This is a genomic window from Nocardiopsis sp. CNR-923 (assembly GCF_001942255.1).
Taxonomy (GTDB): Bacteria; Actinomycetota; Actinomycetes; order Streptosporangiales; family Streptosporangiaceae; genus Nocardiopsis.
In genome coordinates this window covers 57,672-114,217 of record NZ_MKKC01000055.1, presented here as the reverse complement: position 1 = coordinate 114,217, position 56,546 = coordinate 57,672, and the positions used below count along the sequence as shown (strand labels likewise).

The 56,546-nt window shown below is 71.7% G+C and carries 45 protein-coding genes and 15 pseudogenes (1 of these 60 only partly in view); 35 read left to right on the top strand and 25 right to left on the bottom strand.

Annotated features, from left to right (window positions below; genetic code table 11):
* The first annotated feature begins 223 nt into the window (after positions 1–223).
* The 7 genes and pseudogenes from BJF83_RS03755 to BJF83_RS03725 all read left to right on the top strand — a co-directional run bounded on the left by BJF83_RS03755 (position 224) and on the right by BJF83_RS03725 (position 7,197).
* Positions 224–607: a DUF485 domain-containing protein gene (locus BJF83_RS03755; protein ID WP_075925171.1), complete on the top strand. Its 384-nt coding sequence runs from the start codon at positions 224–226 to the stop codon at positions 605–607.
* Positions 604–2,282: pseudogene (locus tag BJF83_RS03750) on the top strand (cation acetate symporter). The gene BJF83_RS03755 and the pseudogene BJF83_RS03750 overlap by 4 nt, the downstream one beginning before the upstream one ends.
* A gap of 230 nt (positions 2,283–2,512) precedes the next feature.
* A complete protein-coding gene (locus BJF83_RS03745; protein ID WP_075925170.1) occupies positions 2,513–3,529 on the top strand; it encodes a sensor histidine kinase in 1,017 nt (338 codons plus the stop codon).
* Entirely contained in the window at positions 3,526–4,344 is an 819-nt protein-coding gene (locus BJF83_RS03740; protein ID WP_075925169.1) for a LytTR family DNA-binding domain-containing protein, read from the top strand. Before BJF83_RS03745 ends, BJF83_RS03740 begins: the two co-directional genes overlap by 4 nt.
* Positions 4,341–4,721: a hypothetical protein gene (locus BJF83_RS03735; protein WP_075925168.1), complete on the top strand. Its 381-nt coding sequence runs from the start codon at positions 4,341–4,343 to the stop codon at positions 4,719–4,721. The genes BJF83_RS03740 and BJF83_RS03735 overlap by 4 nt, the downstream gene beginning before the upstream one ends.
* Positions 4,718–6,371, top strand: a pseudogene (locus BJF83_RS03730) (cation acetate symporter). The gene BJF83_RS03735 and the pseudogene BJF83_RS03730 overlap by 4 nt, the downstream one beginning before the upstream one ends.
* Before the next feature lie 103 nt (positions 6,372–6,474).
* On the top strand, positions 6,475–7,197 hold the full coding sequence (locus BJF83_RS03725; RefSeq protein WP_075925167.1) for a hypothetical protein: 723 nt from the start codon (positions 6,475–6,477) through the stop codon (positions 7,195–7,197).
* Positions 7,198–7,208: 11 nt separating this feature from the next.
* On the opposite strand, the gene BJF83_RS03720 is transcribed toward BJF83_RS03725, so the two are convergent.
* The 3 genes from BJF83_RS03720 to BJF83_RS03710 all read right to left on the bottom strand — a co-directional run bounded on the left by BJF83_RS03720 (position 7,209) and on the right by BJF83_RS03710 (position 9,468).
* On the bottom strand, positions 7,209–8,018 hold the full coding sequence (locus BJF83_RS03720; protein ID WP_075925166.1) for a DUF4239 domain-containing protein: 810 nt from the start codon (positions 8,016–8,018) through the stop codon (positions 7,209–7,211).
* Positions 8,019–8,092: 74 nt separating this feature from the next.
* Positions 8,093–8,287, bottom strand: a complete 195-nt coding sequence (locus BJF83_RS03715; protein ID WP_075925165.1) for a ferredoxin — start codon at positions 8,285–8,287, stop codon at positions 8,093–8,095.
* A 2-nt stretch (positions 8,288–8,289) separates the two neighbouring features.
* A complete protein-coding gene (locus BJF83_RS03710; RefSeq protein WP_143831775.1) occupies positions 8,290–9,468 on the bottom strand; it encodes a cytochrome P450 in 1,179 nt (392 codons plus the stop codon).
* A 252-nt stretch (positions 9,469–9,720) separates the two neighbouring features.
* Between BJF83_RS03710 and BJF83_RS03705 the strand changes: the two genes are divergently transcribed.
* Positions 9,721–10,440 carry a GbsR/MarR family transcriptional regulator gene (locus BJF83_RS03705; protein ID WP_075925163.1) on the top strand — a complete coding sequence of 240 codons (720 nt, stop codon included), beginning with the start codon at positions 9,721–9,723 and terminating at the stop codon, positions 10,438–10,440.
* Positions 10,441–10,498: 58 nt separating this feature from the next.
* The gene (locus tag BJF83_RS27320) at positions 10,499–10,663 is read left to right on the top strand and encodes a hypothetical protein (protein WP_158070330.1); all 165 of its coding nucleotides are present in this window, start codon (positions 10,499–10,501) and stop codon (positions 10,661–10,663) included.
* A gap of 309 nt (positions 10,664–10,972) precedes the next feature.
* Here the strand turns inward: BJF83_RS27320 and BJF83_RS03700 are convergent.
* From BJF83_RS03700 to BJF83_RS30850, 4 genes and pseudogenes are all read right to left on the bottom strand, one after another.
* Positions 10,973–12,766, bottom strand: a pseudogene (locus tag BJF83_RS03700) (phosphoenolpyruvate carboxykinase (GTP)).
* 403 nt (positions 12,767–13,169) lie between these two features.
* Entirely contained in the window at positions 13,170–14,345 is a 1,176-nt protein-coding gene (locus BJF83_RS03695) for a DUF1996 domain-containing protein (RefSeq protein WP_083678399.1), read from the bottom strand.
* Positions 14,346–14,510: 165 nt separating this feature from the next.
* The gene (locus BJF83_RS03690) at positions 14,511–15,221 is read right to left on the bottom strand and encodes a DUF4142 domain-containing protein (protein ID WP_262391288.1); all 711 of its coding nucleotides are present in this window, start codon (positions 15,219–15,221) and stop codon (positions 14,511–14,513) included.
* Between the two features lie 172 nt (positions 15,222–15,393).
* Positions 15,394–15,879, bottom strand: a pseudogene (locus tag BJF83_RS30850) (hypothetical protein); the annotation flags it as partial.
* Between the two features lie 665 nt (positions 15,880–16,544).
* On the opposite strand from BJF83_RS30850, the gene BJF83_RS03675 reads away from it, so the two are divergent.
* From BJF83_RS03675 to BJF83_RS03670, 3 genes are read left to right on the top strand one after another with little or no spacing between them, the layout of a single operon-like run.
* Complete coding sequence (locus BJF83_RS03675; protein WP_075925162.1) at positions 16,545–17,009, top strand: hypothetical protein; 465 nt, start codon at positions 16,545–16,547, stop codon at positions 17,007–17,009.
* Positions 17,006–17,206, top strand: coding sequence for a hypothetical protein (locus BJF83_RS30305; protein ID WP_316042194.1), 201 nt, complete (start codon positions 17,006–17,008; stop codon positions 17,204–17,206). The genes BJF83_RS03675 and BJF83_RS30305 overlap by 4 nt, the downstream gene beginning before the upstream one ends.
* A gap of 8 nt (positions 17,207–17,214) precedes the next feature.
* The gene (locus BJF83_RS03670) at positions 17,215–18,462 is read left to right on the top strand and encodes a ferredoxin (protein WP_316042193.1); all 1,248 of its coding nucleotides are present in this window, start codon (positions 17,215–17,217) and stop codon (positions 18,460–18,462) included.
* A 51-nt stretch (positions 18,463–18,513) separates the two neighbouring features.
* On the opposite strand, the pseudogene BJF83_RS03665 reads toward BJF83_RS03670, so the two are convergent.
* Positions 18,514–19,424: pseudogene (locus tag BJF83_RS03665) on the bottom strand (universal stress protein).
* Between the two features lie 243 nt (positions 19,425–19,667).
* Between BJF83_RS03665 and BJF83_RS03660 the strand changes: the two are divergent.
* Entirely contained in the window at positions 19,668–20,390 is a 723-nt protein-coding gene (locus BJF83_RS03660) for a DUF998 domain-containing protein (protein WP_075925161.1), read from the top strand.
* A 52-nt stretch (positions 20,391–20,442) separates the two neighbouring features.
* On the opposite strand, the pseudogene BJF83_RS03655 reads toward BJF83_RS03660, so the two are convergent.
* Together BJF83_RS03655 and coaA are read right to left on the bottom strand one after the other, a co-directional pair.
* A pseudogene (locus tag BJF83_RS03655) lies at positions 20,443–22,553 on the bottom strand (HelD family protein).
* A 187-nt stretch (positions 22,554–22,740) separates the two neighbouring features.
* Positions 22,741–23,646, bottom strand: coding sequence for a type I pantothenate kinase (gene coaA / locus BJF83_RS03650; RefSeq protein ID WP_262391290.1), 906 nt, complete (start codon positions 23,644–23,646; stop codon positions 22,741–22,743).
* A 376-nt stretch (positions 23,647–24,022) separates the two neighbouring features.
* Here coaA and glmS point away from each other — a divergent pair, with 376 nt between their 5' ends.
* Positions 24,023–25,876: a glutamine--fructose-6-phosphate transaminase (isomerizing) gene (gene glmS, locus BJF83_RS03645; protein WP_075925160.1), complete on the top strand. Its 1,854-nt coding sequence runs from the start codon at positions 24,023–24,025 to the stop codon at positions 25,874–25,876.
* A gap of 64 nt (positions 25,877–25,940) precedes the next feature.
* Here the strand turns inward: glmS and BJF83_RS03640 are convergent, their stop codons facing one another.
* Both BJF83_RS03640 and BJF83_RS30845 read right to left on the bottom strand, forming a co-directional pair.
* Positions 25,941–26,306 carry an STAS domain-containing protein gene (locus BJF83_RS03640; protein ID WP_075925159.1) on the bottom strand — a complete coding sequence of 122 codons (366 nt, stop codon included), beginning with the start codon at positions 26,304–26,306 and terminating at the stop codon, positions 25,941–25,943.
* Between the two features lie 148 nt (positions 26,307–26,454).
* Positions 26,455–27,004: pseudogene (locus BJF83_RS30845) on the bottom strand (ATP-binding protein).
* Positions 27,005–27,321: 317 nt separating this feature from the next.
* Between BJF83_RS30845 and BJF83_RS03630 the strand changes: the two are divergent.
* Both BJF83_RS03630 and BJF83_RS03625 read left to right on the top strand, forming a co-directional pair.
* On the top strand, positions 27,322–28,206 hold the full coding sequence (locus BJF83_RS03630; RefSeq protein ID WP_075925158.1) for a helix-turn-helix transcriptional regulator: 885 nt from the start codon (positions 27,322–27,324) through the stop codon (positions 28,204–28,206).
* 484 nt (positions 28,207–28,690) lie between these two features.
* The gene (locus tag BJF83_RS03625) at positions 28,691–28,927 is read left to right on the top strand and encodes a DUF397 domain-containing protein (RefSeq protein ID WP_075925157.1); all 237 of its coding nucleotides are present in this window, start codon (positions 28,691–28,693) and stop codon (positions 28,925–28,927) included.
* Positions 28,928–29,187: 260 nt separating this feature from the next.
* On the opposite strand, the pseudogene BJF83_RS03620 reads toward BJF83_RS03625, so the two are convergent.
* Positions 29,188–30,566: pseudogene (locus BJF83_RS03620) on the bottom strand (KamA family radical SAM protein).
* A gap of 403 nt (positions 30,567–30,969) precedes the next feature.
* Here BJF83_RS03620 and plsX point away from each other — a divergent pair.
* Both plsX and BJF83_RS26510 read left to right on the top strand, forming a co-directional pair.
* Positions 30,970–32,052, top strand: a pseudogene (gene plsX / locus BJF83_RS03615) (phosphate acyltransferase PlsX).
* 157 nt (positions 32,053–32,209) lie between these two features.
* The gene (locus tag BJF83_RS26510) at positions 32,210–32,347 is read left to right on the top strand and encodes an NAD-dependent epimerase/dehydratase family protein (RefSeq protein WP_262391287.1); all 138 of its coding nucleotides are present in this window, start codon (positions 32,210–32,212) and stop codon (positions 32,345–32,347) included.
* 142 nt (positions 32,348–32,489) lie between these two features.
* On the opposite strand, the gene BJF83_RS27785 is transcribed toward BJF83_RS26510, so the two are convergent.
* The 3 genes from BJF83_RS27785 to BJF83_RS03605 form a co-directional block, all read right to left on the bottom strand.
* Positions 32,490–32,648: a hypothetical protein gene (locus BJF83_RS27785; protein ID WP_187347076.1), complete on the bottom strand. Its 159-nt coding sequence runs from the start codon at positions 32,646–32,648 to the stop codon at positions 32,490–32,492.
* Between the two features lie 192 nt (positions 32,649–32,840).
* A complete protein-coding gene (locus BJF83_RS03610; RefSeq protein WP_075925188.1) occupies positions 32,841–33,080 on the bottom strand; it encodes a hypothetical protein in 240 nt (79 codons plus the stop codon).
* Positions 33,080–33,331, bottom strand: coding sequence for a hypothetical protein (locus BJF83_RS03605; RefSeq protein ID WP_075925156.1), 252 nt, complete (start codon positions 33,329–33,331; stop codon positions 33,080–33,082). The genes BJF83_RS03610 and BJF83_RS03605 overlap by 1 nt, the downstream gene beginning before the upstream one ends.
* A 204-nt stretch (positions 33,332–33,535) precedes the next feature.
* On the opposite strand from BJF83_RS03605, the gene BJF83_RS03600 reads away from it, so the two are divergent.
* From BJF83_RS03600 to BJF83_RS03580, 6 genes are all read left to right on the top strand, one after another.
* Positions 33,536–34,387, top strand: coding sequence for a helix-turn-helix transcriptional regulator (locus tag BJF83_RS03600; RefSeq protein WP_075925155.1), 852 nt, complete (start codon positions 33,536–33,538; stop codon positions 34,385–34,387).
* Positions 34,388–34,399: 12 nt separating this feature from the next.
* Complete coding sequence (locus BJF83_RS03595) at positions 34,400–34,585, top strand: DUF397 domain-containing protein (protein ID WP_075925154.1); 186 nt, start codon at positions 34,400–34,402, stop codon at positions 34,583–34,585.
* A gap of 167 nt (positions 34,586–34,752) precedes the next feature.
* Entirely contained in the window at positions 34,753–34,908 is a 156-nt protein-coding gene (locus BJF83_RS25890) for a DUF397 domain-containing protein (RefSeq protein WP_083678397.1), read from the top strand.
* Between the two features lie 173 nt (positions 34,909–35,081).
* Complete coding sequence (locus BJF83_RS03590; protein WP_075925187.1) at positions 35,082–35,273, top strand: hypothetical protein; 192 nt, start codon at positions 35,082–35,084, stop codon at positions 35,271–35,273.
* 316 nt (positions 35,274–35,589) lie between these two features.
* Positions 35,590–36,063 (top strand): carboxymuconolactone decarboxylase family protein, encoded by a 474-nt coding sequence (locus BJF83_RS03585; protein WP_075925153.1) that lies wholly within the window; start codon positions 35,590–35,592, stop codon positions 36,061–36,063.
* Between the two features lie 68 nt (positions 36,064–36,131).
* Positions 36,132–37,052 carry an RNA polymerase sigma-70 factor gene (locus BJF83_RS03580; protein WP_075925152.1) on the top strand — a complete coding sequence of 307 codons (921 nt, stop codon included), beginning with the start codon at positions 36,132–36,134 and terminating at the stop codon, positions 37,050–37,052.
* A gap of 66 nt (positions 37,053–37,118) precedes the next feature.
* On the opposite strand, the gene BJF83_RS28405 is transcribed toward BJF83_RS03580, so the two are convergent.
* Both BJF83_RS28405 and BJF83_RS03575 read right to left on the bottom strand, forming a co-directional pair.
* Positions 37,119–37,268 (bottom strand): hypothetical protein, encoded by a 150-nt coding sequence (locus BJF83_RS28405; RefSeq protein ID WP_262391286.1) that lies wholly within the window; start codon positions 37,266–37,268, stop codon positions 37,119–37,121.
* On the bottom strand, positions 37,265–37,939 hold the full coding sequence (locus BJF83_RS03575) for an NmrA family NAD(P)-binding protein (RefSeq protein WP_262391285.1): 675 nt from the start codon (positions 37,937–37,939) through the stop codon (positions 37,265–37,267). The genes BJF83_RS28405 and BJF83_RS03575 overlap by 4 nt, the downstream gene beginning before the upstream one ends.
* Before the next feature lie 206 nt (positions 37,940–38,145).
* On the opposite strand from BJF83_RS03575, the gene BJF83_RS03570 reads away from it, so the two are divergent.
* The 5 genes and pseudogenes from BJF83_RS03570 to argS all read left to right on the top strand — a co-directional run bounded on the left by BJF83_RS03570 (position 38,146) and on the right by argS (position 41,665).
* Complete coding sequence (locus BJF83_RS03570; protein WP_262391284.1) at positions 38,146–38,448, top strand: helix-turn-helix domain-containing protein; 303 nt, start codon at positions 38,146–38,148, stop codon at positions 38,446–38,448.
* A 66-nt stretch (positions 38,449–38,514) separates the two neighbouring features.
* Complete coding sequence (locus BJF83_RS03565) at positions 38,515–39,471, top strand: methyltransferase domain-containing protein (protein ID WP_262391283.1); 957 nt, start codon at positions 38,515–38,517, stop codon at positions 39,469–39,471.
* Positions 39,468–39,641 (top strand): hypothetical protein, encoded by a 174-nt coding sequence (locus BJF83_RS28400; protein WP_262391282.1) that lies wholly within the window; start codon positions 39,468–39,470, stop codon positions 39,639–39,641. Before BJF83_RS03565 ends, BJF83_RS28400 begins: the two co-directional genes overlap by 4 nt.
* A complete protein-coding gene (locus BJF83_RS28395) occupies positions 39,641–39,769 on the top strand; it encodes a hypothetical protein (RefSeq protein WP_262391281.1) in 129 nt (42 codons plus the stop codon). The genes BJF83_RS28400 and BJF83_RS28395 overlap by 1 nt, the downstream gene beginning before the upstream one ends.
* Positions 39,770–39,920: 151 nt before the next feature.
* Positions 39,921–41,665: pseudogene (gene argS / locus BJF83_RS03560) on the top strand (arginine--tRNA ligase).
* A gap of 133 nt (positions 41,666–41,798) precedes the next feature.
* On the opposite strand, the pseudogene BJF83_RS03555 reads toward argS, so the two are convergent.
* Together BJF83_RS03555 and BJF83_RS03550 are read right to left on the bottom strand one after the other, a co-directional pair.
* Positions 41,799–42,658: pseudogene (locus tag BJF83_RS03555) on the bottom strand (ribokinase).
* A 35-nt stretch (positions 42,659–42,693) separates the two neighbouring features.
* The gene (locus BJF83_RS03550; RefSeq protein WP_083678396.1) at positions 42,694–43,506 is read right to left on the bottom strand and encodes an exodeoxyribonuclease III; all 813 of its coding nucleotides are present in this window, start codon (positions 43,504–43,506) and stop codon (positions 42,694–42,696) included.
* Between the two features lie 303 nt (positions 43,507–43,809).
* Between BJF83_RS03550 and BJF83_RS03545 the strand changes: the two are divergent.
* Both BJF83_RS03545 and BJF83_RS03540 read left to right on the top strand, forming a co-directional pair.
* A pseudogene (locus tag BJF83_RS03545) lies at positions 43,810–45,755 on the top strand (acyl-CoA dehydrogenase family protein).
* Between the two features lie 50 nt (positions 45,756–45,805).
* Positions 45,806–47,031 (top strand): annotated as a pseudogene (locus BJF83_RS03540) (winged helix-turn-helix domain-containing protein).
* 245 nt (positions 47,032–47,276) lie between these two features.
* Here the strand turns inward: BJF83_RS03540 and BJF83_RS03535 are convergent.
* From BJF83_RS03535 to BJF83_RS03525, 3 genes are all read right to left on the bottom strand, one after another.
* Positions 47,277–47,720 (bottom strand): type II toxin-antitoxin system VapC family toxin, encoded by a 444-nt coding sequence (locus BJF83_RS03535; RefSeq protein ID WP_075925151.1) that lies wholly within the window; start codon positions 47,718–47,720, stop codon positions 47,277–47,279.
* Positions 47,717–48,013: a transcriptional regulator gene (locus tag BJF83_RS03530; RefSeq protein WP_075925150.1), complete on the bottom strand. Its 297-nt coding sequence runs from the start codon at positions 48,011–48,013 to the stop codon at positions 47,717–47,719. The genes BJF83_RS03535 and BJF83_RS03530 overlap by 4 nt, the downstream gene beginning before the upstream one ends.
* A gap of 260 nt (positions 48,014–48,273) precedes the next feature.
* Positions 48,274–48,720: a hypothetical protein gene (locus BJF83_RS03525; protein ID WP_262391280.1), complete on the bottom strand. Its 447-nt coding sequence runs from the start codon at positions 48,718–48,720 to the stop codon at positions 48,274–48,276.
* 252 nt (positions 48,721–48,972) lie between these two features.
* Here BJF83_RS03525 and BJF83_RS03520 point away from each other — a divergent pair, with 252 nt between their 5' ends.
* Together BJF83_RS03520 and BJF83_RS03510 are read left to right on the top strand one after the other, a co-directional pair.
* Positions 48,973–49,707, top strand: coding sequence for a helix-turn-helix domain-containing protein (locus BJF83_RS03520; RefSeq protein WP_075925149.1), 735 nt, complete (start codon positions 48,973–48,975; stop codon positions 49,705–49,707).
* Positions 49,708–50,141: 434 nt separating this feature from the next.
* Positions 50,142–51,566 (top strand): FAD-binding oxidoreductase, encoded by a 1,425-nt coding sequence (locus BJF83_RS03510; RefSeq protein ID WP_075925147.1) that lies wholly within the window; start codon positions 50,142–50,144, stop codon positions 51,564–51,566.
* Positions 51,567–51,626: 60 nt separating this feature from the next.
* On the opposite strand, the pseudogene BJF83_RS03505 reads toward BJF83_RS03510, so the two are convergent.
* Positions 51,627–52,768 (bottom strand): annotated as a pseudogene (locus BJF83_RS03505) (acetyl-CoA C-acetyltransferase).
* Positions 52,769–53,027: 259 nt separating this feature from the next.
* On the opposite strand from BJF83_RS03505, the gene BJF83_RS03500 reads away from it, so the two are divergent.
* Positions 53,028–54,170: an acyl-CoA dehydrogenase family protein gene (locus tag BJF83_RS03500; protein ID WP_075925146.1), complete on the top strand. Its 1,143-nt coding sequence runs from the start codon at positions 53,028–53,030 to the stop codon at positions 54,168–54,170.
* A gap of 33 nt (positions 54,171–54,203) precedes the next feature.
* The gene (locus tag BJF83_RS27780) at positions 54,204–54,371 is read left to right on the top strand and encodes a hypothetical protein (RefSeq protein ID WP_187347075.1); all 168 of its coding nucleotides are present in this window, start codon (positions 54,204–54,206) and stop codon (positions 54,369–54,371) included.
* A 41-nt stretch (positions 54,372–54,412) separates the two neighbouring features.
* Here BJF83_RS27780 and BJF83_RS03495 read toward each other — a convergent pair.
* Positions 54,413–56,546 (bottom strand): annotated as a pseudogene (locus tag BJF83_RS03495) (SpoIIE family protein phosphatase) (it continues 166 nt past the right edge of the window).

Below are 56,546 nucleotides of genomic sequence, written 5' to 3'. Positions count from 1 at the left end.
CACTCGCGGCCCGGGGCCGCCCGTCGTCCGTTCAGCGCGTGAATCGACCGTTCACCGCGCCCTGGACGACCGCTCGACGCGCGGCCCCAGCGTTCACCGCTCGCACGCGCGCGCCTCCTCCCCCGCGGTCGTGTCCCTCCTTACAGTTCCGAGTAACCCAGGTCACATCCGTGTGACGCGGGTGTCACCGGCGGCCCCGCACATCCCCCAGAGGAGTTCCACCATGGCAACCGAGAAACAGATCCGGGGTTCGGCCCCGCCGGGCGACGGCGGTGGCACCACCCGGGACGCGGCCTTCGTCTCGATGCACGGTGACCCGCGCTTCGTCGAGCTCAAGCGGCGGCTCTTCGTCTTCGTCTTCCCCATGAGCCTCGGGTTCCTCGCCTGGTACCTGCTCTACGTCCTCATGTCCGCCTTCGCCCGCGACCTCATGGGCACCGTGCTCTTCGGCACCGTGAACGTGGCGCTCGTGTTCGGCGTGCTCCAGTTCGTCTCCACCTTCGGCATCGCCGTGCTGTACACGCTCTACGCCCGAAGGCGGCTCGACGGCCTGGCCACGGAGCTTCGCGAGGAGCTGCCCGCCGTCACGGAGGAGGAGGGCCGATGACGCTCGCGCAGGAGGCGGTCAGCGAGGGAAGCCGCGCCGTCACCCTCGTCCTCTTCGGCCTCATGGTCGCGGCCACACTCGGCATCACCGTGTGGGCCAGCCGCACGACCCGCACGGCCACCGACTTCCACTCCGGCGGCCGCGGGTTCTCCCCGCTCCAGAACGGCCTGGCGATCGGCAGCGACTACATGTCCGCCGCCTCCTTCCTCGGCATCGCGGGATCATCGCCCTGTTCGGCTACGACGGTTTCCTCTACTCCATCGGCTTCCTCGTCGCCTGGCTGGTCGCGCTCCTGCTCGTCGCCGAGCTGTTGCGCAACTCCGGCCGCTACACCATGGGCGACGTGCTGTCCTACCGGATGAACCAGCGACCGGTCCGGACCGCGGCCGCGGTCTCCACGGTCGTGGTGTCGGTCTTCTACCTCCTCGCCCAGATGGTCGGCGCGGGCGCGCTCATCGCCCTGCTGCTGGGCATCCAGCCGGGCGAGACCTTCCTCGGCATGGACGCCGAGGTCGCCAAGGTCGTCGGTATCGTGGTGGTCGGCCTGCTGATGACCACCTACGTGACCCTCGGCGGGATGAAGGGCACCACCTGGGTGCAGATCGTCAAGGCCGTCATCCTCATGTCAGGCGCCGCCCTGCTGACCGTGCTCACACTGTCGCTGTACGGCTTCGACCTGGGCGCGCTGATGGGCGACGCCGCCGAGGCCAGCGCGAACGGGGCCGCGTTCCTGGAGCCCGGGCTGCGCTACGGCGTCGAGGTGGCGGGCGATCCCGTCCAGACCATGTGGAACAAACTGGACCTGATCAGCCTGGGTCTGGCCCTGGTGCTGGGCACGGCCGGTCTGCCACACATCCTCATCCGCTTCTACACCGTTCCCGACTCCCAGAGCGCACGCAAGTCCGTCAACTGGGGCATCGGCCTCATCGGCAGCTTCTACCTGATGACCCTGGTGCTGGGCTTCGGCGCGGCGGCACTGGTCGGACACGAGGCCATCACGGCCCAGAACGCGGCCGGGAACACCGCCGCCCCACAGCTGGCGCAGACCGTGGGCGAGAGCGTCGGCGGCCCGATCGCCGGCTCGGTCCTCCTGGCGCTCATCGCGTCAGCGGCGTTCGCGGCGATCCTCTCCACGGTCGCCGGGCTGGTCATCGCGTCGTCCTCGTCCCTGGCGCACGACTTCTACAACTCCGTGCTGCGCGGGGGAAAGGCGAGCGGTCGTGAGGAGGTCCGGGTCGCCCGGATCGCCGCCATGGCCATCGGCGCCGTCGCGATCGTCCTGGCCGTGTTCGCGCAAGGGCTCAACGTGGCCTTCCTGGTCGCGCTCGCCTTCGCGGTCGCCGCCTCGGCCAACCTGCCGACACTGCTGCTCAGCCTGTTCTGGAAGCGGTTCAACACGGCGGGCGCCCTGGCCGGGATCTACGGCGGCCTGATCGCCGCCGTCGGCCTGGTGTTCTTCTCCCCGGTGGTCTCCGGGTCGGAGAACGCGCTCATCCCGGGCGCCGACTTCGCGTGGTTCCCGATCCCGAACCCCGCGCTGGTGTCCGTGCCGCTGGGCCTGCTGTGCGCGGTGGTCGGGACGTTCCTGTCCAAGGAGCGCGACTTCGACAAGTTCGCCACGCTCCAGGTCCGCGCGCTGACCGGAGCTGGGGCGGAGAAGGCCGCGCACCGCTAAGGGGCGCCCCGACACGGGCCGAGGCCCGAAGCGAGCACGAGCCCGCCCCATCCGTCCAGGGGGCGGGCTCGACCCCGTCCGGTCCCGGACCAGGGCGAGAGGGCTCGGAACGTGACCACCGACACATCCCGCTGGGATAGGGTCGTACCGTGTCAAACAGGTGGCTGTCGCGGTCTTCCCCCTCCCGACGGCGCCGGGCGTCCTCGGATCGGCGGTCGAGTGCCGAACTGATGCGCCAGCTCCACGCTCTGGGACTCGACCTCCAGGACGGACCGCACGGTCGGGGCGCCCCCGCCGCCGCCCGGCGCCTGCGGCGGCTGCTCGCGGTGGACGCGCTGGTCCTCGCCGACCTCGACGGACCCGTCGCCGCGCACGGTCGGCGCGTCGGCGCGGAGGACCTGAACGCGTTGCTCGCCCAGGTCTTCGAGTACGGCGGCGGTGCGCGCGCCCGTCTGTCCGACGGCGCCGCCGCGTACGCGGCCCCGCTCATGGTGGCCGAGGAGCTGTCCGGAGCGCTGGTGGCCGTGGGCGACCCCGTGGAGGCCGACGTGGAGGCGGCCGCCGCACTGGTCGCGGAGCACCTCGACCACGCGGCGCTGCGCCGGGCACGCGCGCGGATCGCCGCCGCCGACCTGCGCTCGCTGCGGGCGCAGATCTCGCCCCACTTCGTGCACAACGCCCTCGCCGTGATCGCCGCGCTGGTGCGCGCCGACCCCGACCGCGCCCGCCACCTGCTGTCCGACTTCGCCGACTACCTGCGCTACGGGTTCTCCGACAAGGGCGACTACGCCACGGTCTCCGATGAACTGGAGGCCACGCAGACCTACCTCGAACTCCAGCGCGCCCGCTTCCACGACCGTCTGGACATCACCGTGCGGATGGCCCCGGAGGTGCTGCCGGTGGCCGTGCCCTTCCTGGTGGTGCAGCCGATCGTGGAGAACGCCGTCCGGCACGGCCTGGAGCGCAAGGAGGGACGCGGGCACATCAGCGTGTCCGGCTACGGCGAGGGGCCGCTGTGCGTCATCGAGATCGAGGACGACGGCGTGGGCATGCACCCCGACCTGGCCCGGTCGCTGCTGGCGGGCACCGGCCCGCAGTCGCGCGGGGTCGGACTGGCCAACGTCGACCAGCGACTGCGCGCCGTCTACGGCCCCGAGTACGGTCTGGTGATCGAGACCGCGCTGGGAGAGGGGACGAAGGTGACCGTGCGTGTGCCGAGGTTCACCCGGGGGGTGGTGACGCCGTGAGGGCCCGGCTCAGGGTCCTGGTGGTCGAGGACGAGGCGTCGACCCGGCAGGAGCTGGCCGCGCTGCTCGGTGACATGCCAGAGGTGGCGGAGGTCCTGGTCGCGGAGAACGGCGCGACCGCGGTGCGGCTGCTGGGGACCACCTCGATCGACGCGGCCTTCCTCGACATCCTCATGCCCGGCCTGACCGGCATGGACGTGGCGCGGGTGCTCAGCGTCCTGTCGGAGCCGCCGTCGATCGTGTTCGTGACCGCCTCCGAGGCGCACGCGGTGGAGGCGTTCGGGATCGGCGCCGTCGACTACCTGCTCAAACCGATCCGGCCCGAGCGGCTGGCGGAGGCGGTCGGCCGGATCGCCCAGCTGCGGCGGCCCGCCGACGCGGCCCCGCCCGCCGAGGACCTGCACGTGGTGCAGATCGACTCCGGGCGGCGGACGGTGTTCGTCAAACGCGACGACGTGCAGTTCGTCGAGGCCCAGGGCGACTACGTGCGTCTGCACACGGCCGACGGCACGCACCTGATCCGGCTGTCGCTGTCCTACCTGGAGGAGGTGTGGGCGGCGGCGGGGTTCGTGCGCGTGCACCGCGGCTACCTCATCGCCATCCCGTGGGTGCGGGACCTGCGCGTGACCTCCTCCTCCGGCCTGGTGGCGGGCACTCCGGCCGGTGACGTCCCGGTCAGTCGCAGGCACGGTCGGCACCTGCGCGAGCAGTTGATGGAGGCGGCCCGGCGCGACCAACTGGGACGGGCGGCCAACGCGCGCGCCGGCGGTCGGGGCGGGCCCCGTGACGGCGACGACCCTCGGTCGGCGCCGTGAGCACGCGGCGGGAGAAGCTGACCAGCCCGCAGACGAGGGTGGCGCTGGCGAGGGGCAACCGGCCGGTGCAGCACCTGCTGCCGATACCGGAACCGGTGGACACGGAGCGGGCGCGGCGGCTGTTCCGCGCCCAGCGGCGGACCGCGGTGCGCACGGTGGCGCTGCTGTCGCTGCTGCTGTTCGGGATGAGCGGCGCGTTCGCGCTGTTCCCGGTGCTCGGCCGGGTCCGGTGGGCGCAGATCCCGGTGTCGTGGCTGCTGCTGACGGTGGTGGTCTACCCACTGCTGTTCGGGTTGGCCCTGTGGCACGTGCGCGCGGCCGAGCGCGCCGAGGAACGGGAGCGTCCTGACGACGGCCCGGACGGGGTCGGGCGGTGATCTCCGTCCTGGCGATCGGCCTGGTCCTGCTCACGAGTCTGGTGATCGGCGTCTACGGCGTGCACGCCGCGCGGTCGGCCTCGGACTTCCTCGTGGCCTCGCGCCGGGTCACCCCCCGCTGGAACGCGATGGCGATCGCCGGGGAGTACCTGTCGGCAGCCTCCATGCTCGGGCTGGCGGGGCTGGTGCTCAAGAACGGGGTGGGCGCGATGTGGTACGCGGTGGGGTTCACCGCGGGCTACGTGGCGGTGGTGGCGCTGGTGGCCGGTCCGATGCGCCGGTCGGGCGCCTACACCGTGCCGGACTTCGCCGAGTACCGGCTGGGCGCGCCGCGACTGCGGAAGCTGTGCGGCCTCGTGGTGCTGGTGATCATGCTGCTGTACCTGGTTCCCCAGTTCAAGGGCGCCGGAGTGGTGCTCTCCCTGGTCAGCGGAACGCCGTACTGGGTGGGCGTGGTCCTCGCGGGACTGGTGGTGAGCGGGTCCATCGCCGCCGGGGGGATGCGGTCGGCCACCTACGTCCAGGCCTTCCACTACGCGGTCAAACTGGCCTTCCTCGCCGTGCCCGCCGTGTACCTGGTCGTGGTCTCGGGCGCGACACCCGGTCCGAGGCCCTGCATCCCGAGTGGGGAACGCGCTTCCCCGAGGCCACGCCCGTGGAGTTCACGGTGGGCACGCGGTTCCACCTGGAGGAGCCGGTGACCGTCACCGAGCCCTCCTCCGGTGCGCGGGTGGAGCTGACGGCGGGCGAGCACACGGTGGCGGAGGGGACCGAGTACGTCTTCCCGGCGGGGACTGGTGTGCCCCACCCGGCGGGCCTGCCGGAGTTCGGCGGCGACCTGTGGAGCACGCCGCTGCTGGGCGCGGGCGGGTTCCCGCTGTTCGAGACGTGGTCGACGCTGCTCGCGATCACGCTCGGCTGCATGGGGCTGCCGCACGTCATCATGCGCTTCCACACCAGTGCGACCGCGCACGTGGCCCGGCGGGTGGGCGTCGGAGTGATCGCGCTGTTGGGACTGTTCTACCTGTTCCCGGCGGTGTACGGGCTGCTCGGCCGGGTGCTCACGCCCCAACTGGTGCTGCTGCGCGGCACCGACACCGTCGCGGTGGTGCTGCCCGCCGAGGCGGCTCCGGGGACCGCGGGCACGCTGCTGACGGCCCTGGTGGCGGCGGGGGCGTTCGGCGCGTTCCTGTCGACCTCGTCCGGCCTGCTGCTGGCGCTGGCGGGCGGGCTGTCGCACGACCTGTTCCAGGGCAGCGTTCCTCGGCTGCGCCTGGCGGTGGCCGTCGGGGCCTGCGTGGCCGTGTTCCTGGCGCTCCCGGTGCAGGGGATCGACATCAACGTGCTCGTGGTGTGGGCGTTCACGGTGGCGGCGTCGACGTTCTGCCCACTTCTCGTGCTGGGGATCTGGTGGCGGCGGCTGACCTGCCGGGGGCGGCGGCGGGGTTGGTCGTCGGCGCGGTGACGGCGACGGGGGCGGTCGGGTGGTCCGTCCTCACGGACACGCCGCCCGGGTGGCCGACGGTTCTGCTGGCGCAACCGGCGGCGTGGACGATCCCGTTGGCGTTCACGACGATGGCGGTCGTCTCGCGCCTCAGCCGGCCTCCGGACTGGGCCGAACACGCGGTGCTGCGCCTGCACTCCCCCTGAGGAGGCTCCGGACGTCGGACCGCCGAAGCGGCGGTTTCCGGGGTAAGGCCTGGCCGGAACACGTACGATCACAGCACGACCCGGCCACGCCACGAGGAGTGACATGCCCCCCTCCCGACGTGCACTGCCCGCTCTGACGGCCGTCAGCGGGCTCGTCCTCGCGTGCTCCGCCGCGGCCGCGACCGCCCAGGACACCGACGGCTCCGTGTCGGTCAGCCCGTCTGGGGTGCGCGTGGAGAGCGGCGCGGCCAGCGTGGGCGTGGGCCCCGGCGGGGTCGACGTGACGGCGCCTGACACGCGGATCCAGGTGCGCTCCGGGTCCTACGTCCTGGTGTGCGCGAACGGGGTGCGCGTCACCGTGCGCGCCGGTCAGGCCCCGCCCTGTCAGCCCGCCTCCCCTGAACACCCCGCCCCAGAGCGCCCGGAGCACCCAGAGCGCCCAGAGCGCCCAGGGCCGTCCGACCCCGCCACGCCCGTCGACCCCGGGCTCCCGCCCGTGGACGACCGCGAGCCCATCGGCCGCCGACCGCCGGCCGAGGCCGGGCGGGAGGGGGCCGCCCCCGACACCTCCCCCGAGACGCCCGCGCCCGCGGAGATCGAGGAGGCGATGTCGTCGGAGCCGCCCTTGGAGGCGTCCGCGTCCCCGGCGGCCGTGCCCGAGGCGGCCGAGCCCGTCCGTGAGCGGATCCTCGCGGACATGGCCGGTCCGGGCGGGCACGGGGTGGCCGGAGCCTTCACCCCCACGCGCACCATGGTGGTCGTCGGGGTCGTCGCCGCCCTGGCCGCCGCAGGTTCGGGCCGGGCCGCGGCGCGGCGGACCGGCTGACGGACCGGGGCTCAGCGGGCGTCGAGCGCGCGGTCGGTGCGCTCGAAGGCCGCCAGGGTGTCCTCCATCCCTCCGGCGTCGGTGGCGAGGACGTCGTTGTAGGGCGTGCCGAGGTAGAACAGCAAGGCGATGGTGCCGAAGACGAACGCCAGGTTGACCGCCGCCCAGAAGTAGGCCGCCCGCGCGCCCCGCCGGACCATGGCGAACGGCAGCACGGCGACGGCCACACCGGAGATGACGGCGATCACCATCAGAACGGGCGGGATCGTGTCGCCCGCGGCGTCCGCCCGCTCGATGCGGGCGTCGCTCAGGTTGGTCAGCTCCTGGCGGGCGGTGAGCCGATCCAGGCCGTCTCCCGTGTCGGAGACGGACAGGTCCCGGACGGACGCGGCCAGATCGGCGAGCGCCTCGTCGCCCTCGGGGCTCAGCTCGCCGGTGCGCGCCATTCGGGGCCAGTCGTCCTCGACGACCGTGGTCAGGTAGGCGCGCAGCTGCGCACGGACGTGCTCCCCCTCCGCGTCGGGGAAGGCGGTGGTGCTCCAGTACAGCGACTGGGCCGCGCCCGCCTCGGAGACCGTGCCGTCCTGGGCCGCCTTGAAGTCCTCCCAGCCGATCACCACGCCCATCGCCGCCGCGACGAGGTAGAGGGCGAGCGCGCACGGGGCGACGACGACGCCGACCGCTCCACCGGAGTACTCGTCGCTGACGCCGAATCTCCAGACGGCGAGCACGGCGCCGACGACCATGGCGACCAGTACGGACAGGACGAGAAGGAACGTCACGGTTTCCCCCCGGGGGATGGTGGTGGGCTGGTGCACCATGCGTAACACGGGCGGGGACTCCACCAGGAGGGAAAGAGGAAACACCCCGGTTTGTCGACTCCGACGTCTCCGGGTCAGGGCATGAAGGTGATCGCCCCCGACGGGCACGCGTCCACCACGCGGCCGAGCGCCGCCGCGTCGCCCCGCCCGTCGGGGTCGCCGTGCACCACGACCAGACCGTCCTCGTCGTCCTGGTCGAACACCCCGGGGGCGGTCAACACGCACATGCCGGAACCGACGCACAGGCCGCGATCCGCGAAGAGCCGCATGGTCACACCTCGTCCCACGTGACGGGCAGGGCGCGCACGCCGTGGATGTCGGAGTCATCGCGCACCCGCACGTCCTCGGGTGGGACCGCCAGCCTGAGCGTCGGGAAGCGCTCGAACAGCGCGCGGAGGGCGACGCGCATCTCGACCCTGGCAAGCTGCTGGCCGAGGCACTGGTGGACGCCGTGGCCGAAGGACACGTGCCCCGTGGCCTTGCGGCGCACGTCGAAGGTGTCGGGATCGGGGAACTTGTCGGGATCCCGGTTGGCGGCCGGGGCCGACAGGACCACGGACTGTCCGGCCCTGATCAGGTGGCCGCCGAGCTCGACATCCTCCAGGGCGACCCGGAGCCCCGTGTGCGCGATGCTCAGATACCGCATCAGCTCCTCGACCGCGCCGTCGACGAGGCCGGGATCGCGGCGCAGCGCGGCGAGCTGATCGGGGTGGGTCAGCAGGACGAACGTCCCCAGTCCGAGCATGTTGGCGGTGGTGTCCAGGCCCGCACCGAGCAGCAGGAAGCCGATGCCGGTGAGCTCCTCGTCCGTGAGGTCGCTGTCCGTCAGGTCGCTGAGCAGGTCGTCGGTCGGCTCGGCCCGTTTGGCCACGACGAGGTCGTGCATCATGGCCCCCATGCCGTTCATCGCGGCCAGCACCTCCTCCAGCGGGACACCGTGGTCGCTGAGCGCCGCGGCCTGGCGCTGGAACGTCTCGTGGTCGTCGTGGGGCACCCCGAGCAGCTCGCAGATCACCAGGGCGGGGATGGGCTGGGCGAAGGCCTCGACGAGGTCGGCCGTCGGGCCGCCGCGCTCCATCGCGTCGAGGCGCTCCGCCGCGATCCGCTCGACCCGCTCGGCGAGCTGTCGCATGCGGCGGACGGTGAACCGCCCGGTGAGCAGTCTGCGGTAGCGGGTGTGCTCGGGCGCGTCCATGTTGATGAACATGCCGGGCGGCGCCGGGGGAATGTGCGTGGCCCCCTCCGCCTTGACGACGGGCATGTGCGCCAGCTCCTGCCGCGAGCTGAACCGGGGGTCGGCGACGACCGCGCGGAGGAGGGAGTGCCCGGTGACCAGCCAGCCGACGTGTCCGTCGGGGAAGGTCACGGGGGTCAGCGGCCGTTCCGTGCGCAGCCGGGTCAGCTCCTCTGACGGACCGTACGGGAGGGCCGTGGGCCGCATGTCGGGCATCGGGATCGGAGGGGGAAGGGTGTCGGTCACGGGGCGCCTCCTCTGGCACGGAACTTCAACGTCCACAAAAATTACGTTGCGTTCAATGATCAGTCAACGCGAATTTTGGCTATATTGCCAATATAGAAAGGTAGACGCGACGAAGATTGCAATGGTGATGAGCTTGAACGCAATGCTCCAGCCCTGATCAATTGCAATGGGCTGATCTCCGACGCAATACTGGGGGCACGCCGCGCCGAGGGAGGGACACCGATGCCGGGAGGACGGCTCACCCGGGAGGAGCGTGAACGCATCGCCGCCGGGCTGGCGCGCGGGCTTGGGTACGCCGAGATCGCCAGGCGCCTGGGGCGGCCGACCTCCACCGTGAGCCGCGAGGTGGCGCGCAACGGCGGGCGCGCCGCCTACCGCCCGGGTCGGGCCCAGCGGTCGACCGACCGACGGGCGCGCCGACGCGGGCGGGCGACCGGTCCGCACCCTCCGCCGCAGGACACGGTCCACCGCGGACGCGACCCCGAGGCGGTGCGCGCGTCCGAGGAGGAGTTCACGGAGGCGTTGGTCGACTCGGGGGTCTCCCGCATGGTGGCCCGGGTGCTCACCGTCCTGTGCATGACCGACGGTGCGGGCGTCACCACCGCTGAACTGGTCCGGCGGCTCCAGGTCAGCCCGGCCTCGGTCTCCCTCGCCGTCCGCTATCTGGAGGACCAGGACCTGCTCAAACGAGAACGCGAGCCCGGGGGGCGGCGCGACCGGTACGTCGTCGACGAGGACGTCTGGTTCCAGTCGATGCTGGCCAGTGTGCGGGCCAACGTCAGACTGGCGGAGGCCGCACGCCGGGGCGGCGCCGCCCTCGGCGCCGGGACGCCCGGCGGCGACCGGCTGACGACGGTCGGCGCGTTCCTGGCGCACATCAACGAGGACCTGCTCCAGTCGGTCCAGCACTGGCGGCGGGTGCTCGCCGAGCGTCGGGGGTGACCGGGTCTACCCTGGTGAGTACCGGTACCCGTGCTCAGCGCCATCGGGGGAAGACGCCATGGCGACGTTCAGGATCAACGAGGGGTTCAGCGACACCGTCGACGTCGAGGCCGACCACTTCATGACCGTCGGCATGTTCGTCGACTTCACCAAGGAGGGCATCGGCGTGGTCTTCCGCATCGCGGCCGACCGGGTGCGCACCATCAAACGCGTCCAGGAGTGAGGGGCCCGGGGGCACGCCGCCGGTCCGAGCGCCCGGGCGGGCTGACCGCGGCGCCCCGCCCCGCCCCGTGGCCACCGTGGTCGCGTCGTCCGGGTCCGGACGGTCAACGGCGTGGGCGATCCGGTCGCGCACCTCGCGGATGGGCTCCACCCGCGTCTCGCTCCTGGTCCATCGATGCGCATCGGCCCCTGAGTTCCACGCGGCACATCCCGCGACGGGGCCCCGGACTCGGCGAGGGGGCACGGGCGCCACACGGCCCGCGGCCCCTCGGCGCCGGCCCCGGGCGCGGAAGAGGGGCCGGCGCGACGGCTACTGGCCGAGTCGGTCCAGCAGTGCGTGGTACTCGTCCCAGAGCTCACTGGAAGGTGGTCGCCGAAGGTCTTGAAGAACTCGGGGACCAGGGCGGCCTCCTGCTTCCAGATGTCGCGGTCCACGGAGAGCAGGAACTCCAGGTCCCCCGCGGACAGGTCCAGGCCCTCGGTGTCGATCCCGTCGGGCGTCGGCACGTTGCCGATCGGGGTGCTGACCGCGTCGGCGCGGCCCTCCAGGCGCTCCACGATCCACTTGACCACGCGGCTGTTCTCGCCGAAGCCCGGCCAGACGAAGCGGCCGTCGGCGTCCTTGCGGAACCAGTTGACGTAGAAGATCGTCGGCAGCTTGGCCTGGTCGGCCCCCGCGCCCACGCGCAGCCAGTGCGCGAAGTAGTCGCCCATGTTGTAGCCGCAGAACGGCAGCATGGCGAAGGGGTCGCGGCGCAGTTCGCCGACGGTGCCCTCGGCAGCGGCGGTCTTCTCGGAGGAGACGTTGGCGCCCAGGTAGACGCCGTGCCGCCAGCTCAGCGACTCGGTGACCAGCGGGACCGCGGTGGCGCGGCGCCCGCCGAACAGGATCGCCGAGATCGGCACGCCCGCCGGGTCCTCCCACTCGGGGGCGATGGTCGGCGCCTGCCGGCCGGGGTGGTGAAGCGGGAGTTCGGGTGGGCGGCGGGCTCGGGGGAGTCCGGCGTCCAGTCGCGGCCCTTCCAGTCGGTCAGGTGCGCGGGCGGCTCCTCGGTGAGGCCCTCCCACCAGACGTCGCCGTCGTCGGTCAGGGCGACGTTGGTGAAGACGCTGTTGCCCCACAGGGTCTCGACGGCGTTGGCGTTGGTCTCGACGCCGGTTCCGGGCGCGACGCCGAAGAAGCCCGCCTCGGGGTTGATCGCGCGGAGCCGGCCCTCGGAGTCGAAGCGCATCCACGCGATGTCGTCGCCGACGGTCTCGACCTTCCAGCCGGGGATGGTCGGCTGGAGCATGGCGAGGTTGGTCTTGCCGCAGGCACTGGGGAAGGCGGCCGCGATGTAGTGCGGCCTGCCCTCGGGCGGGGTGACCTTGAGGATGAGCATGTGCTCGGCGAGCCAGCCCTCGTCGCGGGCCATGACCGAGGCGATGCGCAGCGCGTAGCACTTCTTGCCGAGGAGGGCGTTGCCGCCGTAGCCGGACCCGTAGGACCAGATCTCGCGCGTCTCGGGGAAGTGGGAGATGTACTTGGTGCCGTTGCACGGCCAGGGCACGTCTTCCTGGCCGGGCTCCAACGCGCGCCGACCGAGTGGACGGCCTTGACGAACTCGCCGCGCCGCTCGATCAGCCGGAGGGCGGCCGACCCCATCCGCGCCATGACGCGCATGGACACCACGACGTAGGGAGAGTCGGTGATCTCGACGCCCAGCTGGGAGATCTCGCCGCCGAGCGGGCCCATGCAGAAGGGCACGACGTACATCGTGCGGCCGCGCATGGCGCCCTTGAAGACCTGGCCGAAGGTGGCGCGCATCTCGTCGGGAGCGATCCAGTTGTTGGTGGGGCCAGCGTCCTCCTCGTGCTCGGAGCAGATGAAGGTCCGGTCCTCCACGCGGGCGACGTCGGTCGGGTCCGAGGCGCAGTAGAAGCTGTTCGGCCGTTTGTCCGGGTTGAGCCGGGTGAACGTGCCCTGTTCGACGAGCAGGTCGGTGAGACGGGTCCACTCCTCCTCGGACCCGTCGCACCACACGACCGCGTCCGGCTGCGTGAGCTCGGCCACCTCGCGCACCCAGGAGACGAGCTCCTCATGGTCGGTCGGGGCGACGCCCACATCGATACCCACGTCAGTCACAGCCGCTCCTCTTCGAAGATCGAGATCTCTCGCATCATGAACGACGGTGGCCCATAGTGACCAATTGGTATAGGCCAATGGTCTAATCGTGTGGACGTGAGGCTTCGGATTCCACTGCACAGCAAGGGGTTCGGGTCGTGCACCGGCACGCCGGAGCTGGAGATGTGAGAACGTGTGCGGAGTCGGGCGCGCGTCACTTTTCCCAGCACACAGGGCACGTGCCCCAGCAGGCCCACCTGCGACGACACACCGTGCTGTTCGTCACACGGACCGACCGCATGGAGGAGGGCACACGTTCTGGACCTGTCGCCCCGGGGTCCGGCGTCACGCGACGGCCCGTCCTCCCCCGGCGGACGACATTACGGGCAAACTGCTGGGCAGGTCAGCGGCCGATTCCCGCTGGCGAACCGAGGTCGGGACTGGGAAGGGACCGGGAACACTCCCGGCCCTCGTTCAGGCAGTCGACCACCTCGGCCATGAGCTCGCGCGGCATCACGTTGATGTGGTCGGAGTGGTCGGTGACCGGGTCGTGCCGCTCCTCGGGGAATCCGTCCACGGCGAAGTTCGGCCCGTCGGGCACCTGGTACACCAGCGTGTGGCGCAGGCGCGGCACCGCCGTGAATTCCTCGGGACAGCCGCCGTCCTCCTCGGGGAAGACGATGTGCGAGCGGTTGTCCTCGCTCTCGATGTTCCCGCCGTCCCAGCAGCTGGGGAAGTCGAGGACGCGCACGACGTCGCTGCCCTCGGGACAGAGCGGGTAGCGGTCGGTGAACGCGCGGTCCTCGAACCCCGTGCACGTCCACAGCGCGTTGGCGTTCGCGCCGTCCTGGGTGCCGGCGCGGGCGTTGCCGGTGATGATCTGGAGGAACTGCGGCATCCCGGCCACCGGCCCGCGCGCGTTGCCGAGGAACTCGACGGTCACCGACGACGGGGTGAGGATTCGTCCGACGTTGCCGTCCAGGCCGCCACCCGGCCGGTCCGCGTCGTCGTCCTCCCCGGTCGTGTCGCGCAGCACCGGCCAGTAGTGCACCGACCGGTCTGCGCCCGCACAGGTCGTGTCCCCCTGGGCGAGGATCGCGTTGTTGGCGGCGACGTCGTCGGTGAACCGGTTGACGTCCTGATTCCCCACGTAGTCATGGGTGTGCTGGGCTCCGTTGGGCACGCCAGGGGCCACGATGACGTTCTCCGAGTTGCGCAGGCCGTTCGCGTTGACACCGCAGTCGACGGTGAACCCGCCGGTCGACGCGGACCGGCCGGGTTCGGGTTCGCGCTCCCGCGGCGGGGCCTGCCGGATGTCGACGAAGTCGTTCTCGGACGGGCCGCGACCGCGCTCGCGGTCACGGCGGCCCTGGCTGCGGTCGTCGGAACCCCCGGGACCGCCCGCCTCGTTCGAGGCCAGGCTTCCCTCCGTCGGGGAACCTCCGTCCGTGAGGACGACCGTCACCGCGGCGGCGGCCAGCAGCAGGGCCGCCGCCGCGCCGAGGACACGGGTCCGGTTCCGTGCGCGGGACCGCCTCGACGGTCGCGGCCCTGATCGACGGGGTCGTTCGTTCGCCATGTTCGTTCTCCTTCGTGGTCGGGCGCGCGGTGCGCACCGGGCGCGGCGGGATGGACCGGGAAGAGGGGCGGGGCCCGAAGGGGGCGGGCGCGACCGGGGAGGGCGGGGTGCGCCCAGTGCCCCTCCGGGCCCCTGTGGGGAGTGGTCTCCGGGAGTCCGCACCGGTCAGGGCAGCGGGCGCCGCTCCGGAGGACGCGGCGCGGGCAGCTCCTCGTACTCGACCAGGCCGGTGCTCTCCAGCAGTGTGATGTGTCTCAGCACCATGAGCATCGCGTGTTGGCAGAAGGATCGGACGAGTTCGTTGCGCGTCCCGGCCCGGACCTCGGCCAGGACCTGGACGACCCCGCCGTGCGCGGCGCGCAGCCGGTTGGCGAACACCTGGTCGTACTCGGCCCCGGACAGCTCGGACAGTTCCTCCATCCAGCGCTGCTGGTCCTGGGTGGGGGCGTTGGGCAGACGCACGTCGAGCCGCGCCGCGAGGTCGCGCACCTGCTCGTCGATGAGCGTGTGGTCCTCGGCCAGGATCGCGCCCACCTCGCGGACTCGGTCGAGCTGGGCCCGGTCCTGGGCCTGCTGGCCCACGGGAATCTCCCACAGACCGGCCTGGCGCACCCGGATCAGGGCGTCGACGTCGGCCGGGCCGAGCGGGCCGGACTCCGTGCTGACCCAGTCGTTCCAGAACACACCCGCGACACTCGTGGAGCCGTTCGGGGCGATCATGAACACCGTCATCGACGCGATGACCAAGAAGCCGACCACGCCGAGGAGCTCGACTGAACGGGGGAACCGCCAACGCACCCGCCCCCCGTGGGAGGAGTCGCCCGGCTCGGCGCGGTGGACGCCCTCGCCTCGGCGCTGGGTGCTGCGGAGAGCCACCGCGATCAGGCCCGGATCGGGCGGGGGCACCCGGGGCCGTCACGTTCCGGGAGGGCGGCGGGCGGCTGTCGCCACCGTAACCGTAGCCGTCCGTTCCGTAGCCGTCGCTGGAGCCGTCGGCCCCCTCCTGGGCCGCGGTGACCATCCCGCCGTCCGGCGCGACGACGTACCAGGCCTCGGCCACGCCCTGGCCGTTGACGTCGCCCGGGGCGGCGTCGCCGGCGTAGGTGTACAGCGGCCATCCGGAGTAGGCCACCTGTAACGACCCGTCGTCCCGCTCGACCGTGGCGACGAGGTCGGCCGTGGCCGCGCCCTCGACGCTGACGGGCGCGCCCTCGTCGCCGACGGCCAGCGGGGGCCAGTTCTCGGCGCATCCGTCGACGCAGGAGGACTGGTTCTGCGGGTCGTCGGCGAACCGGTAGAGGACGTTGCCGTCCCCGTCCGTGAGGATGTCGCCGAACCGGTCGTCCCAGACGGTGCCGAGGGCGACGACGTCACCGCCGCCCGTGTCGGGTGCGGACGCGCCGTCGCCGGCGGAGGCCTCGCCGCCGGGGTCGCCCCCGGCGGGCTCGACGGCGAGGTCGCCGGTGGAGCATCCGGTGACCAGGAGGAACAGGGTCAGACCGAGGGCGGTGGCCCCCTTCGCCTCCGTGTTCACATGCCTCTCCCACTCATGCTCGGTTACCGGGCGTCTTTATCTGACCGTGATAGCCCGGCTGCCGGACAGTATGGCGCGGAAGATCGGATCGAGCGGCATTCCCCCGTGCGCGATTTCACCGATCTCACTTCTGAACTGGGGTTTTGCCGGAAGAAAAAATTATACCGAGGCCTTGACAACCGGGAACCGTCAGAGGAAAACCCGGGAACACCTGGCGGAGACCGCCGTCCGGTGCTACCTTCGGCCGCCACGAGCGTGACTCGCGAACCTCCCACCAATTCGGTCGCGCCGTGCGGACGCACACCGCGCGGCGCAGAACAGAGGTGGACAGCATGTTCGAAAGAAACCGCAGAACCCGCGGAAGTACGCTGGGTGTCAGACATCTGATCCGCAGTCGCCGACCACACCGCCCACGCCCGTGGAAGTGGGTGTCGTTTCTGGTGGGAGCGGTCGCGGCGAACACCCTCCTGGCCTTGGCGGCCCCCGAAAGCCTCGCCGTGGCCCGTGTCGTCCAGGATCTCCTGTGGACCTATTCGGGCGCTATATCCCTTGTCGGACTCACTGTGACAATGACCCTTGGCATTATCGCCACGGACCGGATTATCAGCACCCCACGTCTGCGAATAATCCACCAATCATCCCACAAGGCCGCGGCGCTCATTTCCATGGGCTTCCTCCTTCCCCACGTCGTCCTGCAGATTTCGTTCACCCGGTTGAACGCGGCGCACTCCGTGCTCCCGTTCGGAGCGGACACGGCGGTCGCCTACGGGATCATCGCCACTGATCTGTTGATCGTTGTCTCGGTCACGGGCGTCATGCGCGGAAGGTTCGCCGGGACGTCGCGTTCGTGGACGTGGCGCGCGATCCACCTGACCGTCTACCTCTGCTGGCCGATGGCCGTGGTGCACGGGCTGACCGCGGGACGGGCGCCCTCCTCCTGGATCGTGATCGGCTACCTGCTGTGCCTCCTGGCCGTCTGCGCCGCCCTCGTCCTGCGGCTGGTGGTGACCACACGTCCCGAGATCGCCGAGCGGGCGGGCGATCGGGCCGCATCCGAACTCCTGACCCCGCCCGCCCCCGACCCGAAACCAGCCGCACGCCCGTCCCCGCACCCGGAGCGACACCCGTGATCACACTGACCGTCGGCCGTCCGCGACTGACCCTGGGACTGGACGAACACCAGCGCGTCGACCACGGCACCCACGTACGCCTGCACGGCGAACTACCCGGGATCACCGCCGACGACCTCGTCGTCCTGACCGAACTCGGCGCCCTCCGCGGACGCGGGGCGCCGGGTTCCCCTTCGCCCGCAAGCTCCGGGCCGTGATGCGGTCCGTGCTCCGCCGGCGTGCGCCCGCGCGCGTGGTGGTGAACGCCGCCGAGGGCGAACCCGGCAGCGCGAAGGACCGGATGCTGCTCGAACGCCTCCCCCACCTCGTGCTCGACGGCGCCGAACTGGCCGCCCGCGCCCTCGGGGCGCCCGAGGTGGTCGTCGGGGTCGCGGACCGCCGTGTGCCCGGCGCCGACGAGGACCCGGCCCAGGAGTCGCTGCGCGCGGCGGTGGCCGAGCGCCGGTCGGCCATCATCTTCCGGATGGTCCGCACACCGCACCGGTTCGTGTCCGGGCAGGCGGGCGCCCTCGTCCAGGCCGTCAACGGCGGGGCGCCGATCCCGCCCGGCGAGCCGCGGCGCGCGAGCGAGTACGGGGTCGCCGGGCTGCCCACCCTGCTGTCCAACGCCGAGACCTACGCGCACGCCGCGCTGCTCGCCCTCGGCGGCGCCTACCGGTACTCGTCGGTGGGAACCGCGGAACAACCGGGCACGGTCCTGCTCACGGTCGGCGGATCCGTCGTCGTGGAGGCGCCCGCCGGCACCCCCCTGGTCCAGGTCCTGCACCTGTGCGACGTCTCCCCCGGGCAGGCCGTGCTCGTCGGCGGCTACCACGGGGCCTGGCTCACCCCCGACGTCGTCGCCCGGGCGTGCCTGTCCCGTGCGGGCATGGCGGAGGTGGGCGGCACCCTGGGCGCGGGCGTCGTCCTGCCCCTGTCCGGTTCGACGTGTCCGTTGGGGGAGGTCGAACGGGTGCTGCGCTATCTGGCCGGGGAGAGCGCGGGCCAGTGCGGGCCGTGCGTGCGCGGACTGCCGGCCCTGGCCGAGTCCTTCGCCGCGCTGGTCGGCGGCGACGGCGAGCCGGAGACCGTGCTGGCTGCGGCGGAGGCGGGCGAGGGCAAGGGCGCCTGCGCCCACCCCGACGGGAGCGCGGTGTTCGCGCGCAGTGCGCTGGTGGTGTTCGCCGAGGACGTGTCCGCGCACGCGCTCACCGGAGGGTGCGGGCGGCCCGCCGCCGGTGAACTGCCGCTGCCGGCGGAACCGGTGGACAGCGGGACCCGGCTGCACCTGGACTGGTCGCGCTGCGACGGCCACGGCCTGTGCGCGGAGCTGCTGCCGGACCTGATGCGGCTCGATCGGAACGGCTACCCGCAGGATCGGGACGTCCTCGTCCCGGACACCCTGGCGGGCGACGCGGAACTGGCCGTGCGCATGTGTCCCGAGCTGGCGCTGCGCCTGCGCGCCCGCGGCTGAGGGCCGCGTCGGCCGACCGGGACGGAGCCGGCGTGGAGAGGCCGCCCGGGGTCAGCGCAGTATCGCGACGGGCCCCCTCGCCCCGTGCAGGACCGAGTGGCTCACCGACCCGAGCAGCAGCCCGCGCACGCCGCCGCGCCCCCGGGAACCGACCACGACGAGGTCGGCGGGGGTCGCCTCCTCCAACAGCGCGACCACAGGATGGGCCCGCACCACGCGCGGGTTCACGCTCACCCCCGGGTGCCGCAGACGCGCGTCGCGAGCTCCTCCTCCAGGGACTGGCGCGCGGCCTCGGCCGCCGTGGTGTCGTCGAACAGCTCCGGAGGAATGGGACCGGTCGCCGCGGCGAAGGCGACCAGGGGCTGCCAGGCGCACACCGCGACCAACTCGGTCCCGGCGAACTCCGCCTGGGCGAAGCCGAACTCCACCGCCCTGCGGCTGGGCTCGGACCCGTCGACGCCGACGATCACCCGCCCCCGGACGCCGTGCGCGGAGGCGTGCCGGTGCGGCATGACCACGACGGGGACGGGCGACCGGGCGGCCAGTTCGATCCCCACCGACCCCACGAACGCCGCGAGGAACCCGCTGAGCCCGCGCGACCCGACCACGACCGCGGCGGCGCCCGGATCGGCGGCCTCCGCGAGCAGGGCGTCCAGCGGACGGGCGCACGAGAGCCGGGAGTCCACCTCCAACTCCGGGAAGAGTCGGCGAACCCAGTCGGCGGCGTACGCCAGCAGGCTCTCGGCCGAGGAGGCGTCGGCCCCGTCCACGGGCTGGGGCTCCTCCCCGGGGACGGGGGCGGCGAACACGCCGACTGTGGCGGGGGAGCTGGCCGCGACGACGATCCGCAGCCCGAGCCCGCGCAGCACGGCCTGGTGGGCGGTCCACTCCAGCGCGTGTCTGCTGGAGTCGCTGCCGTCCACACCCACGATCAGCCACCGGGTCGTGGCCGCACCGTCCATCACGTGTGCCTTCCTGTCGGTCATACCCATCGCGGCGCGGTTCCCGACGGTTCCGCGCGGAGTCCGATCCTTCCCTCTTTCCGATCATGGCGCGACAACACACTCCTGTGGATAACGGTGCCGCCGCGAGTTGGGTGGCGTAGGTTCGGGAACGAGCCGCTTCCCGTCGCAGGACGGAACGTGAACACACCCGGCCACGTCCCATGGAGGAGTAGAGGGCCGTCAGCGGAACCGGAGGGCGCCATGCCTGACACGAGCACCGCGAGTCTGCACTGGGACTACCGCGACGGAAGGGTCGCCGCCGTGGCCGCGGCCGTGGTCTTCAGCCTGTGGGTCGCGGAGGTCGTCCTTCCCGGAGGAGGCGCCGCGCAGGGCGCGCTGGCCGAGCCGGGGACCACCTTCGGCCGCTTCCTCGACACCACCCACCGCATCGCGTCCATCCTGGTCATCGTGGCGGCGGCGCTGGGGCTGTCCCTGGGCGCGAGGCAGACGCGGCGCTGGCTGCGGGTCTCCTGGTGGTCGATGGGGGCCTTCGGCGCGGCCTCCCTGGCCACGTCGTTGATGCCCGGCCCCTGCCCGGTGTCCACGGACGTGGCGTGTGCCGCCGAGGCGCTGGCCGAGGGCGCGCACGGGGCGTCGGTCGCGCAGGCGCTGCTGTCGGTGGCCGCGGTCGTCGCGGCGCTGCTGAGCGTCGTCGCCCTGACGGTGAACCGGTGGCGCGCTAGCGATCCCGCGTGGCTGTTCGTGGCGGTCATGGCCGGACTCCAGGCGGTCACGGCCACCGCGGTCCTGGTCCTGGCGGGGGTGCGGTTCTGGTCCGCGGGCGACGGGGACCCGGGGGTCGCCCTGGGACTGCTGGAACGGGCGCACCTGGTGACCGTCGCACTCTGGCTGCTGGCCGCGGGGATCATCCCCGGCCCGTGGAGACGGACGCACGGCGGACGGACGGCGCGGATCGCGAACTGACGGACCGGGACCCGGCCACCGCCACGACGGACACGGGCCCCGGTCCGCGACCTCACCCGAGCGGTTCGGGGAGGGGCTGGGTGTGGACCACGTGCAGGGTGCTCACCGCGCGGGTGAGCACCACGTAGAGCCGGTTCGCCCCGCGCTCCTCGGCTGCCACCACGGAGGCGGGTTCGGCGACCACGACCGCGTCGAACTCCAGACCCTTGGCCAGGCTCGCGGGCACGGCCACGAGTCGGCCGGCGTCGAGATCGGCCTCGCCAAGGAGCGGGACGGACAGGCCCTCGGCGGACAGGGCCTCGCACAGGGCCGGGAGTTCGCGGTCGGCCGCGATCAGCCCCACCGATCCCTGTCCCTTGAGCGCGTCCCGGCACGCCTCGGCGACGGCCGCGGCGAGCGGCCCCTCGGTGGAGGAGACGGTCAACGCCCCCTCCGCCCGGCGGACCGCGCTGGGCACGCCCAGACCGGGGGCGATCACGGGCAGCAGGCGGGCCGCGAAGTCGATGATCTGCGCGGGGACGCGGTAGCCGCGGTTCAGGACGCGCAGGTGGCCGGTGGGCTTGCCCAGGTGCTCCAGGAGAGTGGACCAGTTCCTCGCCGCCGACGGGCTGGTGCCCTGGGCGATGTCGCCCAGCACGGTCAGCGAGCCCGACACGCAGCGCCGGCCGATCGCACGGCACTGCATCGGGCTCAGGTCCTGGGCCTCGTCCACGACGACGTGCCCCAGGCCCGCGGGGCGCTCGACCAGTCCAGCGGCCTCGTCCACCAGCGCCAGGTCCTCCTCCGACCAGAGCGCCGAACGGGGTCCGCGCGGGCGCCCCGGCAGCAGGACGGCGGCCTGCTCGTCCGGGGTGAGCAGCCCGTCGGCGGCGCGGGCGAGGCGTTCGGGATCGGTGAGCAGGCCCAGCACGAGCTTGAGGGGGTCGACCTTGGGCCACAGGGCGTTCACGGCCGACCTGACCGCGGGGTCGCGGCGCACCTGCGCGTGTGTGCGGTCGTCGCACACCTCGCCGGCCGCCTCCATGAGCGACAGCACGGCGTGCGCGATGCGGTGTGAGAGCAGCTCACGGCCCGACCCGTAGGCGACACCGCGTTCGGCCAACTCGTCCAGGAGCGGACGCAGGTCCTCGGGGTACAGGCGCCAGCGGCGGGCGCCCCGACGGACGACCACGGCCTCCTCGGGTGCGCGCAGGTGCGACCACAGGTCGCGGCGCAGGACCTCGGCCATCCGCGCCTCGCCCTTGGTCCGCGCGGCGGCGGGCTCCTCGGTGCGGCGCACCCACCCGGCGGCGGGGCGCGCGCGTTCGGGCAAGTCGGCGGTGAGGAGTTCGGTCACGGTGGTCTGGGCGACGTCCACCTCGCCGAGCGCGGGCAGGACGTCGCGGATGTAGGAGAGGAAGGAGCGGTTGGGGCCGATGATCGCGACCCCGGAGCGGGCGAGGCGATCGCGTTCGGTGTACAGGAGGAAGGCGACCCGGTGCAGGCCGACGGCGGTCTTTCCGGTGCCGGGCGCGCCCTGGACGCACAGTGTGGTCTCCAGCGGGGCGCGGACCAGGTCGTCCTGCTCCGGCTGGATGGTGGCGACGATGTCGCGCATCGGGCCGGTGCGGGGGCGCTCGATCTCGGCGGCGAGCAGGTCGCCGGTGGCGGCGCCCGCGTCCTCGACGGTGAGCGGCTCGTCCTCGAAGGCGGTGAGGACGGCCTCCACGCCGCTGCCGCCGAAGCCGTAGCGGCGGCGGTTGACCACGCCCATCCGGTCGGCGGGCGAGGCCCGGTAGTAGGCCACGCACAGGGGCGCGCGCCAGTCCAGGACCAAGGGTCGGCCGTCGGCGTCGTGGACGTGGCGGCGGCGACGTGCACCCGGTCGGGGACGTCGGCGGGCCCGGTGTCGTCGTCGGCGAAGACGGTGCCGGGGTCGAAGTCGAGACGCCCGAAGAACAACGGGGCGCCGGGCACGTCGGCCAGGGCGGCCAGACGGCGCTCCCGGCCGCGCCGGAGCGCGGCGTTGGTGACCTTGTCGTTGACGACGTCGCCGAGCATCAGGGCGGTGCCCTGGACCTCCTCCCGCATGCGGGTCAGCGCGGCGCGGGCCGCGGCGAGGTGGTCGCGTTCGGCCTGGAGCTCGGGGCTCGCGGGCACGTCGGAGGAATCGGTCGTGGTCATGCACGGACCTCGGAGGTGCTAGGCGGGACATGGCACGGCCACGCGCGTGCGCGGGTCCCGCCCCGGTCGCCTCAGGGGCCCGGTTCGTTCCGATCCGTCACAGCACACGGCACCCAGGAAGGGGCGCGGCCGGATGAAGAAGGGGCCAACCCTAGCGCCGCCGGACGCCGTCGGCAAGCGGCGGTGGTCAGGTCTTGCGCAGGCGGACCCTCTGGACGCGGTGGTCGTCGCCCTTGAACAGGACCAGGGTGGCGCGGCCGCGCGTCGGGCGGATGTTCTCCACCAGGTTGACCTCGTTGATCGTGCGCCAGGTGTTGGCGGCGAACTCCAGGGCCTCGTCCTCGCCGATGGTCGTGGCCATGTGGTGGAAGTAGGAGCGCGGGTCGGCGAACGCGGTGCGCCTCAGCTCCCGGAAGCGGTCGATGTACCAGCTTCGGATGTTCTCCACTTTGGCGTCCACGTAGATGGAGAAGTCGAAGAAGTCGGCCACCGCCAGGCGCCCGGCGGTCGCGGGCTGGAGGACGTTGATGCCCTCGACGATGAGGATGTCCGGGCGGCGGACGGTCTGCCGCTCGCCGGCCACGACGTCGTAGGCCAGGTGGGAGTAGACGGGGATGTCGATGCGTTCGGCGCCCGCCTTCATCTCCGACACCAAGCGCACGAGCGCGCGGCGGTCGTAGCTCTCGGGGAACCCCTTGCGGCGCATCAGCCCCCGTGCCTGGAGAACGGCGTTCGGGTGGAGGAAATTGTCGGTGCTCACCAGTTCCACGTTGGGGTGGTTGGGCCACTGGGCGAGCAGGGAGCGCAGCAGACGGGCGGTCGTGGACTTGCCGACGGCGACGCTGCCCGCGACGCCGATGATGAACGGCGAGGGCCGGTCGGCCTCGCCGAGGAAGCCGCGCACGGCGGCGTGCCGCTGCTGGGTGGCGCCGACGTAGAGGTTGAGCAGACGCGACAGGGGCAGGTACACGTCGCGCACGTCGTCGAGCGACGTCGGGTCGGTGGTGCCGCGCAGCACGGCCAGGTCCGCCTCGGTCAGGGACAGCGGCGTGGAGGCGCGCAGGGCGGCCCAGGCCGCTCTGTCGAGTTCCACGTACGGCGAGCAGACGCCGTTCTTCGTCGCGTAAGACACGGTTGACCACACTAGTCCGGCCCTCGGAGCGCCCCGGGCGGCCGGTCCCCCTAGAGCGTGTGCGGCGGATGCTCGTCCTGCCCAGGGCGTGTGCGCCGCCCACCCGCCCCGTGATGGGAACGTGCCCGAAAACACACGTTCACGCTCCTGGCGTACCAGGAAATTTTCCCGGTTCCGACGCGCGAGTACGGTTCCACTCTGCGTCACGGCCCCGCCCCCCACCTGCGCGGTCTACCCCTCTTGCACCAAATGGTCTATACCGTTACCTGCGAAAATGGCGAGTGGTATGGGTGCTGGTTGGTCGATTCGGCATCCGATTTCACCTACGCTGGCGCTCATGTGCGGAATCGTTGGCTACGTCGGGCCGCAACCGGCGCTCCAGGTCGTCGTGGACGGCCTCGCGAGGTTGGAGTACCGCGGATATGACTCCGCGGGTGTCGCGGTGCAGGGTCAGGGCGCCCTGCACACCGAGAAGCGGGCGGGCAAGCTCGCCAACCTGCGCCAAGCGCTGGACGCCCACCCCGTGGACGGAGACGGCGCCGGGATCGGGCACACGCGTTGGGCCACCCACGGTGCGCCGAACGACGTCAACGCCCACCCCCACGTGGACAACGACCACCGGGTGGCCGTGGTGCACAACGGCATCATCGAGAACTTCGCCGCCCTGCGCGTCGAACTGGAGGACCTGGGCTGCAAGTTCACCTCCGAGACGGACACCGAGGTCACCGCGCACCTGCTCGCCACCGAGCTCAGGCGGCGCGGCGACGGCGACCTGGCCGCGGCCATGCGCGCGGTGTGCCGCCGTCTGGAGGGCGCCTTCACGCTGGTGGCGACCTCGATCGACGACCCCGGTCTCGTGGTCGCGGCGCGCCGCAACTCGCCGCTGGTCGTCGGTCGCGGCGAGGGCGAGAACTTCCTGGCCAGCGACGTGGCGGCGTTCATCGCGCACACCCGCGAGGCCGTCGAGCTGGGCCAGGACCAGGTCGTGGAGCTGCGCGCCGACTCCGTCGTCGTCACCGACTACGACGGCGCCCCCGTCGACGTGCGCGAGTACCACGTGGACTGGGACGCGTCGGCCGCCGAGAAGGGCGGCTACGACTACTTCATGCTCAAGGAGATCGTCGAGCAGCCGCAGGCCGTGGCCGACACCCTCCTGGGCCGCGTGACCGCCGAAGGCCAGCTGACCCTCGACGAGATGCGGCTGACCCCCGAGGAGCTGCGCACGGTCGAGAAGATCGTGATCATCGCGTGCGGGACCTCCTACCACGCGGGCCTGATCGCCAAGTACGCCATCGAGCACTGGTGCCGCATCCCGTGCGAGGTCGAGGTGGCCAGCGAGTTCCGCTACCGCGACCCGATCCTGAACCAGCAGACGCTGGTCATCGCCATCTCGCAGTCCGGCGAGAGCATGGACACCCTCATGGCGGTGCGGTACGCCCGCGAGCAGCGCGCCCGCGTGCTGGCGATCTGCAACGTCAACGGGTCGACGATCCCGCGCGAGTCGGACGGCGTGCTCTACACGCACGCGGGTCCGGAGGTGGGCGTCGCCGCGACCAAGACCTTCCTGACCCAGCTCGCCGCGTGCTACCTCATCGGCCTGTACCTGGCGCAGGTGCGGGGGCTGAAGTTCGGCGACGAGATCGACGCGGTCATCGCGCAGCTGGCCACGATGCCGCAGCAGGTCGAGCGGGTGCTCGAAACCGTCGACCCGGTGCGGGAACTGGCGCGGTCGCTGTCGGACGCCGACACCGTGCTGTTCCTGGGCCGACACGTGGGCTACCCGGTGGCGATGGAGGGCGCGCTCAAGCTCAAGGAGCTCGCCTACATGCACGCGGAGGCGTTCGCGGCGGGCGAGTTGAAGCACGGCCCGATCGCACTGATCGAGGACGGCCTGCCGGTCGTCGTCGTGGTGCCCTCGCCCCAGGGACGCAGCGTGCTGCACGACAAGATCGTGTCCAACATCCAGGAGGTGCGCGCCCGCGGCGCCCGCACCATCGTGATCGCGGAGGAGGGCGACGAGTCGGTGCGGCCGTACTCGGACGTGCTCATCGAGATCCCGGCGGTGCCAACCCTGCTCCAGCCGATCGTGTCCACGATCCCGATGCAGGTCTTCGCGTGCGAACTGGCCCTGGCCAAGGGCAACGACGTGGACCAGCCGCGCAACCTGGCCAAGAGCGTCACCGTGGAGTAGCCGCCGCGAGCACGGAGGCGACGGGGTGCGTCCGGGGGTGTCCGTCCCCGCCGGACGCGCCCCGTCAACGCGTTCGGGTGGCGGTGCGGTCGTGGGCGGCGCGGGCGTCGACGACGTCGGCATGCGTGGGCAGCACGCCGTGCAGCGACAGGACGTCGAGGATCCGGGAGAGCTGCCGGGGCGGCGCGGCCAGGACCAGGTGGTGCTTGGCCCTGGTGGCGGCGTGGACAGCGGCGATGAGGGCGTTGACCCCGGAGGCGTCGATGAACTCCACCGCGCCCAGGTCCGCGATCACGCACGTCCGCGCCGTCGCGGCCACGAGACTGTCGTGCACCTGGTCCGCCGTGGCCAGGTCGATCTCGCCGTCCAGTTCGACCACGGTGGTCCCACCGCACGCGAACTGACCTCGTTCCATGTCCAGCACGGTCACGCCTCGCTCCCGGGCTCGGAGAGGACTCTCATCGAAACGCCGTCGGGCAAATCCCGACATGCGCTGACAGCCTACTCCGCCCGAACGGCGGGACTGTTGTGCCCCAGAGGCAGGGGATGACCGTTATACGGACAGGAGGGGACGTATTTCAGTCTTCACCACCACAAACCGCCCAAACGATCTTTCCTTCGCCCCGGACCGGATCCCATCCCCATGTCCGGCTGAACGCGGCGACGAGGCCGAGGCCACGCCCCGATTCCGCGAAATGGTGCGCTTCCACCTTCACGGGCCCGCGCTCCACCTGGTCGGCGACCATACAGACGACCTGCCGCCGCGCGCACAGATGTCTCAATTGCAGGAGGACCCGGGTCTCCTCCGGCGGCTGACCGTCGGGAACGGCGTGCCGGCACGCGTTCGACCAGCTCGGACACGATCAACCGCAGATCGTCGCCGACCTCCGGGACCCCCCACTCCTGGACCGCGCCGGCCGCGAGCTCACGGGCCGCGCGGACGGAGTCGGGCGTGGCCCCGAAGGCGGCCGCCACGGCGTCCGACATGCGCGCGCGCTCCCCCGTGTCCAGACGGCCCAGCGTGGACTCCCACCAACCGCCCAGGAGGCCGCCGGTCGCCTCCGAGAGCGACGGACGGCTCCAGGATGCCTCGGAGTCGACCCCCGAGGACACCAGCTCTGCGTTCATCACGGTCCTCACGTGGTGATGTCGGTTCACGCGGCCCTGTCCGACGTGGTCAACGTCGCTTACATCCGTAAGTTACGGATGCACGTGCAGCGCAACGGTTGGCAAGACTATAGGACGAAGAGCCCGAAACGGTAGATCCCCGGTGAAGAATTCACTCTCCGGTACACACGATTACGGCGGGCACAGTGGTGCCTCGCATCGCTCGAACCCGATACGTACACCCCTGTCCACGTGCGTGACCTCTGGGTATACTGAGCGGTCGCCAGCGCCGAAGCCGCTACAGGGAGGGTGACGTGGTCGCCGACCGCGCAGAGAATATGCAGGTCACTCAGGATTTCCTGGCGAATTCCAGTGGCGGCCCCACGGTGCTGCGCATTCTCCTCGGGAGCCAGCTCCGCCGCCTGCGCCAGTCCAGGGGCATTTCCCGCCACGACGCCGGTTACGCCATCCGCGCCTCGCACGCCAAGATCAGCCGTATGGAGCTGGGGCAGGTCAGTTTCAAGCCTCGTGACGTCGACGACCTGCTGAAACTGTACGGAGTCGACGATCCCGCCGAGCGAGAGGCGCTTCTCGGACTCATCTCCAGCGCCAATGCCCAGGGGTGGTGGCACAAGTACGGTGACGTCCTCCCCCAGTGGTTCGGGGTCTACATCGGCCTGGAGGAGGCCGCCTCCGTCATCCGCACCTTCGAGGTCCAGTTCGTGCCGGGGCTGCTCCAGAGCGAGGAATACGCCCGCTCCGTGATCCGCCTGTCGCGTACCGCCACCTCGGAGGAGGACGTGACCAACCGCGTCAACATGCGCATGCACCGGCGGCGCCGGTTCGCCGAATCCCAGGCGCCACGGCTGTGGGCGGTCATCGACGAGGCCGTCCTGCACCGACCCTACGGCGACGACGACATCATGCGCGGCCAGATCGAGCACCTCATCGCGATGACGCGCCGACCCAACATCACCATCCAGGTGGCCACCTTCGCCATGGGCGGCCACGCCGCCGCCGGCGGCCCGTTCAGCATCCTGCGCTTCCCCACCCCGCAACTGCCCGACGTGGTCTACCTGGAGCAGTTGAGCAGCGCGCTGTACTTCGACAAGTACGACGACACCCACCGCTACGCCCAGACGATGGACCACCTCGCCACCCAGGCTCCTCCGCCGAACGAGACCGAGGGCATCCTGCGCGGGTTCCTGGAGCGGTACTCCTAGGACGTCGCCAAGCAGGGCATGTGTCCGCGGCACACGCCCCGGCACGGTCCACACCGGGATTCGACGCCCGTGCGCCCACTGTCATCACCCTCGGTAGCTGTGTGGAAGCGGACGCATTCCCTGTGAGATGCTCACTCCTGGGATTGTTGTTCTCAAATGACCGACTCTGGCCACGGCTCGGACACGATCCGCGCGGTGTGAACCGTCCCGCGCGCACCCGCGTAAGGCATGACATGCGACGACATCCGCGCGTGACCCCGGGTTCATCCTCCCGTACTTACGGATGTAATCACGTCTGCACGTGCATGAGCTACGCTTTGGCCGCACCAAGGACGAGACGAACCCGCGCGGATCACGGGTCATCCTGAACGCCAGGCCCGATCCGCCCGGCAGGAGCCGGTGGTTCGTCCGCGACGGGCGCGACGCACTGGACAGTCGCGTACGGACACCCGCTCATGAGTCCCCGAAGTTCCAGGAGGTTGACATGGATCCGATCCACAACGGTGTTCCCGCGAGCCATCTGCCGAATGTCGTCTGGATCAAGAGCAGCTGGAGCAATCCGGAGGGCAACTGCGTCGAGATCGCCACGCTCCCGGACGGGGACATCGCCGTGCGCAACTCCCGCGACCCGCAGGGCCCCGCGCTGGTCTACACCCCGGCCGAGATCAAGGCCTTCGTCAACGGCGCCAAGACCGGGGACTTCGACGCCCTGATCGCCTGACGCGCCCCGTTCGGCCTCCCCGGCCGATCCCGCCGAGAGCCCGTACCGACCCTGCCCCGTCCCCCCGGTCCAGCCTCGGCCCCGTGGACACTCTCCCGATCGTCCACGCTTCCCGGGCCCTCCCCCACACCAAGACCTGCCCGGAGAGCGTCCAGGCCGTCGGCCCATCCCACTCCCAGCGGCCGCCGTCCACGGTCCGGACGCGCGCGGAGCCCGGCACCGCGAACGGTGCCGGGCTCCGCGTTCACCACACGCGGCGCCTACAGGCGGGTGGGGTCCACCAGCCCGTTGGCCGCCGCGGGCGGGTTCTCCCACGGGAAGTGGGTCGCGCCCAGCGCGGGCTTGAGGTCGAACAGCCAGGCCGCCTTCTCGTCGTACTTGGCGAAGAAGGGCCTGCCGACCAGTTCGGGGTCGCGCGCCTGGATGAAGTGCAGGACGAACACCTTCTCGCCCGCCACCTCGGTCACGCCGTCGACGCAGACCTTGCCCGGGGTCGCCGACATCGACGGCCCGCGGACCGTGCGCGCCAGGCCGGACACGTTACGGTACGCGCGGCGGAAGATCTCGTAGCCTGCGCGAGCGGCACGGCGAAGTAGTCCTGCGGCCCCGTGTCGCGCTCGACGAACATGTAGTAGGGGACCATGCCGTGGCGCAGGTGCGTGCGCCACATGCTCTCCCACGTGGCCGCGTCGTCGTTGATCGTGCGGATCAGGGGGGCCTGCGTGCGGATGACGGCGCCGGTCGAGCGGATACGGCGCACGGCCTCCTGCACGAGTTCCGGACGCATCTCGTTGGGATGCGAGAAGTGCGCCATGAACGCCAGGTTCTTGCCCGAGGCGACGACCTTCTCGAACAGGCGAAGGGTGTCGTCGGCGTCGGGGTCGGTGACGAAGCGCTGCGGCCAGTAGGCCAGGGCCTTCGTGCCGATGCGGATGGCCTCCAGGTGCTCGATCTCCAGCAGTGGCTCGATGTACTTGGAGATCACCCCCTCGCCCATGATCATCGGGTCGCCGCCGGTGAAGAGGACGCTGGTGACCTCGGGGTGGCCGCGGACGTACTCGACCAGCTGGTCGATCTCGCTGGAGGCGAACTTCAGGTCCGCGTCCCCGACGAACTGCGCCCAGCGGAAGCAGTACGTGCAGTACGCGTGGCACGTCTGGCCCTGCTTCGGGAAGAAGAGAACCGTCTCCTTGTACTTGTGCTGCACGCCCGGGATGGGCTCCTCGTCGGCCGTCTTGGGCACGTTGAGGTCCATCTGGCCCGCCGGGTGCGGGTTCAGATCGGCGCGGATCCGGTTGGCGGCCTCGTTGAGTTCCTTGCGCGAGGCGCCGGAACGGATCAGATCGGCGATCCTGGCGACATCGCCAGAGGGCAGCATATCGGCCTGCGGGAAGACGAGCCGGTAGATCGGATCGTCCGGTGCCGCGTCCCAGTCGATCAGCTCGTCGACGACGTAGCTGTTGACCCGGAACGGGAGCACGTTGGCCACCGCTTGCACCGCGAGCCGCTCGTCGGCGTCGAGTCCTGCTCGCGCCGTGAGCTCGTCGAGGTGTTTCGTCGTGTAGGCACGAAACCGACGTCCGGCGGACGGGGACAGTGCCGCGTCTGGCGTTACGCTCACGCCTCTCCTCTCCTGCATACGTGCAGGGCCGTGACGGGGTACCGCCGAGCAGCCCTGATCAGGCGGGTCCGGTGTGCGGGGACATCGGAGGTCCACCTGTGACGGAAATTCAGTGTGTGGGTCGGTCCGGGTGTCGCTCGAACACCCGGACCGGCAAGCGGGTATACCCGGACAAGGGGTTTTGTACCCACCAACCGCAACATCCAGCCCTGACCTGGACATACGGGAAATATCCTCGCACGAGGATACGAACCCACAGAACCCAGACGTCCCCGGGCGACCCGATACCGTGTCTGCGGGCCCGCCGCGCACACCCGCACCGCGTGCGACGCGCGTCTCCGGGCCATCCCGAGCGACCTGCGCGAACGTCGGGGGCCGCGCGCGCCCGACCACCGACCCCACCCGTGAAGGACACACCGAGTTGAGTGGCACATCCGACGCTCCCGTGGCGCCGCGCACGACCCCGCCGATCGTCGCGGTGGACGCGATGGGCGGCGACCACGCGCCCGCGGAGATCGTCCGGGGCGCGGTGCTCGCCGTCCGCGAACTCGGGCTGCGGGTCGTGCTGGTCGGTCGCGCCCGGAGATCGCGCGGCTGCTCGCCGAGGAGAACGCCCTGCGGGAGGTCCCCGTGGTGCACGCCGAGGACAGTCTGGCGATGCACGAGGCGCCCTGGCCAGCTGGCGCCGTCCCCGGTCCAGCGCGGCCGTCGCGTGCCGTCTGATCCGCCGCGGCGACGCCGACGCCCTCGTCTCGGCCGGGTCCACGGGCGGTGTCGTGGCGACCTCCACCGTCCGCCTGCGGACCCAGCCCGGCGTGCTGCGACCCGCGCTGGCGGTGACGCTGCCGACCGGGGAGACGCCGACGGTGCTGGTGGACGCGGGCGCAACGCCGACGCCAAACCGGAGATGCTCGTGCAGTTCGCCCACCTGGGGTGCGCCTACGCGCACACGGCGTTCGGGGTGGAACGACCGCGCGTGGGGATCCTGACCATCGGGTCGGAGCCGGGCAAGGGCAACAAGCTCGTGCGCAGGGCCACGGAGCTGCTGGCGGCCACCGCCGATGACTCACAGGGCATGGACTTCCAGGGCAATATCGAGGGCCACGACCTGCTGGAGCGGCGGGTGGACGTGGTGGTGACCGACGGCCACACGGGCAACGTGGCGCTGAAGTCGGTGGAGGGCACGGCCACGTTCGCGATGCAGGCCTTCCGCGAGGCGCTGACCTCGTCCGCGGCGGCGAAGGTGGGGGCTTTCCTCCAGCGCAGGGCGCTGCGGGAGCTGCGGGACCGGCTGGACAGCGAGACCTACGGCGGGGCCGCGCTGCTGGGGTTGAACGGGACCGTGGTGATCGCGCACGGCGACAGCCGCGCGTGGGGCGTGGCGCGCGCGTGCGGGCTCGCGCACGACCTGGCGGTCGGCCGGATCGGCGAGCGCATCCGCCGACGTGTCCACCACCGCCCGCCGAAATGGCTGCACCGCCTGGCCCAGTCCGAGGAGCGATGACCGCACGCCCCGCGGTGTCGCGACCCTGGAGCGGTACGGCGTCTGCCCGGACCCGCGAGCGCGGACGTTCACGGCGGTACCGGCCCAGTTGACCTCAACAAAGATTGACCTTCTAACGTCGTGCCGACCCATCGACCGACGCTAGGAAGACAAGACCATGATCCTCGTGACCGGCGCGACCGGAAACATCGGACGCGCGTTGCTGAAGGAGCTGCGAAACCGCGGCGCCGGACCACTCAGGGGCCTCACCCGTGACATCGCACCGGCCGGGTCCCGGCCCTCGCCGCCGCGATGATCCGCGGGGCCGCCGCACGCGACAGCGTCGAGGAAGCGGCCCCGCGGAAGGTCGGACAGACCGCCGACCGCAGGAGGCGAGGTGGAGGAGATCGGGCGCAGGCCGCCCGGTCGGCCACGACGCCGCGCGCGCTGTCCTGCCTTTAGTCGCCCCACTCGACGTTCTCGAACGGGCCCGGCACCCGCTCGCCCCGAGCGCGGAGGTCCTCCTCCCAGGCGATCCGCAGCGCGACCCAACGCCCCTGCGTCTCGACCGCGCGCTCTTCCTCGGGCGTCAGTGGGGAGTTCTCCCAGTCGTTCACGGCCGCCCACCCGTCTGGTCGCCGAAGACGCGGCGGATCTCGGCCTCGCCGCGCCGCTGCCCGCCGCCCTGGGCGGGCACGCACCGCACCCGGCCCTGGCGGACCCACCGGTCCACGGTGCGCTCGCGGCCCGGTACATCGCCGCGGTCTCACCGGCCCTCAGCAGCCGCGGCCCGCCCCCGTTGTCCTCGCTCACCGGCAGCCCCCTTCGCGAGGAGGCGGGACGACGCGGATCGTACGGCGCGCGATGACCGAGAACAGCTCCGTGCGCGAGAGGGCCTCCAGCCGCTCGAAGGGGTCGCCGTCGCCGGACCAGCCGATGGGACGGGTCGCGGTGTAGGTCCGGGCCCCCTCGTCGTCGACCTCGAACGAGACGACCCAGCGACCCGCGATCAGTTCGTCCAGGACGCGGCGCTCCTCCGGCCGGTCCATCACCGCCACCCCGCCCTCAGCAGGTGCGGACCGACGGCGGCCAGCGGCGACCCGGGGAACAGGCGCAGCAGGTCACCGGGACCGAGCACGATCGACGGCAGCGCGGGCCCCGGACGGGCGTAGCGTCGCGCACGGGCGGCACGGCGGGGGCGGACGACGCCGCGCACGAGCCGACGCACGGGGCTCGGGGGCCGGACGACGGCGCGGGCAGGGGGCCACAGCGTCAGCAGGAACGGGATCAGGTAGCGCAAGGCGCACCTCCACTCTTCGGTTGCCGGATGGAAGGTCCGGCGAGGGAATGAGTACGCTTAGAAAAACATGAAATCTTCAGAGTTACAAGTTCTTCAGGATTTTTAGAACCCTAAACCATGAGGATTTCATCCTGTCTGCAACCGGATGCCCGAATCGGTCGCCAGCCGTAACATCCTGAGAGACACCACCCCAGGAGAGAGCTCATGCCCGACACCCCACGCCGCCTCAGCGTGCGACGCCGTCGACTCTCGGAGGAACTTCGCACCCTGCGCCTTGCTGCCGGCATGACCCTCGATGACGCGGCGAAAGCGACCGAGTGGAGCGTCGGGAAGGTCTCGAACATCGAAACCGGCGTCCGACTCCGGCCGTCCGTGGTCGAGGTGCGTGCGCTGCTCGACGTCTACGGACTGACCGACGAGCGCCACCGCGAATCGCTGTTCGCCATCACCCGCCAGGCCGGGAAGAAGGGCTGGTGGACCAAGTACGACGACGTGTTCCCGGATGAGTTCCCCGTCCTGGAGTCGGAGGCCACGGCCATCTGCACCTACCAGCCGATGATCATCCCGGGCCTGCTCCAGACACCGTCGTATGTGGAGTTGTTGACGCGCTCGGCGAACCTCGCCCGCGATCCCGTGGACATCCACAGAGTCGTCGACGCCCGTCGGCGCAGGCAGGAGATCCTCACCGGCCCCAGCCGCCCGGAGTTGTGGGCGGTGATCGACGCGGGCGCGATCGAGCGCATGCGAGCGGCTCCGGACGTCTGCCGTGAACAGGCGGGGCACCTCGCCGACGTGGCGGACGACGGCAACGGGATCACCGTTCAGGTGGTGCCGTTCAGCGCGGGCATCCACGCCGGGGCCAAGGGCAGTTTCGTTCTGATGGACTTCTCCGCCGCCGGCCCGGTCGTGTACCTGGAGATGGATCAGGACGGCCTTTTCCTGGAGGAGTCAGACGAGACAACCCGCTACAGGAACCTCTTCAACCACCTCGTGAGCAGGTCACTGGGGGTCGACGAGAGCGTCGCCTACCTGCGCGAGACAGCCAAGGCAGCCTGAAAGAAGCAATCGATGCTCGTTCCCAACTCCGACGCCCTTGCATTTCGCACCTCCAGCCACAGCGACCGAAGCGACTGCGTCGCCGTAGCGGATGCTCCTGGAGGCGGGGTCGTCCGCGACTCCAAGCATCCTGAGCGCGGGCAACTCCCGTTCCCCGCTCCGGAGTGGGCGGCGTTCCTGCGGAGCGCGAAGGCGTAGGCACAAAAAGGGCGTCCCACGCATCCGCGCGGGGCTCCCTCAATCATTACCGCTTCGAGTCCATCGTCCGCGTGGCCCGTCACCCGGACGGTCGACGCCATGGCTGGATCGGCACGGCCGGTCTCGGCGCGCCTCGCGGAAGTCCGGGCGAGCAAAGGAATGCGACCATGACCCCCTCCACGAACCCGGCCTTGCGCACGTCGAGCCACAGCGCCCGGAGCAACTGCGTCGAGGTCGCGGACCTGCCCGGCAGCCCGGTGGGCCGCGACTCGCACGACGACCTCGGCCACCTTGAGGTTTCGCCGCCGCATGGAGCGCCCTGATCCCACCGCGCGCAACGCCTGGCGACGGGGGCTCACTGCCCGCCCGGAGACACCGGTCCCGGCCGCCCGCACGCCCAACAGAACATCCGACTCTCCACGTTGTGCTTCCCGCACTCGCACTCCCACCGCACGACCGGGGCTACGAGCCCGGCCAGCGGGCTACCGTGTCCTCCATGACCGCCCACCAGGATCTCTCCTTCAAACACCCGGACGTCACGATCACACCCATGCGACCCGGTGAACACGGAAACGGCGCGGTCTGGCGCATCGAACCCACCTACGGCGACAGCCCCGTCATGTACGCGTACACCGACGAGGAAGCCGACCGATACGCCGCGACGGTCACCAGCATCAACCGACAGTAACGCGCGGTTGCCGGGTGCGGAAGGGGCGGGCGGCCCCGGCCGCGCGCACGACCGCGCCCATCGGGCCCAACGTCGTTCGTCCCATGCCTCGGGACGAAGAGGCCCGGCGCCAGGCGACCGGCACGCGCGCACGACCACGGAGCCCACACGTCAGCCGCACCCGGACGGCCCGTCCCGGCACGCCACGGGCGGGCCCGTGACGGCCATTCCTCCGCCACAACCCCGGCGAGACCCAGGTCACCTCCATCCGTGTCACAGGATCCCGGGCCACCCCGTCTCGGGGGTGTAGGCAACGACGAGCACGGAGGAGCACACCATGGACGCCCGACTGAACCTTCTCGGCAGCACGGCCGCCGGCCCGGTCATCAAGCACCTCATGACGGCGGGCAGGGCCCTCAAGGACCTGCCGCTGCCGACCACGACCCAGGAACTGGTGGCCCTGCGGGTCAGCCAGATCAACGGCTGCGCCGTCTGCGTCGACATGCACACCAAGGAGGCCTTCGCGGCCGGTGAGACCGCGCTCCGGCTGAACCTGGTGGCGGCGTGGCGGGAGGCCAAGGTCTTCACCGACGACGAGCGCGCCGCGCTGGAGTTCGCGGAGCAGGGGACCCGGGTCGCGGACGCGGGAACCGGCGTCAGCGACGGGGTGTGGGCGAACGCGGCCGAGCACTACGACGAGGACCAGCTCATGGCCCTGGTGATGCTGGTCTCGTTCATGAACGCGGCGAACCGCATGAACATCATTACTCAGCAGCCGGCGGGCGACTACGAGGCCGGACAGTTCCACTAGACGACGTCGGCGGTCGGCCCGGGGTCCGGAGAGGCGGACCCCGGCCCCGGGTTCGGAAGGGACGCGTTGTGGACAAGGTCGAGGAGTTCGAGGAGCTGCGGCCGCTGCTGTTCTCGATCGCCTATCGGATCCTGGGCAGTGTGGGCGAGGCCGAGGACGCGGTGCAGGAGACCTGGCTGCGCTTCGACCGCTCGACGACCCTGCCCGAGTCCGCCAAGGCCTTCCTGTCGACCGCGGTGACGCGGATCGCGATCGACGTGCTGCGTTCGGCGCGGATGCGGCGGGAGGAGTACGTCGGGCCGTGGTTCCCCGAACCGCTGTTGAGCGACCCCTACCAGGATCCGACGCGGACGGCGGAGCTGGCGGACTCGGTGTCGATGGCCGCTCTGTTGCTGCTGGAGCGGCTGAGCCCGTTGGAGCGCGCGGTGTTCGTGCTCCGGGAGGTGTTCGGCTTCGGCTTCGACGAGATCGCCGCGACGGTGGGGCGGTCCGAGGCGGCCTGCCGACAGCTGGTGGTGCGGGCGCGGCGGCACATGGAGGCCGGGCGACCTCGGTTCACGGCCGACCGCGAGGAGCGGCGGGAGCTGGCGACGCGGTTCTTCGACGCACTGGAGGACGGCGACGTGGGCGGGTTGAGGGAGCTGCTGGCGGCCGACGTGCGGCTGGTCGGGGACGGCGGCGGCAAGGCCCCACAGCTGGCCAGGTCCATCGTGGGAGCGGCCAAGGCGGCCCGCCTGCTGGGCGCGTTCTTCCCCTGGCTGGGCCGGGTCGAGGTGTCGTGGGAACCGCACGAGGTCAACGGCCAGCCCGGCGCGGTCTTCCGCGACCGGGACGGCCGGGTGCTCTACGTCATCGCCCTCGACGTCCTCGACGGGCGGATCCAGACCATCCGATCGGTGATCAACCCCGACAAACTCGCCCACCTCGGCCCGGTCGGCGACGCCTGGTCCGTCGACCGCCAGGTGCGGCGGGCCCGTGGGCGGAACTGACCGGCGCGGCCGGATCGGGCGCGCGTCCTCCCGGCCGAATCGGGAGGACGCGCGCCACGGTCTCCGCTACGCGACAGCCCTCGGCCGCGTCGTCGTCGCGACCGCGACCGCCGTGGCCAGCGGGTGGGTGGCCGGGCGGCCGAGGAGGGCGGCGAGGTCGGGGCCGCCCTCGCCCAGGAAGCCGTGCCTGACCGAGGTCGCGATCGACGCCATCATCGGCGGCTGGAACGGGAGCAGTCCGGGCGTCTCGTCGAGAAGTCTGCGCCGGTACTCGGCCACGCCGATCGTGCGGTGGACGGCTCCCAGCTCCGCGGCCACGTCCGCGGCGGTGATCGGGGCGCCGACGAGGTCGTAGACGCGACCGGCGTGCGGCTCGGGGTCGGCGGCGACGGCCGCCGCGGCTCCGCGAGGTCCGCACGGGTGACCGCGGCCAAGGCGCCGTCCCCGAAGGCGGACTCCACCTCGTCGTCGGCCCACATCAGCAGCGCCCCGAACAGCTCCGCGTACAGACCGTTGCGCAGGACCGTGTACGGCAGACCCCTCACGCGCAGCAGCCGTTCGGTCGCCCGGTGCGCGAGCGCGAAGCCGAGATGGTCCCCGGCGCTGGTCAGGCTCGTGTACACGACGTGCCGGACGCCGTCCCGGACCGCCGCGTCGAGGACGGCCGCGTGCCGCGCGACGACCCGGTCGTCCTCGGCGTACCCGGCGGAGACGAGCACCAGTGTCGACACCCCGGTGAGGTCGAGGCTCGCGCGGTCGTCGAAGTCGAGACGGCGCGTCCCCTCACCCGGGGTGCGGCTGCCGCCCGTCGCGTCGGCGCTGCGGGCCCGCAGCGCGGCGAGTGCGGCCGCTCCCAGATTTCCATTGGCTCCGGTCACCAAGATCATGTCAGTCGCCGTCTTCCGTGGTGGTTCTCTTCGGTAACTAGGGTTGATCCTGGCCCGCTGGTTCGCGCCCGACAAGAAGGCAGTCTCATGTCACCCACGCACACCGAGGTAACCGCCGCGCCCGCCGGGCTCGAACCCTGCGGCGCGAGGACCACCCGGACTGCGGCATCCGCGACGTCCTGGACCGCATCGGGGACACGTGGTCGGTGCTCGTGATCGTCGAGCTCGCCGGGGGCCCGCGCCGGTTCCGCGAACTGCAACGCGCCGTCGACGGCATCTCCCAGCGCATGCTCACCCTCACCGTGCGCAGGCTGGAGCGCGACGGCCTCGTGCTGCGCACCGTGTACCCGACCGTCCCGGCCCAGGTCGACTACCGGCTGACCGGGACCGGCGCCAGCCTGACCCACCTGGTCAAGGCGCTCGCCGAGTGGTCCCTCGCCCACCGCGACGGCATCGTGCAGGCTCGGCAGGAGTACGACCGGGCCCACCCCGGCCACGGCATCCGGTAGCGGGGCCAGTTGGCCGGGTTCGGACCATCCGATGACACTGCGCGCTCGCCGGGTTACCGTCCCCTCATGACCCATCACGCCCCAGGCCCCGAGGAGCTGTCCGCCGTCGCCGGTCCGGAGTGGGCGGACGTCTTCCGCGCGGTGCCGCGTGAGCACTTCATCCCCGATCGCGCGAACGTCTCGCCCATGACGGGCACCCCTCGGTGGATCGACCGCGCCGCCGACCCCGAGGGCTGGCGGGCCGCGGTGTACAGCGACTCGACGATTCTCACCCAGGTCGACGACGGCACGGCCGATCTGACCGAGGAGACCGCCACGACCGGTGTCCCCTCCAGCTCGTCCACCGCACCGAGCGTGGTGGCCGGTTTCCTCGACCTGCTCGGCCCCCGCCCCGGCGACCGGGTGTTGGAGATCGGCACCGGCACCGGTTGGACCGCGGCACTGCTGTCGGCCCGTCTCGGCTCCGCGGCGGTGACGACGGTCGAGGTCGACGACCGGGTCGCCGAGCAGGCGGCGGACAACCTGAGCCGGGCGGGGTTCGCGCCGACCCTCGTGGTCGGCGACGGCGCGCTCGGGCATCCGGACGGCGCGCCCTACGACCGGGTGCACGTCACCTGCGGTATCCGACGGGTTCCCTACGCGTGGGTGGAACAGACCCGGCCGGGCGGTGTGATCGCGCTTCCGTGGCTGCCCAACAGCGTCCGGGGGCACCGGTTGGTCCTCACCGTCTCCGATGGTCAGGCAATCGGTCGGTTCCACGGCGACACGACGTTCATGGTGCTGCGCGCTCAGCGCGCGGGGTATCCGCCCCCGGAGGGGGAGCCGCGCGGTTCGTCGGCTCGCGTCGATCCGGAGCGCATCTTCCAGGCCGGTCCCGGCTTCGTGGTGGCGCTGTCCGTGCTCCTACCCGGAGTGATGCTCACGAACTGGGAACTGGGGCCGGACAGCGGGACCCTGAGAGATCCGGCCAGCGTGTCCTACGCGTCGCGTCCGGATCCGGAACCGACGGGACGGCGGAGGTGACCCAGTTCGGTCCGCGCGACCTGTGGACCGAACTGGAGGATGCCCACCTGACGTGGGTCGAGTCGGGGAGCCCCGGGGTGGAGCGCTTGGGCGTCACCGTCGACGCCGAAGGACAGCACGTGTGGATGGACTCACCCGAGAACCGCATCGCTGGAAGGACAGCAGGCTGATGGGCCACCGCAAGGAAGTCAACTGCTTCAACTGCAACGGCAGGAAGACGATCCAGGAGTCCCGGGACGGCGTTGTCGTGACCGTGCCCTGCCCGATGTGCGACGGCACCGGGAAGCAGCCGTCGTAGTCCACAGACGGCACTTCGCCCTACCGCCGGACGCGCCAGCGTGATCCTATGGAAATCGGGGGTTCCCTGGACCCGGGACCGCTTCGCCGTGCCCTCTCCCACGCCGCCCACACCGGCCGGGAAGGCCTGGGACGGTCGGTACGCTTGTGCCATGGCCGACCCGCAGGAAGTTCTCTCGCGACGGGTCCAGTCCGCCCTCGGCGCCGCCTTCGGCCCCGAGTTCGCCGACACCGACCCCGTCATCCGCCCGTCCCAGTTCGCCGACTACCAGGCGAACGCCGCCCTCGCCCTCGCCAAGCGACTGGGCCGAAAGCCGCGCGAGGTCTCGGCGGCGATCATGGAGCACCTGGACGTGGCCGACGTCTGCCGCGACGTCGAGGTCAGCGGGCCGGGCTTCATCAACCTCACCCTCCGCGAGGACTGGATCGCCGCGCGCACGCGTGAGCTGCTCGACGACCCCCGCCTGGGCGTCCCCCGGCAGGAGGCGCTCAACATCCCGATCGACTACTCCGCGCCCAACGTGGCCAAGGAGATGCACGTCGGGCACCTGCGCACCACCGTGGTCGGCGACTCCCTGGCCCGCACCCTGGAGTTCCTGGGCCACAACGTCATCCGCCAGAACCACATCGGCGACTGGGGCACGCCCTTCGGCATGCTCATCGAGCACCTGTTGGCGGTCGGCGAGGACTCCGCCGACGCGACCTGCTCACCACCGACCCCAACGCCTTCTACCAGGCGGCCCGGGTCGAGTTCGACGGCTCGGGCCCCGGCCCCGACGAGTTCGCCGCCCGGGCCCGCCGCCGCGTGGTCGCCCTCCAGGGCGGCGACGAGGAGACACTGCGGCTGTGGCGCAAGCTCGTCGGCCTGTCCCGCGTCTACTTCAACAAGGTCTACACCAAGCTCGGCGTGACCCTCACCGACGACCACCTGGCCGGGGAGAGCACCTACAACCACATGCTCGCCGACGTGTGCGACGAGCTGGAGGCCAAGGGCATCGCCGAGATCAGCGACGGCGCGCTGTGCGTCTTCCTCGACGAGTTCACCGGCCGCGAGGACAAACCGGTCCCGCTCATCGTCCGCAAGAGCGACGGCGGCTACGGCTACGCCACCACCGACCTGGCCACCGTCCGCCACCGCGTGGACGACCTCAAGGCGGACCGCGTCCTGTACGTGGTCGGCGCCCCGCAGGCGCTCCACTTCAAGATGGTCTGGGCGACCGCGCGCGAGGCCGGGTGGTTGCCGGACCGCGTGGAGACCACCCACGTGCAGATCGGCAACGTGCTCGGCGCCGACGGCAAGATCCTGCGCACCCGCAGCGGCGCGCCGGTCCGGTTGGTGTCGCTGCTGGACGAGGCGGTGGATCGGGCCACGGCGGTCGTCGCGGAGAACCGCCCCGACCTCAGCGCCGAGGAGCGGGCCGCGATCGCGGGCAAGGTCGGCATCGGCGCGGTGAAGTACGCCGACCTGTCGGTCTCGCACGACACCGAGTACACGTTCGACTTCGACCGCATGCTGGCGCTGACGGGCAACACGGGCCCCTACCTCCAGTACGCGCAGGCCCGTATCCGGTCCATCTTCCGCAAGGGCGGGCTGGACCCGGAGCGGGCGCGCGGCGCGATCACGGTCGCGGAGGGCGCCGAGCGCGACCTGGCGCTCAAGCTGCTGGCGTTCGGCGGGGTCGTCGCGCAGGTCGGCGACCTGCTCCAGCCGCACCGCCTGTGCGCGTACCTGTTCGACCTCGGCCAGGCGCTCACCGCTTTCTACGAGCACTGCCCGGTGCTGTCCGCCCAGACCGAGGAGCAGCGCGAGTCGCGGCTGGCGCTCGTCGCGGTCGCGCTGCGCGTCCTGGTCCAGGGCCTGGACCTGCTCGGCCTGGAGGCTCCCGAACACATGTAGCCGGCGCGCGGGGCGGACCGCGCCCCACGCGGTCGGAGCGGGGCCGCCTGCCCGGCGGGCCCGCCCTCACCGGTGGAGGACGGCGGGTGTGCCCGCCGGCCTCCGCCGCGAAGCCGGCCCGCCCGCGACGGGCTCACTCGGCCAGCAGCGCCTCGACCTCGTCGCGCGTGGGCATCGACGAACTCGCGCCCGGCCGCTGCACGGACAGCGCGGCGGCCGCGGCGGCGAAGCGCATCGCCTCCTCCGGCGAGCGGCCCTGCGCCCGCGCCACGGCGAACGACCCGCAGTAGGTGTCCCCGGCGGCCGTCGTGTCCACGGCCGTCACCTCGCGCGCCGGCACGTGGACCGGCTCCGCGCCGCGCCGCCCGAACAGGCACCCGTCCTCGCCCAGGGTGAGCAGCACCTGCGGCACCCGCTCCAACAGCACGTCCAGGGCCTCCCGGGGCTCGACCCGCCCGGTGATCGCCGCGGCCTCGTGCTGGTTGGGGACGAGCACGTCCACGCACTCCAGGAGCTCGTCGGGCAGCGCGCGGGCGGGGGCCGGGGTCAGGTAGACCGGCACCCCCAAGGCGCTTCCGGTCCGCGCGGCGGCCAGGACCGCCTCCATGGGCAGTTCGAGCTGGAGCAGCAGTGCGGCGCTGCCGTCGATGATCTTCGCGTCGCCGTCGACCGTGCCCCGCACCTGGCCGTTGCGCCCGGGACCACGATGATCCGGTTGCCGCCCGAGCCGTCCACGACGATGTGCGCCACGCCCGACGCCCCGGGCGCCGTGCGCAGGCCGGACACGTCGACGCCGCTGTCGACGAGGGTGGCGCGCAGTTCCGCGCCGAAGGAGTCGTCGCCGACCGCGCCGAGGAACGCCACGTCCGCCCCGGCCCGCGCGGCGGCGACCGCCTGGTTGGCGCCCTTGCCGCCGGGAACCTGGCGAAAGTCCGTTCCGGCGACCGTCTCGCCGGAGGACGGCACCTGGTCGGCGTAGGCCACCAGGTCCATGTTCACACTGCCGAAGACGGCGATCCGCGGTGCGCTCACGCTCCCGCCTCCTTCTTCTCTCCGTCGAGGTCGACGATCACCGGGGCGTGGTCGGACGGCCCCTTGCCCTTGCGCTCCTCGCGGTCGACGAGGGCTCCGCTCACCCGGCCGCTCAGCGCCGGGGAAGCGAGCACGAAGTCGATGCGCATCCCCTTCTTCTTGGGGAAGCACAGGTTCTGGTAGTCCCAGAACGTGTACACGCCGGGGCCGGGTGCGAACTCGCGGACGACCTCGTCGAACCCCGCGCCGACGAGTTCGGCGAACGCGGCGCGCTCCGGCTCGGTGACGTGCGTCTTGCCCTCGAACTCGGCCATGTCCCACACGTCGTCGTCCTGGGGTGCGACGTTGAAGTCGCCCATGAGCGCGATCTGCGCGTCGGGGTCGGCGGCCAGCTCGGCGGCGCCCGCCTCGCGCAGCGCCTCCAGCCAGCGCAGCTTGTAGGCGTAGTGCGGGTGGTCGATCTCGCGGCCGTTGGGCACGTACAGGCTCCAGACCCGCACCCCGCCGCAGACGGCGCCGATCGCCCGTGCCTCGATCTCCTCGGGGTCCCCGTATCCGGGCTGGCCGGGGAAGCCGGTGCGCACGTCCTCCAGCCCGACCCGGGAGGCGATCGCGACCCCGTTCCACTGGGAGAAGCCGAAGTGGGCCACCTCGTAGCCGCGGTCGGTGAAGACGTCGGCGGGGAACTGGTCGTCCCGGGCCTTGGTCTCCTGGACGGCGAGCACGTCGACGTCGCTGCGGTCGAGCCAGGCGCCGATCCGCGCCGCCCTGGCCCGGGCACTGTTCACATTCCATGTCGCGATACGCACATCAGAAGGCTAGGCCATGCGGCCGACAGCGGCCCACGTCGCGGCGTCGCGCGGGAGGCGGGATGGGCCCCGGCGCGGCCGTCCTCCGCACCGGGGCTGTGCGACTCCCAGCACGTACTCGGCGGATTGTGTCGCGTCTGCTTCGACGGACCAGGCGACGCCGCGGTTCACGTCGGCGACGACTTTTCTCCACCAAGGCTCACCCGGCCGTCCACGGGACGGCCACATCACGCGTCAGACCGATCACGGACGGGTAGTGCTGTGATACAGGACACAGCCCTTTCCTCATGAGGTGAGCGATCCATGTCGACCGTCGAACCCGGCACCACACGCACCGACGCACCCGTGGTCGACGAACGGCGGGCACGTGCCGTGGCGGAGCAGGCGCGCGAGGCGGAGTGGACCCGCCCCAGCTTCGCCAAGGAGTTGTACCTGGGACGGCTCCGCCTGGACCTGATTTATCCCCTCCCCGAACCCGATCCCGTCGCCCGCGCCAGCGGAGAGGCGTTCCTCGCCGAACTCCGCGAGTTCTGCCGGGGCATCGACGCCCAGCGCATCGAGCGCGACGAGCGCGTCCCGGACGAGGTGGTCGCCGGGCTGCGCGACCTCGGCGCGTTCGGTATGAAGATCCCCGCCGAGTACGGCGGCCTGGGCCTGAGCCAGCTCTACTACAACCGCGCCCTCACGCTCGTCGGCTCGGTCTCGCCCGCGATCGGCGCGCTGCTCTCGGCCCACCAGTCGATCGGCGTTCCGCAGCCCGTCGCCATGTTCGGCACCGAGGAGCAAAAGCGCGCCTTCCTGCCCCGCTGCGCGCGCACGGACATCAGCGCCTTCCTGCTCACCGAACCCGACGTCGGCAGCGACCCGGCGCGCCTGCGCTCCACCGCCACGCCCACCGAGGACGGCGGGGAGTACGTCATCGACGGCGTCAAACTGTGGACGACCAACGGCGTGGTGGCCGACCTGCTCGTCGTCATGGCCCGCGTCCCCGAGAGCCCCGGCCACCGGGGCGGCATCACGGCGTTCGTGGTCGAGGGCGACTCCCCGGGGATCACCGTCGAGCACCGCAACCGCTTCATGGGGCTGCGCGGCCTGGAGAACGGCGTCACCCGCCTGCACGGCGTGCGTGTCCCCGCGGCCAACCGCATCGGGAGGGAGGGGCAGGGGCTGCGGATCGCGCTGTCCACCCTCAACACCGGACGCTGTCCCTGCCCGCGCTCTGCGTGGCCGCGGGCAAGTGGTCCACCCTGGTCGCCCGCGAGTGGTCGCGCGAACGCGTCCAGTGGGGTCGCCCGATCGGTCGGCACGAGGAGGTCGCCAAGCGGATCTCCTCCATCGCCGCCACCACCTACGCCATGGAGGCGATGCTGGACCTGGCCGGTCAGCTCGCCGACGACAAGGCGGCCGACATCCGCATCGAGGCGGCGATCGCCAAGCTGTGGGCGTCCGAGCACGCGTACACGATCGCCGACGACCTGGTCCAGATCCGCGGCGGGCGCGGCTATGAGACCGCCGGGTCCCTGGCCGCGCGCGGCGAGCGTGGCGTGCCCGCCGAACAGCTGCTGCGCGACCTGCGGATCAACCGGATCTTCGAGGGGTCGTCGGAGGTGATGCACCTGTTCATCGCCCGTGAGGCCGTGGACGCCCACCTGTCGGTCGCCGGTGACCTCATCGACCCCGACGCCGACCGCGCGGACCGGGCGCGAGCCCTGGCCAAGGCGGGCGGGTTCTACGCCAGGTGGCTGCCCACACTCGTGGTCGGACAGGGCCAGGTGCCGTCGGCGTTCTCCGAGTTCGGTCCGCTCGCCGGGCACCTGCGGTTCGTCGAGCGGACCGCGCGCAGGCTCGCCCGGTCGACGTTCTACGGGATGTCGCGGTGGCAGGGGCGACTGGAGGTCAAACAGGGGTTCCTCGGCAGGATCGTCGACATCGGCGCCGAACTGTTCGCGATGAGCGCCGTCGCGGTGCGCGCCCGGCACGACGCCGACGCCCACCCCGAGCGGGGAGAGACCCCGTTCGAGTTGGCCGACGCGTTCTGCCGCCAGGCACGGCTGCGGGTCGAGGCGCTCTTCACCGACCTGTGGTCGAACACCGACGACGTGGACGGCAAGCTGTCCCGCCGCCTGATGGATGACTCCTACACCTGGCTGGAGGAGGGGGTCCTCGACCCCTCCGTCCCGGGCCCGATGATCGGACCGGCCGAACCCGGCCCCTCCGAGCTGCCGGACCAGCGCCGGCGGATGGGCTGACCGGGCGACCGACGTTCCGGAATGTCGTCGGCGGGGGTTAGCGTGTTCGAATGGTCGAACCGCACCCCCGCCGCGACGCGGAACTCTCCCTCGCCCAGGCACGCCGGATCGCTCTCGCCGCGCAGGGCTTCGCCGATCGTCGCCCCACGGGTCGGCCCACGCTCGCGCATCTGGGCAGGGTCGTGCGCCGGGTGGGGATCGTGCAGATCGACAGCGTGAACGTGCTGGCGCGCAGCCAGTACCTGCCCGTGTTCGCGCGCCTCGGCGCCTACGACACCTCGATGCTGGACCGGGCGACCACGACCCGGGCGCGCACCGGCGCCGCCCGTCTGGTGGAGTGCTGGGCGCATGAGGCCAGCCTGGTGCCGCCCGCCACCCGGCAGCTGATGCGGTTCCGGATGGAGCACAACCGGGCGCGCGCCGACGCGTGGTGGATGAGCGCCGCCCAGCGGGAGAAGCCCGAGCTGGTCAAGGCCGTCCACGAGGAGGTCGCCCGGATCGGTCCCGCCACCGCGCGCGAGGTGGAGGCGGCGCTGGCCCACGACCTGCCGCGCGCCAAGGACCACTGGGGCTGGAACTGGTCCGAGGTGAAGCAGTGCCTGGAGTTCCTGTTCTGGGTCGGCGACGTCATGGTCGACGGTCGCAACGGGCAGTTCGAGCGCCGCTACGACCTGACCGAACGCGTCCTGCCCCCGGACCTGCGTGACGCGCCTCTTCCCGATCCGGCCGAGGCGCACCGCGCACTGGTCGCGATCTCCGCCCGCGCGCACGGTGTGGCCACCGAGCCGAGTCTGCGGGACTACTTCCGGCTGCGCCCCGACGAGTCCAAGGCGGCCGTCCGGGACCTCGTCGACTCCGGTGAGCTCGTCCCCGTCCGCGTCGAGGGGTGGACCCGGCCCGCGTACCTGCACAAGGACGCCCGGGTGCCGCGCCGGGTGGCGCCCGCGCCCTGCTCAGCCCGTTCGACTCCCTCGTCTGGCACCGCGATCGCACGCAGGAGCTGTTCGGGTTCCGGTACCGCTTGGAGATCTACGTCCCGGCGGCCAAGCGGGTGCACGGGTACTACGTGCTGCCGTTCCTGTTGGGCGACCGGCTCGTGGCCCGGGTCGATCTCAAGGCGGACCGAGCTTCCGGGGTGCTGCTCGCCCAGCGGATCACGCTGGAGGACCACGCGCCCGCCGACACGCTCGACCAGCTCACCGACCACCTCGTTCAGATGGCCGCGTGGCTGGGGCTGGTGCGCGGGGTCGGGGGTCCGGTGCTCGCCCTGCGCTGACGCGGGTGCCCGGCACGTTACTCGACGCACGGGGCACCCGCTCTTCACTCTCCCCACTCGACGTTCCAGAACGGTGCCGACACCCTCCAGTACGCCCTGGGCACTCGGCACGCGAACAGGCCCCCTCCTCGATCGGTCGGCGGCCTGTCGCACCCCGGCCTCTCCCGCCTGGTGGTTCCCGCCGCCGAGGGGCGCGCCCTGATCACGGTCCTGCGCCGCGTACAGCGGCAGCCCGCACGAAACCGCTATCTCTCCGGCAGCGGAACGAACCCCTCCATCGCAGCGGCGCCCCTCAGATCCTTGTCGAAGACGGCAAAAGTGGAACAGCTCGGATCCACGGAGCGGACGGCCTTCCCGGTGGCCAGTTGCACCGCGTCATACGCACGCAGTCCGTGTACGGCCGTGAGGCGCACGGCCTCTTCGAGAATCTCCGCGGTCACCGTCACGGCGGTAAAGCGGCGGGGTTCTCCCGGCGCACCGAAGTAGTCCGCCTCGAATCCGGAGACCAGGACACGGGTGTCCTCCACACCCAGGTCTCCCACACGGTGTTTCTTCCACAGGGCCGCGGGGACCTCCACACGGGTCAGCTGGGACAGCACGACGGGATCGGCCACCGCCGACATCTTGTCGGATCCGTGCTCCACCGCGTAGAGCTTGACCACGGCGGACGTGTCCGCGAATACGGTCATCCACGCCCCTCCGAAACAAGATCCTCCAGCGAGGTCCCCCCGCCGGCCGCCCTCCGCGCCCGCTCGAAGGCCTCTCGGCTGGGGCGCGTCCGAGGCGTTCCCGAGGAGTCGAGCAGGCCCGCCTGGGCGAGCTTCGCCCGGATGGCCTGTGCTTCGTCGCCCTCCAGGTCCGGATCGGTGGCGGCACGCAGGACCCGGGTCAGGTACTCGTTCATGCTCACCCCCCGGCGCTCGGCGGTGCACTTCACCCGCTGGACCAGATCGTCTTCCGCTCTCCATGTCACCTGGCTCATGGAAGAAGCCTAGACAGATGCAGGCATGCATGCAAGCGTGACGCTCACACACAGGCACACGGCCGATGTGGCCACGCTGGACACGCGCCGAGAGCGGGGCAGCCCGCCACCTGACACGTCTCCGCCGCCGAGGGGCGCGCCCTGGCCACCACCCCGCGCTCCAGGCGGCGACGACCAGCGGGGGTCCCGCTCCGACGAAGAGCCCTCCCGTGGCGCGGGTGCACGTGTGACACCCGCGCGGCGCGCGACCCGCCCGTGCCTCAGCTCCGGCCGCCGTTGAGGGCGGCGACCACGCGCACGGCCTCGGCGACGGCACGGAAGTCCTTGCGCAGGACCGCGCCGTGGCCGCTGGCGACCTTCGCGTGGGTCCGGATGTTCGGGTTGCGGGCGCTCACCCCGTCGAGGCTGGCGCGGATCCGCTCCTGCTCGTCGCCGCGGCTTCCGAAGGAGGTTCCCGAGGCGACCACGTACCGCGTCGGAACGGTGACGGCGTCCAACACCGGACCCAGTTCGCGTTCGCGGGAGAGCTCGCCGAGTTCGATGTTGCTGTCCGCCATCTCTCCGGCGTTCATCCTCGGGACCAGACCCGTCGGACGCAGCAGCGGCGCCAGCCAGCCGATGCGCCGGAACAGCGTCCGAATCCGCCGTTCCATGGCCTCGTCGAGCCAGTCGTAGGGGAACGCGCCGTCGACCAGGACCGCGCCCACGGCACAGTCCGGGTTCCGGTGCGCATGGTGTGCTCCTCGTGCGATTTCTGTTTCCAACAACAGAAACGCTACGTTGCGTTCGTAGAGGCGGCAACTACTTCGTTGCACAATATTCATACCCTTGCAGCTCATAGCCGTAAATTCATTGCAATGAGATTGAAATTAACGCAATGGCCGGCAGTCCTCATGTTGCATTGGACAGCGCGCGAACGCTACGCTGACCCCACCTGACGACGACGGGGGGAGACCGCGGTGCCGGGAGGCAGACTCACCCAGGCCGAACGCCAGCAGATCGCGCTGGGCCTGGCCGACGGCTTGGCCTACGCGCAGATCGCCCGACGCCTGGACCGCCCCACCTCCACCGTCACCCGCGAGGTGATGCGCAACGGCGGCCCCACCGCCTACCGCGCCGACCTGGCCCAACGCGCCACCGAACGGCGCGCCCACCGCCGCAGGCAGGCTCCGTCGCCAAGCCAGCGGACACCGGACCGGGGCCGGGGACGCGACGACGCGGCCGTGCGCGAGTACGAGGAGACCTTCGCCACGCTGATGATGCACCAGGGCGTGCCCAAGATGATGGCCCGGGTCCTGGCCTGCCTGTTCATCGCCGACTCGGGCAGCCTGACCGCGTCCGAGCTCGCCCAGCACCTGCGGGTCAGCCCGGCCTCGATCTCCAAGGCGGTCTCCTTCCTGGAGGAGCAGACCCTTATCCGCCGGATCCGCGAACAGGGGCGCCGCGAGCGCTACGTCGTCGACGACGACGTCTGGTACCGGTCGACGATCGCCAGCGCCCACGGCCTGCTCCAGGTCGCCGAGACCGCACGGCAGGGCGTGGGCATCCTGGGCCGCGACAGCCCGGCCGGCGCGCGTCTGGAGAACGTCGCCCGTTTCAGCGACTACATCAGCGAGAGCATCCTGCGCGCCGCCGAACAGGGCCACGGCGTCCTGTACACCCAGCGCCCCGAGACGGACACGGAGCACCCCTGAGGGAGCGGCGGGCCGACCCGCGTGCGGTCATCCGGCACGGCGCCACCTCTCCGGCAGCGGAGCGAAGCCCTCCGTCGCGGCAGCGTCCCTGAGGTCCTCGTCGAGGACAGCGAAGGTCGAACACCCCGGATCCACTGAGCGAACGGCCTTCCCCGTGGCCGACTGCGCCGCGCCCAGGAGCAGAAGAAGGCGGCGCGCCGCGCCCAGGCCTGGCGCGAGGTCGACGAGATACGCGACCGCGAGCTGATGCGCGACGGCCGATGGCTGGTGTGAGGCCGCGGCGGGCTCCGCCCCTCCCCGAGCACGCATGATCAGGCAATTTTCCTTCAAAGTGGGCTTATTCGGCGGCGGGGGCCCGGCCTAGGCTGAGGGATGGGGAGCAGCGGGGCGACCACCGCGCGCCGCCCCGGCCCCGTCATCCGAGGGGGACAGCGATGGCCCAGCTCACGACGGCGATCTCCGACTCCGGGCTCGACGCTCTGCGGTCCGGTCTGACCGGTCCCGTGCTCACTCCCGGCGGCCCCGAGTACGAGGATGCCCGCGCCGTCTTCAACGGCATGATCGACCTGCACCCGAGCGTCATCGCCGAGTGCAGGACCGTGGACGACGTGCGCCGCTGCGTCGAGTGCGCCCGCGAGGAGGGCCTGGAGCTCGCCGTGCGCGGCGGAGGGCACAGCGTCGCGGGCATGGGGCTCACCGAGGGCGGCCTGGTGATCGATATGCGCCGCATGCACGCGGTGGCGGTGAACCCGGAGTCGATGGAGGCCCGGGTCGGCGGCGGCGCGCTCATGCGCAACCTGGACGCGACCACCGCGAAATTCGAGCTGGCCACCACGGGGGGCCGTGTGTCGACCACCGGCGTCGCCGGTTTCGCGCTCGGTGGAGGGTCCGGGTGGCTGGAGCGCAAGTTCGGCCTGGCCTGCGACAACCTGCTCAGCGTGGACCTGGTGACCGCCGACGGCGACCGGGTGCGCGCGTCCGCCGGTGAGAACGAGGAGCTGTTCTGGGCCCTGCACGGCGGCGGCGGCAACTTCGGTGTGGCCACCCAGCTGACCTTCCGCCTCCACCCGCTGCCGCGGTTCGCGCTCGGTCTCCTCCTCTTCCACCCCGACGCCGGTCCGGGAGTGGTCCGCGCGTGGCGGGACCTCATGGACGGGGCGCCCGACGAACTCGGCGGCGCCGTCATCTACCTGGTCCCGGGCCCTGAGCCCTTCGTCCCCGACGAGCTGGTCGGCACGCTCCTGTGCGCGGTTGTGCTGACCTGCGTGGGCGACGCGCGGATGCTCCGGGACCTGGCCGCCCCCGTGACCAGGATGGGGCCCGAGGCCGAACTCCTGGCCGACATGCCCTACCCGGAGGCGCAGAAGGCACTGGACGACCAGCCCGGCTACCGGAACTACTGGTCGGTGGAGCACCTGGCGGCGCTGCCGGACGAGTTCGTGGACCTGTTCTGTTCCCGCGCGCACCGGATGGTGGTCCCGTCCCCGACCCAGCACATCGTCTTCCCCCTCGGAGGGGCCATGGACCGGTCGATGGCCGACTACCCGGTTCCCTGGCGGCACGCGAAGTGGAGCGTCCACCCCCTGGCGATGTGGGAGGACGCCGCCGACGACGCGCGCGCCCGCCAGTGGGTGCGCGACGTGCGCGAGGACACCAAGCCCTGGCGGACCGGAGACGTCTACCTGAACTTCGTCCCGGAGGAGGGGGCCGAACGCGTCGTCGCCGGTTACGGCGTGGACAACCACGAGCGCCTGGCCGAGGTCAAGCGCGCGTTCGACCCGGACAACGTCTTCCGCCGCAACCACAACATCTGGCCCTCCCGCACCGGATACCGGCCGCCGAGGCCCCGCCGGGCGTGAGGCCGTCGCCCGCGGACCCGCGCACGGCCGTGCGCGGGACGACCGGCGCGGGCGACCGTCTCAGACCCGTTCGACGATGGTGACGTTGGCCTGGCCGCCGCCCTCGCACATGGTCTGCAGACCGTAGCGGCCCCCCGAGCGGTGCAGCTCGTTGAGCAGCTTGGTCATCAGGACGACGCCGGTCGCGCCCAGCGGGTGGCCCAGGGCGATCGCGCCGCCGTTGGGGTTCACCTTGGCGGGGTCCGCGTCCAGCTCATCGATCCAGGACATCGGCACGGGGGCGAACGCCTCGTTGATCTCGGTGACGTCGATGTCGTCGATGGTCAGCCCGGCCCTGTCCAGCGCGATCCGGGTCGCCGGGATGGGCGCGGTGAGCATGTAGACCGGGTCGTCGCCGACCAGGGACAGCTGCACGATCCGGGCCAGCGGGGTCAGGCCGTGCTCGCGGACGGCGCGCTCGGAGGCGAGCAGGACCGCACCGGCGCCCACGGAGATCTGGCTGGCCACGGCGGCGGTGAGCTCCCAGCCTCGCGCAGCGGCGTGAGTCCCGCCATCTTCTCCAGGGTGGTGTCGGAGCGCACGCCCTCGTCCCGCTCGACCCCGGCCAGGGGCGCGATCTGGTCGTCGAAGCGGCCGTCCTCGATCGCCCGCGCCGCCCGCCGGTGGCTCTCCAGGGCGAAGCGCTCCAGCTCCTCGCGCTTGTATCCCCACTTCTCGCACATGAGCTGCGCGCCGCGGAACTGGGAGATCTCCTGCCTGCCGTAGCGCTCGACCCAGCCGTCGCCGTACAGGTCCAGTCCGTTGTCGACGGCGAACTGGACGTTGGCGCCCATGGGGACCATGCCCATGTTCTCCACACCGGAGGCCACCACCAGGTCCTGGGTTCCGGACATCACGCCCTGGGCCGCGAAGTGCACGGCCTGCTGGGAGGAGCCGCACTGGCGGTCGATGGTCACGCCGGGGACGGACTCGGGGAGTCCGGCGGACAGCCAGGCGGTACGGGCCAGGTCGAATGCCTGCGGTCCGGCCTGGGTCACGCAGCCCATCACGACGTCCTCGACCGCGGCCGGGTCGACGCCGGTGCGCGTGACGAGTTCCTTGAGAACGTGCGCTCCGAGGTCCGCGGGGTGCACGGCCGCGAGCGCGCCCTTCCTGGTGCCGACGGGGGTGCGGACGGCGCCGACGATGAATGCCTCGGCCACGGGGGACCTCCAGGGACGTGAGTACGACGGTTCTGAACCGAACTGTATTCGGTTTGGCTCGCATGGCAAGCCCCCGCCCCGCCCTTGGGGTCGCTTCGCGGATCGGGGGAGCCGCTTCGGCGACCTTCCGCGCTGGCCGCTCCGGGGGCGGGCGCTCCGAGCCGTCCCCAGCTCGGCTCCGGGCCCGCCCCCTTCAAAACCGAATCCTATTCGGTTACCGTGTGAGCGCACGCGACCGTCGACACCTTCGGAGCAGCACATGAAGCGGGAACTCTTCGACTCCGACCACGACCTCTTCCGCGAGAGCGTGAGGGAGTTCCTCACACGCGAGGTGGTCCCCTTCCACGCCACGTGGGAGAAGGAGGGCATCGTGCCGCGCGAGCTGTGGACGCGGGCCGGGAAGGTCGGCCTGCTCGGCCACGGCGTGCCCGAGGAGTACGGCGGCACCGGGCTCCACGACTACCGGTACAACACGGTGGTCAACGAGGAGATCTGCCGGGCCCACGCCAGCGGCCTGGGCATCACCCTCCAGAACGACGTCATGGCCCCGTACATGGTCGGACTGACCACCGACGAGCAGAAGCGGCGGTGGTTGCCGGGGTTCGCCAGCGGCGAGCTGATCACGGCGATCGCCATGACCGAACCCGGCACCGGCAGCGACCTCCAGGGCATCCGAACCTCGGCGGTGCGGGACGGTGACGAGTACGTCGTCAACGGTCAGAAGACCTTCATCACCAACGGGATCAACGCCGACGTGGTGCTCGTGGTCTGCCAGACCGACCCCGACGCGGGCGCGCAGGGCTTCTCGCTCATCGCCGTGGAGCGCGGCACCCCCGGTTTCGATCGCGGGCGCAACCTGGACAAGGTCGGGATGAAGGCGCAGGACACCGCCGAACTGTTCTTCTCCGACGCGCGCGTGCCGGTCGCCAACCTCGTCGGCGCACAGGGCCGGGGATTCGCCCACCTGATGGAGAACCTGCCCCAGGAGCGGCTGTCCATCGCCACCTGCGCCGTGGCCTCCGCCGACACGATGCTGCGGCACACCGTCGAGTACTGCCGGGAGCGCACCGCCTTCGGCCGTCCGATTGGGCGGTTCCAGAACTCGCGTTTCGTCCTGGCCGAGATGGCCACCGAGGTGGACATGGCCCGCGTCTACGTCGACCGGGGGGTCGAGCTGCTCAACCGGGGTGAACTCACCGTCGAGGACGCCGCGATGGCCAAGTGGTGGACCACCGAGATGTGCAACCGGGTGATGGACCGCTGCCTCCAGCTTCACGGAGGGTACGGGTACATGATGGAATATCCGGTGGCGAGGGCCTGGCAGAACGCCCGCGTGCAGACGATCTTCGGTGGCACCACCGAGATCATGAAGGAGATCGTGGGGCGCGGCCTGGGCCTGTGACACAGCCCGCGTCCGGGAAGGGTCGGATCGGACATGAGCGGTGCGTGGGACGGCCTCATCGTCATGGCCCTGCTGGTCGTGCTGCTCGTCATCGGCGTGCGCAAGCTCCGGCCCAAGGTGCACATCCCGTGGACGACCGGCGGGATCGTGATCTTCTTCGTGTTCCTGTGCCTGCTGCTGTGGGCGTGGTCCTGGCGGTGAGCGCCGTGCGGCGCCCGGACCCCGCGCCGTCCGCGTGACCGTCAGGCGGACTCCGCCGCCGAGGCCGCCGCCGACGCCGCCGCCTCCGCCCGGTCGCCCTCGCCCTCGCCGTGCATCGGCATCTCGAACCACACCGCCTTGCCGTCCGGAGTGGGACGGGAGCCCCAGCGGGCGGCCAGCTGTTCGACGAGGTACAGGCCGCGACCGCCCTCGTCGTCGGCGGCGGCGCTGCGGATGCGGGGCAACCGGAGGTCGTGGTCGAAGACCTCGACCCACACGGCGGACGCGCCGCGGCGCAGCCGGAGGAGGAACTCCTTCTCGGCCTGCTCCTCGGCCGACTCGTCGGTGGAGGCCGCCTCCTCCAACAGGTCGGTCCAGTCCTCGTCGAACTCGTCGACGCCGCCGAGGGGGGTCTCCGAGTCCAGCACGCCGTTGCCGGTGAACTCGCGGTGCACGGGGTGCGGCGTGGCGTGGATGACGACGTTGGTGACGATTTCCGAGACCAGCAGGCACGCCAGCTCCGCCTGGTCGCGGTCCATCCCCCATTCGGCGAACGTGTTGGCGGCCAGGTGGCGCGCCTCGCCCACGGTGGAGGCCTCGGATCTGAACCAGCCCTCGCACAACGCCAGCTCGTCGGAGTGGGTACGCACGACCAGCAGCGCGGTGTCGTCGTCCATCTCGCCGGGGACGCTGTGCACCGCCGCCTCGGCGATCTGCTCCACGTCCTTGTCGGCCACCTCGGTGACGCGCTCGGCCAGGCGCAGCAACGCCCCCTCCGGGTCGGGACGCCGCCCGCCGGCCGCCGGTCCACGAGCCCGTCTGTGTACAGGACCAGGGTGACGCCGGTCGGCAGCCGCAGGTTGGCCTGGTGGTAGACGACGTCCTCGCCCGCGCCGCCGCGCGCGCGGACGCCCAGCATGCGGTCGGTGACCTCCAGGTCGAGCGTCTCGACCGCGTCCGAGCTGACCAGGAGCGGCGAGGCGTGCCCGGCGTTGGCGTAGGACAGTTCGCGCGACCAGGCGTCGTAGACCATGTAGAGGCAGCTGACGCTGGGGATCCAGGTGCCGCCGTCGCCGTCGGGCTGCCCGAGTTGGCGGACCCACTCGTCGAGTTCGCGGAGGATGTCGGCGGGTTCGCGGTCGGCCTGGGCGAAGGCGCGCAGGGCGGCGCGCAGCTGGCCCATGACCGCGGCCGCGTGCGGGCCCCGCCCCTCGACGTCGCCGACGACCAGGCCCACGCGCCCGGCGGAGAGCGGGATGGCGTCGTAGAAGTCGCCGCCGACCTGGGTCTGCACCCCGTAGCCGTGCGCCTGGATCGGCCCGGCGGGCAGGTACCGGTGCGCGATCGTCAGGCCGTCCAACTGCGGGAAGGCGCTGGGCAACAGGCTGTTCTGGAAGGCGAGCGCCGTGGTGCGCTCCTCCTCGAACAGGCGGGCGTTGTCGATGGCCAGAGCCACGCGCGAGGCGATCGCGCCGACCAGGTCGCGGTCGAAGCCGCCGTAGGTGCTCTTCTGCCTGGGGGAGAGACCGGACAGGGCGAGGGTGAGCACGCCCAGCACCTCGCCCCGGGCGCGCAGGGGCGCGGCGATCGCGGAGGTGACGCCGACCTGGCGGGAGACGTGGTCGGAGCGGTGGGTGGGCGAGTCGTCGAAGAGGTAGTCGCTGCTGACCACGGTCTCCAGCCGGCGCAGCGCCTGGGTGACGAAGTGGCGTTCGGGGTAGCGGACCTCGTCGCCGACCTCGAACCAGGTGCGCTCGGGCGGGCTCCATCCCTCGGCGTGCACCGAGACCCGCCGCACCAGGCGGTCGTGGTCGTAGAGGTCGATGAAGCAGTGGTCGGCGAACTGCGGGACGAGTATGCCCGCCACCCCCCGGACCGTGGACTCGAACTCCAGCGAGCTGGCCAGGCGGCTGCTGATGCGCTCCAGCAGGCCGTACTGCTCCTCCACCCGGCCGCCGCGCAGGGCCTCGCGGGCGATCAGGACGATGCCGTCGATCTCTCCGTGCTCGTCGCGCTTCGGAACCGCCTGGGCGCGCACGTGGATCCAGTTGGCGTCGCCCTTGAGCACCGCGAAGGTGCCCTCCCAGGGCTCGCCGCGCAGGGCGCGGCGGGCCAGCTGGGACGCGTGTTCACGGTCGGACTCGTGGATGCCGATGTCGAGCAGGGAGAGCCCCA

Coding starts and splice junctions, on each gene's coding strand:
- BJF83_RS03755 (WP_075925171.1), top strand. CDS start 224: ATGGCAACCGAGAAACAGATCCGGGGTTCGGCCCCGCCGGGCGACGGC.
- BJF83_RS03745 (WP_075925170.1), top strand. CDS start 2,513: ATGCGCCAGCTCCACGCTCTGGGACTCGACCTCCAGGACGGACCGCAC.
- BJF83_RS03725 (WP_075925167.1), top strand. CDS start 6,475: ATGCCCCCCTCCCGACGTGCACTGCCCGCTCTGACGGCCGTCAGCGGG.
- BJF83_RS03720 (WP_075925166.1), bottom strand. CDS start 8,018: ATGGTGCACCAGCCCACCACCATCCCCCGGGGGGAAACCGTGACGTTC.
- BJF83_RS03715 (WP_075925165.1), bottom strand. CDS start 8,287: ATGCGGCTCTTCGCGGATCGCGGCCTGTGCGTCGGTTCCGGCATGTGC.
- BJF83_RS03710 (WP_143831775.1), bottom strand. CDS start 9,468: ATGCCCGACATGCGGCCCACGGCCCTCCCGTACGGTCCGTCAGAGGAG.
- BJF83_RS03705 (WP_075925163.1), top strand. CDS start 9,721: ATGCCGGGAGGACGGCTCACCCGGGAGGAGCGTGAACGCATCGCCGCC.
- BJF83_RS27320 (WP_158070330.1), top strand. CDS start 10,499: ATGGCGACGTTCAGGATCAACGAGGGGTTCAGCGACACCGTCGACGTC.
- BJF83_RS03695 (WP_083678399.1), bottom strand. CDS start 14,345: ATGGCGAACGAACGACCCCGTCGATCAGGGCCGCGACCGTCGAGGCGG.
- BJF83_RS03675 (WP_075925162.1), top strand. CDS start 16,545: ATGGGCTTCCTCCTTCCCCACGTCGTCCTGCAGATTTCGTTCACCCGG.
- BJF83_RS03660 (WP_075925161.1), top strand. CDS start 19,668: ATGCCTGACACGAGCACCGCGAGTCTGCACTGGGACTACCGCGACGGA.
- glmS (WP_075925160.1), top strand. CDS start 24,023: ATGTGCGGAATCGTTGGCTACGTCGGGCCGCAACCGGCGCTCCAGGTC.
- BJF83_RS03630 (WP_075925158.1), top strand. CDS start 27,322: ATGCAGGTCACTCAGGATTTCCTGGCGAATTCCAGTGGCGGCCCCACG.
- BJF83_RS03625 (WP_075925157.1), top strand. CDS start 28,691: ATGGATCCGATCCACAACGGTGTTCCCGCGAGCCATCTGCCGAATGTC.
- BJF83_RS26510 (WP_262391287.1), top strand. CDS start 32,210: ATGATCCTCGTGACCGGCGCGACCGGAAACATCGGACGCGCGTTGCTG.
- BJF83_RS03610 (WP_075925188.1), bottom strand. CDS start 33,080: ATGGACCGGCCGGAGGAGCGCCGCGTCCTGGACGAACTGATCGCGGGT.
- BJF83_RS03600 (WP_075925155.1), top strand. CDS start 33,536: ATGCCCGACACCCCACGCCGCCTCAGCGTGCGACGCCGTCGACTCTCG.
- BJF83_RS03595 (WP_075925154.1), top strand. CDS start 34,400: ATGCTCGTTCCCAACTCCGACGCCCTTGCATTTCGCACCTCCAGCCAC.
- BJF83_RS25890 (WP_083678397.1), top strand. CDS start 34,753: ATGACCCCCTCCACGAACCCGGCCTTGCGCACGTCGAGCCACAGCGCC.
- BJF83_RS03590 (WP_075925187.1), top strand. CDS start 35,082: ATGACCGCCCACCAGGATCTCTCCTTCAAACACCCGGACGTCACGATC.
- BJF83_RS03585 (WP_075925153.1), top strand. CDS start 35,590: ATGGACGCCCGACTGAACCTTCTCGGCAGCACGGCCGCCGGCCCGGTC.
- BJF83_RS28405 (WP_262391286.1), bottom strand. CDS start 37,268: ATGATGGCGTCGATCGCGACCTCGGTCAGGCACGGCTTCCTGGGCGAG.
- BJF83_RS03575 (WP_262391285.1), bottom strand. CDS start 37,939: ATGATCTTGGTGACCGGAGCCAATGGAAATCTGGGAGCGGCCGCACTC.
- BJF83_RS03565 (WP_262391283.1), top strand. CDS start 38,515: ATGACCCATCACGCCCCAGGCCCCGAGGAGCTGTCCGCCGTCGCCGGT.
- BJF83_RS28395 (WP_262391281.1), top strand. CDS start 39,641: ATGGGCCACCGCAAGGAAGTCAACTGCTTCAACTGCAACGGCAGGAAG.
- BJF83_RS03535 (WP_075925151.1), bottom strand. CDS start 47,720: ATGACCGTATTCGCGGACACGTCCGCCGTGGTCAAGCTCTACGCGGTG.
- BJF83_RS03530 (WP_075925150.1), bottom strand. CDS start 48,013: ATGAGCCAGGTGACATGGAGAGCGGAAGACGATCTGGTCCAGCGGGTG.
- BJF83_RS03510 (WP_075925147.1), top strand. CDS start 50,142: ATGGCCCAGCTCACGACGGCGATCTCCGACTCCGGGCTCGACGCTCTG.
- BJF83_RS03500 (WP_075925146.1), top strand. CDS start 53,028: ATGAAGCGGGAACTCTTCGACTCCGACCACGACCTCTTCCGCGAGAGC.
- BJF83_RS27780 (WP_187347075.1), top strand. CDS start 54,204: ATGAGCGGTGCGTGGGACGGCCTCATCGTCATGGCCCTGCTGGTCGTG.